Origin of the sequence: Lysobacter antibioticus (genome assembly GCF_000731095.1) — a bacterium.
GTDB classification, from domain to species: domain Bacteria; phylum Pseudomonadota; class Gammaproteobacteria; order Xanthomonadales; family Xanthomonadaceae; genus Lysobacter; species Lysobacter antibioticus_B.
The window spans coordinates 1-56,961 of sequence record NZ_JMTZ01000010.1; the positions used below are offsets into that span (position 1 = coordinate 1).

At 68.3% G+C, this 56,961-nt stretch carries 48 protein-coding genes, 1 pseudogene and 1 riboswitch; of the genes and pseudogenes, 29 read left to right on the top strand and 20 right to left on the bottom strand.

Annotation, left to right across the window (positions count from 1 at the left end; genetic code table 11):
* From EX88_RS27035 to EX88_RS0103335, 5 genes are all read right to left on the bottom strand, one after another.
* On the bottom strand, window positions 1–193 hold a 193-nt coding region (locus tag EX88_RS27035), incomplete at its 3' end, for a hypothetical protein (protein ID WP_036147946.1).
* A 101-nt stretch (window positions 194–294) separates the two neighbouring features.
* On the bottom strand, window positions 295–945 hold the full coding sequence (locus tag EX88_RS0103320) for a hypothetical protein (RefSeq protein ID WP_152566078.1): 651 nt from the start codon (window positions 943–945) through the stop codon (window positions 295–297).
* Window positions 942–1,574, bottom strand: coding sequence for a hypothetical protein (locus EX88_RS0103325; protein WP_031370588.1), 633 nt, complete (start codon window positions 1,572–1,574; stop codon window positions 942–944). The genes EX88_RS0103320 and EX88_RS0103325 overlap by 4 nt, the downstream gene beginning before the upstream one ends.
* Window positions 1,571–2,185, bottom strand: a complete 615-nt coding sequence (locus EX88_RS0103330; RefSeq protein ID WP_031370589.1) for a hypothetical protein — start codon at window positions 2,183–2,185, stop codon at window positions 1,571–1,573. Before EX88_RS0103330 ends, EX88_RS0103325 begins: the two co-directional genes overlap by 4 nt.
* 114 nt (window positions 2,186–2,299) lie before the next feature.
* Window positions 2,300–2,509: a YdcH family protein gene (locus EX88_RS0103335; protein ID WP_031370590.1), complete on the bottom strand. Its 210-nt coding sequence runs from the start codon at window positions 2,507–2,509 to the stop codon at window positions 2,300–2,302.
* Window positions 2,510–2,608: 99 nt separating this feature from the next.
* On the opposite strand from EX88_RS0103335, the gene ttcA reads away from it, so the two are divergent.
* The 3 genes from ttcA to EX88_RS0103350 all read left to right on the top strand — a co-directional run bounded on the left by ttcA (window position 2,609) and on the right by EX88_RS0103350 (window position 5,558).
* Complete coding sequence (ttcA, locus tag EX88_RS0103340; RefSeq protein WP_051884382.1) at window positions 2,609–3,514, top strand: tRNA 2-thiocytidine(32) synthetase TtcA; 906 nt, start codon at window positions 2,609–2,611, stop codon at window positions 3,512–3,514.
* 128 nt (window positions 3,515–3,642) lie between these two features.
* Window positions 3,643–4,554 (top strand): recombination-associated protein RdgC, encoded by a 912-nt coding sequence (locus EX88_RS0103345; protein ID WP_031370592.1) that lies wholly within the window; start codon window positions 3,643–3,645, stop codon window positions 4,552–4,554.
* Window positions 4,555–4,763: 209 nt separating this feature from the next.
* Window positions 4,764–5,558 (top strand): M48 family metallopeptidase, encoded by a 795-nt coding sequence (locus tag EX88_RS0103350; RefSeq protein ID WP_031370593.1) that lies wholly within the window; start codon window positions 4,764–4,766, stop codon window positions 5,556–5,558.
* A 33-nt stretch (window positions 5,559–5,591) separates the two neighbouring features.
* On the opposite strand, the gene EX88_RS0103355 is transcribed toward EX88_RS0103350, so the two are convergent.
* A complete protein-coding gene (locus tag EX88_RS0103355; RefSeq protein ID WP_031370594.1) occupies window positions 5,592–6,458 on the bottom strand; it encodes an alpha/beta fold hydrolase in 867 nt (288 codons plus the stop codon).
* Window positions 6,455–7,450, bottom strand: a complete 996-nt coding sequence (gene hemH, locus EX88_RS0103360) for a ferrochelatase (RefSeq protein WP_031370595.1) — start codon at window positions 7,448–7,450, stop codon at window positions 6,455–6,457. Before hemH ends, EX88_RS0103355 begins: the two co-directional genes overlap by 4 nt.
* A 240-nt stretch (window positions 7,451–7,690) precedes the next feature.
* Between hemH and EX88_RS0103365 the strand changes: the two genes are divergently transcribed.
* From EX88_RS0103365 to EX88_RS24275, 6 genes are all read left to right on the top strand, one after another.
* Complete coding sequence (locus tag EX88_RS0103365; protein WP_152566079.1) at window positions 7,691–8,689, top strand: DUF4350 domain-containing protein; 999 nt, start codon at window positions 7,691–7,693, stop codon at window positions 8,687–8,689.
* A gap of 286 nt (window positions 8,690–8,975) precedes the next feature.
* A complete protein-coding gene (locus EX88_RS0103370; RefSeq protein ID WP_081930605.1) occupies window positions 8,976–9,881 on the top strand; it encodes a lipid-binding SYLF domain-containing protein in 906 nt (301 codons plus the stop codon).
* 265 nt (window positions 9,882–10,146) lie between these two features.
* Window positions 10,147–10,380 carry a Sec-independent protein translocase subunit TatA gene (gene tatA / locus EX88_RS0103375; RefSeq protein WP_031370598.1) on the top strand — a complete coding sequence of 78 codons (234 nt, stop codon included), beginning with the start codon at window positions 10,147–10,149 and terminating at the stop codon, window positions 10,378–10,380.
* A gap of 49 nt (window positions 10,381–10,429) precedes the next feature.
* Complete coding sequence (gene tatB / locus EX88_RS23445; protein WP_036147948.1) at window positions 10,430–10,942, top strand: Sec-independent protein translocase protein TatB; 513 nt, start codon at window positions 10,430–10,432, stop codon at window positions 10,940–10,942.
* The gene (gene tatC / locus EX88_RS0103385; protein WP_051884384.1) at window positions 10,929–11,747 is read left to right on the top strand and encodes a twin-arginine translocase subunit TatC; all 819 of its coding nucleotides are present in this window, start codon (window positions 10,929–10,931) and stop codon (window positions 11,745–11,747) included. Before tatB ends, tatC begins: the two co-directional genes overlap by 14 nt.
* A complete protein-coding gene (locus EX88_RS24275) occupies window positions 11,744–12,445 on the top strand; it encodes an RDD family protein (protein WP_051884387.1) in 702 nt (233 codons plus the stop codon). The genes tatC and EX88_RS24275 overlap by 4 nt, the downstream gene beginning before the upstream one ends.
* A 22-nt stretch (window positions 12,446–12,467) precedes the next feature.
* On the opposite strand, the gene EX88_RS0103395 is transcribed toward EX88_RS24275, so the two are convergent.
* Both EX88_RS0103395 and EX88_RS23450 read right to left on the bottom strand, forming a co-directional pair.
* A complete protein-coding gene (locus tag EX88_RS0103395) occupies window positions 12,468–13,400 on the bottom strand; it encodes a BPSS1780 family membrane protein (protein ID WP_152566080.1) in 933 nt (310 codons plus the stop codon).
* Between the two features lie 103 nt (window positions 13,401–13,503).
* Window positions 13,504–14,212 (bottom strand): annotated as a pseudogene (locus EX88_RS23450) (glutamine amidotransferase).
* A 148-nt stretch (window positions 14,213–14,360) separates the two neighbouring features.
* Between EX88_RS23450 and glyQ the strand changes: the two are divergent.
* Complete coding sequence (gene glyQ / locus EX88_RS0103405; protein ID WP_031370603.1) at window positions 14,361–15,296, top strand: glycine--tRNA ligase subunit alpha; 936 nt, start codon at window positions 14,361–14,363, stop codon at window positions 15,294–15,296.
* Window positions 15,297–15,463: 167 nt separating this feature from the next.
* Window positions 15,464–17,560, top strand: a complete 2,097-nt coding sequence (gene glyS / locus EX88_RS0103410; RefSeq protein ID WP_031370604.1) for a glycine--tRNA ligase subunit beta — start codon at window positions 15,464–15,466, stop codon at window positions 17,558–17,560.
* A 200-nt stretch (window positions 17,561–17,760) separates the two neighbouring features.
* On the opposite strand, the gene EX88_RS0103415 is transcribed toward glyS, so the two are convergent.
* The gene (locus tag EX88_RS0103415; protein ID WP_051884389.1) at window positions 17,761–20,676 is read right to left on the bottom strand and encodes a TonB-dependent receptor domain-containing protein; all 2,916 of its coding nucleotides are present in this window, start codon (window positions 20,674–20,676) and stop codon (window positions 17,761–17,763) included.
* A gap of 245 nt (window positions 20,677–20,921) precedes the next feature.
* Between EX88_RS0103415 and EX88_RS23455 the strand changes: the two genes are divergently transcribed.
* The 4 genes from EX88_RS23455 (at window position 20,922) to EX88_RS0103435 (ending at window position 30,663) form a co-directional block, all read left to right on the top strand.
* Window positions 20,922–22,892, top strand: coding sequence for an autotransporter assembly complex protein TamA (locus EX88_RS23455; protein WP_051884391.1), 1,971 nt, complete (start codon window positions 20,922–20,924; stop codon window positions 22,890–22,892).
* Between the two features lie 30 nt (window positions 22,893–22,922).
* Entirely contained in the window at window positions 22,923–26,807 is a 3,885-nt protein-coding gene (locus EX88_RS0103425) for a translocation/assembly module TamB domain-containing protein (protein WP_031370607.1), read from the top strand.
* A gap of 627 nt (window positions 26,808–27,434) precedes the next feature.
* Window positions 27,435–27,980, top strand: coding sequence for a DinB family protein (locus EX88_RS0103430; RefSeq protein ID WP_031370608.1), 546 nt, complete (start codon window positions 27,435–27,437; stop codon window positions 27,978–27,980).
* A gap of 517 nt (window positions 27,981–28,497) precedes the next feature.
* Complete coding sequence (locus tag EX88_RS0103435; RefSeq protein WP_081930593.1) at window positions 28,498–30,663, top strand: M66 family metalloprotease; 2,166 nt, start codon at window positions 28,498–28,500, stop codon at window positions 30,661–30,663.
* A gap of 150 nt (window positions 30,664–30,813) precedes the next feature.
* On the opposite strand, the gene EX88_RS0103440 is transcribed toward EX88_RS0103435, so the two are convergent.
* The 3 genes from EX88_RS0103440 to mutM all read right to left on the bottom strand — a co-directional run bounded on the left by EX88_RS0103440 (window position 30,814) and on the right by mutM (window position 35,320).
* On the bottom strand, window positions 30,814–33,639 hold the full coding sequence (locus EX88_RS0103440) for a serine/threonine-protein kinase (protein WP_031370610.1): 2,826 nt from the start codon (window positions 33,637–33,639) through the stop codon (window positions 30,814–30,816).
* 127 nt (window positions 33,640–33,766) lie between these two features.
* Window positions 33,767–34,339, bottom strand: coding sequence for an ECF-type sigma factor (locus EX88_RS0103445; protein ID WP_031370611.1), 573 nt, complete (start codon window positions 34,337–34,339; stop codon window positions 33,767–33,769).
* Window positions 34,340–34,507: 168 nt separating this feature from the next.
* Window positions 34,508–35,320 (bottom strand): bifunctional DNA-formamidopyrimidine glycosylase/DNA-(apurinic or apyrimidinic site) lyase, encoded by an 813-nt coding sequence (gene mutM / locus EX88_RS0103450; RefSeq protein ID WP_031370612.1) that lies wholly within the window; start codon window positions 35,318–35,320, stop codon window positions 34,508–34,510.
* A gap of 64 nt (window positions 35,321–35,384) precedes the next feature.
* Between mutM and EX88_RS0103455 the strand changes: the two genes are divergently transcribed.
* The 9 genes from EX88_RS0103455 (at window position 35,385) to EX88_RS0103500 (ending at window position 43,503) form a co-directional block, all read left to right on the top strand.
* Entirely contained in the window at window positions 35,385–36,299 is a 915-nt protein-coding gene (locus EX88_RS0103455; protein WP_031370613.1) for a CHAD domain-containing protein, read from the top strand.
* A 320-nt stretch (window positions 36,300–36,619) separates the two neighbouring features.
* Entirely contained in the window at window positions 36,620–37,825 is a 1,206-nt protein-coding gene (locus EX88_RS0103460) for a DesA family fatty acid desaturase (RefSeq protein ID WP_031370614.1), read from the top strand.
* 446 nt (window positions 37,826–38,271) lie between these two features.
* Window positions 38,272–38,442 (top strand): hypothetical protein, encoded by a 171-nt coding sequence (locus tag EX88_RS26445; protein WP_161786072.1) that lies wholly within the window; start codon window positions 38,272–38,274, stop codon window positions 38,440–38,442.
* 12 nt (window positions 38,443–38,454) lie between these two features.
* On the top strand, window positions 38,455–38,628 hold the full coding sequence (locus EX88_RS26450) for a hypothetical protein (protein WP_161786073.1): 174 nt from the start codon (window positions 38,455–38,457) through the stop codon (window positions 38,626–38,628).
* Window positions 38,629–38,835: 207 nt separating this feature from the next.
* Entirely contained in the window at window positions 38,836–39,174 is a 339-nt protein-coding gene (locus tag EX88_RS0103475; protein WP_031370615.1) for a hypothetical protein, read from the top strand.
* A gap of 163 nt (window positions 39,175–39,337) precedes the next feature.
* Entirely contained in the window at window positions 39,338–40,156 is an 819-nt protein-coding gene (locus tag EX88_RS0103480) for a kanamycin nucleotidyltransferase C-terminal domain-containing protein (protein ID WP_031370616.1), read from the top strand.
* A 162-nt stretch (window positions 40,157–40,318) separates the two neighbouring features.
* Window positions 40,319–41,317, top strand: a complete 999-nt coding sequence (locus EX88_RS0103490; protein ID WP_031370617.1) for a hypothetical protein — start codon at window positions 40,319–40,321, stop codon at window positions 41,315–41,317.
* Entirely contained in the window at window positions 41,314–42,063 is a 750-nt protein-coding gene (locus EX88_RS0103495; protein ID WP_036147951.1) for an ABC transporter ATP-binding protein, read from the top strand. The genes EX88_RS0103490 and EX88_RS0103495 overlap by 4 nt, the downstream gene beginning before the upstream one ends.
* A gap of 567 nt (window positions 42,064–42,630) precedes the next feature.
* A riboswitch (glycine riboswitch) is annotated at window positions 42,631–42,737 on the top strand.
* Window positions 42,738–42,897: 160 nt separating this feature from the next.
* A complete protein-coding gene (locus EX88_RS0103500; RefSeq protein WP_031370619.1) occupies window positions 42,898–43,503 on the top strand; it encodes a trimeric intracellular cation channel family protein in 606 nt (201 codons plus the stop codon).
* A gap of 31 nt (window positions 43,504–43,534) precedes the next feature.
* On the opposite strand, the gene EX88_RS0103505 is transcribed toward EX88_RS0103500, so the two are convergent.
* The 3 genes from EX88_RS0103505 to EX88_RS0103515 all read right to left on the bottom strand — a co-directional run bounded on the left by EX88_RS0103505 (window position 43,535) and on the right by EX88_RS0103515 (window position 47,461).
* Complete coding sequence (locus EX88_RS0103505) at window positions 43,535–44,122, bottom strand: uracil-DNA glycosylase family protein (protein WP_031370620.1); 588 nt, start codon at window positions 44,120–44,122, stop codon at window positions 43,535–43,537.
* Between the two features lie 179 nt (window positions 44,123–44,301).
* A complete protein-coding gene (locus tag EX88_RS0103510; RefSeq protein ID WP_031370621.1) occupies window positions 44,302–45,966 on the bottom strand; it encodes an MFS transporter in 1,665 nt (554 codons plus the stop codon).
* A gap of 82 nt (window positions 45,967–46,048) precedes the next feature.
* Entirely contained in the window at window positions 46,049–47,461 is a 1,413-nt protein-coding gene (locus tag EX88_RS0103515; RefSeq protein ID WP_051884394.1) for a DcaP family trimeric outer membrane transporter, read from the bottom strand.
* A 301-nt stretch (window positions 47,462–47,762) separates the two neighbouring features.
* Here EX88_RS0103515 and acs point away from each other — a divergent pair, with 301 nt between their 5' ends.
* Window positions 47,763–49,715 carry an acetate--CoA ligase gene (acs, locus tag EX88_RS0103520; RefSeq protein WP_031370623.1) on the top strand — a complete coding sequence of 651 codons (1,953 nt, stop codon included), beginning with the start codon at window positions 47,763–47,765 and terminating at the stop codon, window positions 49,713–49,715.
* 271 nt (window positions 49,716–49,986) lie between these two features.
* On the opposite strand, the gene EX88_RS0103525 is transcribed toward acs, so the two are convergent.
* On the bottom strand, window positions 49,987–50,367 hold the full coding sequence (locus EX88_RS0103525) for an endonuclease domain-containing protein (protein WP_031370624.1): 381 nt from the start codon (window positions 50,365–50,367) through the stop codon (window positions 49,987–49,989).
* Between the two features lie 116 nt (window positions 50,368–50,483).
* On the opposite strand from EX88_RS0103525, the gene EX88_RS0103530 reads away from it, so the two are divergent.
* The 4 genes from EX88_RS0103530 to EX88_RS0103545 all read left to right on the top strand — a co-directional run bounded on the left by EX88_RS0103530 (window position 50,484) and on the right by EX88_RS0103545 (window position 53,258).
* The gene (locus tag EX88_RS0103530) at window positions 50,484–51,152 is read left to right on the top strand and encodes a response regulator transcription factor (RefSeq protein WP_031370625.1); all 669 of its coding nucleotides are present in this window, start codon (window positions 50,484–50,486) and stop codon (window positions 51,150–51,152) included.
* A gap of 68 nt (window positions 51,153–51,220) precedes the next feature.
* A complete protein-coding gene (locus EX88_RS0103535; protein WP_036147953.1) occupies window positions 51,221–51,685 on the top strand; it encodes an SRPBCC family protein in 465 nt (154 codons plus the stop codon).
* 133 nt (window positions 51,686–51,818) lie between these two features.
* Window positions 51,819–52,322, top strand: coding sequence for a hypothetical protein (locus EX88_RS0103540; protein WP_031370627.1), 504 nt, complete (start codon window positions 51,819–51,821; stop codon window positions 52,320–52,322).
* A gap of 135 nt (window positions 52,323–52,457) precedes the next feature.
* Window positions 52,458–53,258 (top strand): SDR family NAD(P)-dependent oxidoreductase, encoded by an 801-nt coding sequence (locus EX88_RS0103545; RefSeq protein WP_031370628.1) that lies wholly within the window; start codon window positions 52,458–52,460, stop codon window positions 53,256–53,258.
* A 12-nt stretch (window positions 53,259–53,270) separates the two neighbouring features.
* On the opposite strand, the gene EX88_RS0103550 is transcribed toward EX88_RS0103545, so the two are convergent.
* The 3 genes from EX88_RS0103550 to EX88_RS0103560 all read right to left on the bottom strand — a co-directional run bounded on the left by EX88_RS0103550 (window position 53,271) and on the right by EX88_RS0103560 (window position 56,879).
* Window positions 53,271–53,558 carry a hypothetical protein gene (locus tag EX88_RS0103550; RefSeq protein ID WP_031370629.1) on the bottom strand — a complete coding sequence of 96 codons (288 nt, stop codon included), beginning with the start codon at window positions 53,556–53,558 and terminating at the stop codon, window positions 53,271–53,273.
* 356 nt (window positions 53,559–53,914) lie between these two features.
* The gene (locus EX88_RS0103555) at window positions 53,915–54,226 is read right to left on the bottom strand and encodes a hypothetical protein (RefSeq protein ID WP_031370630.1); all 312 of its coding nucleotides are present in this window, start codon (window positions 54,224–54,226) and stop codon (window positions 53,915–53,917) included.
* 166 nt (window positions 54,227–54,392) lie between these two features.
* Window positions 54,393–56,879, bottom strand: a complete 2,487-nt coding sequence (locus EX88_RS0103560; protein ID WP_031370631.1) for a S8 family peptidase — start codon at window positions 56,877–56,879, stop codon at window positions 54,393–54,395.
* Window positions 56,880–56,961: the final 82 nt, after the last annotated feature.

Below are 56,961 nucleotides of genomic sequence, written 5' to 3' on the forward strand. Positions count from 1 at the left end.
CGGCAACGGCAACGGCAACGGCAACGGCAACGGCAACGGCAACGGCAACGGCAACGCCGCTGAAGCGTATGCGCCCATCGCGACCGACGACGGGCGCGGAATGTATGCGGTCGCGGCTCGCGCCGCTCCTACCCAGGAGCCCGAGCTGCGGGAAGTGACGGCGCGAGATGAGGGCGGTGCGGTTGCGGCTCATGACCGAAGGAAATCCAGTAGGACGCCGCTCCTACAGAAGCCGAGCGCGAGCCCGAGCGAGTCGGTACGAGCTTGCGCGGATCCAGCGCGAGGCCGCGCCGATCAAAGCGCAAAGCGCAGATACCGGCCCTTGGACGTCTGCGAATTACGCAAGTCGATCCGCGCCTGCAATCCTTCGAGCCGCTGCGTACGCGGCAACAGATAGGCGTGCTGGAAGCGGAACGGGCGGCCCGGCAGGGCGATGATCGATTTGTATTGCGCGTCGTAACCGCTGCCGCAGGTGTTCGGCAGCTTGGCGCCGCTCAGCCGCGGCAGGCCGGTCGGATTCGCGTCCCACAAGCGGCCCTGCGCATCGGACACCTGGCCCTTGCACAGGTCCAGGGCCTTGGCCTGGGTGCCGGAATCGGCGATCACTTCGAATTGCAGCAGCAAGACTCCGGCGTCCTTGCGCAAGGGTCCGCCGATGCGAGGGTCGCGCGGGGCCAGGGCTTCGGCCGAGACCAGGCGCCAACGCGCGCCTTCGTACTGCGCCCACTCGCCCTTGGGCACGTCGATGGCGTGCGAGGGATGACGGTTCTGGTAGGCCTGCAAGGCCTCGCGGTAGGGCGCATAGATCGCCCAGGCGCCGAACACCAGGGTGCCCAGCAGCCACAGTGCGTTGCGCCGCCACCAACCGGCCGGAGCCGTGCGGGCGGTGTCGAGCTCGGAAGGTTCGGGCGTCATCGGCGCGGAACTTATGGGCGTGGAACTCATGGGCGCAGGTCCAGTACCGGCTTGGCTTCGGCCATCAGCTTGCGCGCGCGCGCCGCATCGATGCCCAGGTCGACGTCGACCAGGCTGTCGCCGCCGCGCGGCAGGCCGTTGCCCCAGTAGAACTGCAGATGGGCGCCCTGCAGACGGTCGGCCGGCACTTCGAAGAACCAGGCGCCGCTTTCCGGCAGGCCGGGGACGACCACGCGCTCGCGCAGGTTGAGGCCTTTGAGTTTCGGCCGGTCCTGGCTGGAGGCGACATAGGTCAGGCCGTCGCGGGTGAGCAGTTGCGCGCCGACGTAGCCGCTCTGGTCGCGTGCTTCGACTTTGGCGACCACCGACAGCCACACCCCGGGGGTGCGCAGCAGATAGTCCTCGGGATGGCTGTAGTCGCCCTTGAGCAGATAGGCGTGCGCGGCCTTGAAGCCGGTGACGTCGACGGCGAAGTTGCGGCCTTCGACCCGGCCCAGGCCTTGCGCGTGCTGCACCAAGGGCGTGTCGCGCTGTTCGTAGCTGGACTCGCCCTTGCGCAAGGCGACCACCGCGATCAGAGCCAGGAGAATCCACAGGGCGTCGCGCCAGCGCCAGCGCGGCAGGCGCCAGGCGGTGCGGGCGGCGGCGGGCGCGCTCACGGCGCCACCGCCCGGTCGCGCAGGTCCTGCACGGCCATCGCGTACTTGGCGGCGGGCTTGCCCTGGACCCAGGCGCCTTCGTCGTTGAGATAGGCCTTGGCCTTGTAGGCGCGAGCGAATACGCCGAAGGTCGCTTGCGGCGTGTAGACGTAATTCTTCGGCAAGGTCCAGACCAGGTCGATGCGTTGCTTGAGGCGCGGATGCAGGTCGCCGGCGACGGAGTGGTCGTCGGACCTCATCAGCAGGTCGGACTGGATCGGTTCGCGCTTGCTCGACACCAGGATCAGGTCCTGCTGCGGATAGCCGAACGCGCTGAAGCTGCGCGGCGTGCGGTTTTCGACCTCGACCTGCAGCACCAGGTAGGACTTCGGGTTGAAGGCATCGATGCGGCCGCCGGGCTTGTAGCGCGCGACCCAGGCCCGCAGCGGCGTCACCGCGAGGGCGCCGCCCTGGTAGCGATGGCCGGCCTTGTACTCCGGCAAGGGCTTGCTCTTGGCCTGGCCGAAGCCGCCGAGTGCGGCGGTGGCGACGACGGCGACGAGCGCCACCGCCGCAGCGCCCTGCCACCAGGGGTTGCGTGCCGTCTGGACCAGTTCGTCCTTGTTCGCCATGCCGCTGTCTGCCGATCGAGTGGCGGCACCCTATCACAGCGTGAAGGCCGCGCCGCGCGCGGAAATCTCAATACCGGATGCGGCGGCCGCGCGACGCCGGGCCGCGCTTGCGGCTCAGGCCGGTTCGTCGGGAATCAGGGCGCTTTCGAGGCGGGCGATACAGTCCTTGAGCCAGAGCTTGCGCTTCTTCAGGCGCTTGACCGTAAGTTCGTCGGCCTGCGGGTCCAGGCCCAGGCGGTCGATGGCCGCGTTCAGATCGCGATGTTCCAGGCGCAGCTCGGCGAGCTGGCGGGCGGTCTCGGCGGGATCGGCGCTTCCGGTCATGCGCATCAGCTTAGCGCGCCGCCACGACCAACGTCATCGGCCCCCTCGATCGGCGCGCGGGCGGTGTTCACCGACCCGTAGCGTAGAATTGGCGCCCTCATGAGCATCGTCCTGCCCCTCGCCGAACCGACCCGTCCCGTCCGCGCCGAGACCCGCCGCGGCAGCGACGGCGAACGCCTCGCCACCCGCCTACGCCATCAGGTCGGCCGGGCGATCGCCGATTTCGGCATGATCGAAGAGGGCGACAAGGTCATGGTCTGTCTGTCCGGCGGCAAGGACAGCTACACCCTGCTCGACGTTCTGCTGCAGTTGCAGAAGAAGGCGCCGGTGAAGTTCGAGCTGGTCGCGGTGAACCTGGACCAGAAGCAGCCCGACTTTCCCGAGCACGTGCTGCCGGCCTACCTCGAATCGATCGGGGTGCCCTACAAGATCCTCGAGCAGGACACCTATTCGGTGGTGACCCGGGTCGTGCCCGAGGGCAAGACCATGTGTTCGCTGTGCTCGCGCCTGCGGCGCGGCGCGCTCTACACCTATGCCGAGGAACAGGGCTTCACCAAGATCGCCCTGGGCCACCACCGCGACGACCTGGTGGCGACCTTCTTCCTCAACCTGTTCTTCCACGCCAAGCTCAGCGGCATGCCGCCCAAGCTGCTGTCCGACGACGGCAAGCACGTGGTGATCCGGCCGCTGGCCTACGTGCGCGAGGACGACATCGTCGACTACGCCGCGATCAAGGGCTTCCCGATCATTCCCTGCAACCTGTGCGGCTCGCAGGAGAACCTGCAGCGCAAGCAGGTCAAGCGGATGATGGACGCCTGGGAACGCGAGACGCCCGGCCGCATCGAGACCATCTCGCGCGCGCTCGGCGACATCCGCCCCTCGCAGTTGAGCGATCCGAAATTGTTCGATTTCCTCGGCCTGGGACAGGCCGGCGGCGTGCCGGCCGCCGACGCGCCGGTGTGGCTGGACGCAACGATTGATACCAACGACGCGCAGACTGGATGAGGCGTCGTTTCTTCGGCCCCGCCTCAGGGGCTTCATCGCGATATGACTCTGAAGTTTCCGGATTCCCGCTTTTGCGGGAATGACGAGCCAGAGCATTCGACTCCATTCCTCTCCAATTCGGTCCTTCGATGTTCTTTCGCAATCTGACCTTCTTCCGCTTTCCCACCACCCACAAACTCGACGAACTGGATAAAGGCCTGGAAGAGTGCAGGCTCAAGCCGGTCGGTCCGCTCGAACTGTCCTCGCGCGGTTTCATCTCGCCGTTCGGCCGCGACGCCGAGGACGCGATGATGAGCAACCGCATCGGCGACGCGATCTGGCTGACCTCGGGCGGCGAAGACCGTCTGCTGCCGGGTTCGGTGATCAACGACATGCTGGCCAAGAAGCTCGCCGAAATCGAGCAGAAGGAAGGCCGCAAGCCCGGCGGCCGCACCCGCAAGCGCCTCAAGGACGAGTTGATCGTCGACCTGATGCCGCGCGCCTTCATCAAGCCCAGCCGCACCGACGCGATGATCGATCTCGAACACGGCCTGGTCATCGTCGACACCTCCAGCCGCAAGACCGGCGAGAACGTGATCAGCGAGATCCGCCGCGCCATCGGCAGCTTCCCGGCCCTGCCGTTGAACGCCGAGATCGCCCCGCGTTCGATCCTGACCGGCTGGGTCGCCGGCGAGGAATTGCCCGACGGCATCAGCCTGGGCGACGAGTGCGAGCTGCGCGACCCGGTCGACCAGGGCGCGGTGGTCAAGTGCCAACGCCAGGAGCTGGAGAGCGACGAGATCGCCAAGCACCTGGAAACCGGCAAGCAGGTCACCCGTCTGGCGCTGACCCTGGACGATCATGTGTCGTTCGTGATCGGCGAGGACCTGGTGGTGCGCAAGTTCAAGCTGCTCGACGGCGCCGTGGACCAGCTCGAACACAGCGAAGGCGACGGCCTGCGCGCCGAACTGGATGCGCGTTTTGCGCTGATGAGCGCGGAAGTGAAGCGTCTGTTCCGGGTGCTGGAATCGGCCCTGAAGCTGAGCAAGGTCGAGGCCTGATCCACGCCGGCTTTCGCACCACAACCCTCTCCCGCTTGGCGGGAGGGGGTAAGGGCATCGAGTCGCACGCAAAGCGTTTCCGAGGAACTCGATGGTCGAGCGAGCCGCCTCTTCGAAGGTCCTGATACGTCGTCATTGAAGTTTCACTGCGCCGCCGCATCGTCGCAGCGTCCGTGGCGTTATGCTTCGCCCATGGCGGTCCCCCACCCATGACGAGCCTCCTGCGCCTGCTGACCGGCAAGCCGCAAGCCGCCTCGCGCACGGTCTCGCGCGAAACCCTCGCGATCGACCTCGGCAACGGCCGCGTGGTCGAGGTCTTGCGGGTGCGCGATCCGCGGGCGCGCCGGATCAAGCTCAGCGTCGATGAACGCGGCCCGCGCCTGACCCTGCCGATGCGCGCCAGCGAGATCGCCGGCCAGCGTTTCGTGATCGAACACGGCGACTGGCTGCTGGCCCAGATCGCCCAGGCCGACAGCGACGCGGCCCGTCTGCAGCCGCACGTCAGCGCGAGCATCCCCCTGCGCGGCGCGGACCTGCCGGTGCGCTGGCAGGTCGCGCGCTACCTGCGTCTGCAACTCAACGAAGACACGCTCGACATCGCCGCGCCCGAGGCGGTCAACGCAGCCGCGTTGCAGCGCGCGCTGCGCGATTTTTACGAAGGCCAGGCCCGCGCCGACGTCGGCCGCTGGCTGCCGAAGTACCTGCCCGGCCTGCCGCGCGCGCCGTCGCGGTTGCGCTATCGGGTGATGTCCTCGCAATGGGGGTCGCTCGCGCCCGACGGCGCGCTGACCTTGGACCTGTCGCTGGTGTTGGCGCCGCCGCCGGCGTTCGAGTACGTGCTGGTGCACGAGCTCTGCCATCTGATCCACGCCGACCACTCGCGGGCGTTTTGGCGCGAAGTCGAGGCGCGCTGCCCCGATTGGCGCGATCAGCGCGAGTATTTCCGCGCCTCCGGCCGCAGCCTCAAGGCCGGCCTGCGCCGCTTGATCGCTGCCGACGCATAAACCAGCGCTCAGCCGGCTGCCCGATCGGCGCGCTTAACCGGCGAGGAAGGCGCGGAACAGTTCGCCGACGTCGCGCGGCTGCTCCATGTGCAGGTGATGGGTTCCGGCCAACACGTGCATCTCGCCGCGCGGCAGCAGGGTCGCGCGTTCGCGGCGCAGCTCGTCGGGCATATAGGGCTGGGCCGGGTCGGCCCAAACCATGCAGGTCGGGCTTTCGATCGCCGCGATCAGCGAGCGCATCTGCGCCTCGCTCATGCGCATCGCCGTGGTCAGGGTCAGGCGGGGATCGCTGCGCCAGACGAAACCGCCCTGGCTTTCGTCGCTGCGTACCGGCGCCACGCCGCGTTCGACCAGCAGGCGCGCGACCGGTTCGCTGAGGCTGTTGGCGGTCATGCGCGCGCGCACCGCGGTGGCGATGTCGCCGAACACGCGCAACTGTTTGCCGACCAGCGCGGCCTGGCCGGCGAAGGCCTCGCGCAGGCGCGCGGCGACGCGGTCTTCGGGTTCGGCCAGCGAGCCCAGGGCTTCGATCAGCAACAGTCGGTCGACCCGCTGCGGCGTGGCCGCGGCGACGACGCTGGCGGTGGCGCCGCCGAGCGAATGGCCGAGCACATGGAAGCGATCCCAGCCCAAGGCGTCGGCGACTGCGAGCGCGGCGCGCGCGGCGGTGATCAAGGTGTAGTCGGCGGCCGGCGGCAGATGCGCGCTGGCGCCGTGGCCCGGCAAGTCCGGGGCGACCAGGTCGAAGCCCTCGAACCAGGGCGCGATCGGCACGAAGCTGGCGGCGTTGTCGAGCCAACCGTGCAGGGCGAGCAGGCGCGGCGCGCCGATCTGGCCGTTGCGCAGGCCGGCCAGGCGGCCGAACACGCTGTCGACGGCGAATTCCTGCAGCGCCGTCATCGCTCCCAGGCTCCGAGCGCGCGCCGGGCGATGCCGGCCAGCAGCGCGGCATGCGTCGGCGACTCGTTGAGACAGGGGATATAGCGCAGCTCGCCGCCGTGTTCGGCGAAATCCTCGGCGAGCATCATCGCGACCTCTTCCAGGGTTTCCAGGCAGTCGACCGCGAAGCCGGGCGCGACCACGTCGACGCGCTTGATGCCGCGCGCCGCCAGCGCATCCAGGGTGCCGGCGGTGGATGGCTCCAGCCAGCGTTCGCGGCCGAAGCGCGATTGGTAAGTGAGCGTCCAGGCCGCATCGGGCAGGTGCAGGGCCCGGGCGATGGCGCGCGCGCTGGCTTCGCACTGGCGGGCATAAGGGTCGCCGCCGTCGACGAAGCGTTGCGGCAGGCCGTGGAACGAGAACAGCAGGTGCTCGCCGGCGCCCTCGTTGGCGCGGTGGCGATGGATCGAGTCGGCGATCGCCGCGACCCAGTCCGGATCGTCGTGATAATCGTCGACCAGACGCGTCGCCAGGCCTTCGGCACGGCCGAGCACGTCGCCGACCGAGGCGGTGGTCGAGGTCGAGTACTGCGGATACAGCGGCAGGGCCAACACACGTCGCACGCCCTCGGCCTGCAGCCGTTGCAACAACTGCTTCCACGACGGTTGGCCGTAGCGCATCGCATGCAGCACGCGCACCTCGGGCAGCTCGTGCTGAACGGCCTGGGCGAGGCGGCGCGTGTGCACGGCCAGCGGCGAGCCTTCCGGCAGCCAGACGCTGGCGTATTTGTTGGCGACCTTGCCACTGCGCAGGGGCAGGATGGCGAAATGCAGCAGCGGGCACCACAGCCAGCGGCTCATGTCGACCACGCGGCGGTCGTGCAGGAACTCGGACAGATAACGGCGCACCGCGCGCGTGTTCGGCGCCTCGGGCGTGCCGAGATTGACCAGGACCACGGCGGTGTCGGCGGTGGAGGGGGCGTCGCGGTCGGTGATGCTGGCGGTTGCGGGCATGGGCATAGGATGACACCCGGCGCCCCGCCTGCGAAATCTCCGCGGGATCGAAGTTTTCGATGGCAGCGATAGGCGGGGGCGGATGAGGCGGCGAGACGCTGTGTCGCTCGAGCGTTCGTACGTGCGTGTCGCAGGTCCCGCGTCGGTGTGCGCCCGATCGGCGATCATGCCCGGAGGGAGCGACGCCACGCGCCCCTGGACCAGATATCCCGACCGCAGCCGTATCCTGGAGAAGCGCGCGTGAGCAAAGCCGTACTGAAGATTGCCGTACCGACGATAGCGGGGTTGATCCTGGGATCCAGCCTGCCCCTGGCCGCACAACAGATTCCCGACCGCGACTACCGCGCGCCGATCCTGGCGCCGACCTACGCCAAAGGCACCGGGCCGGTGGTGTGCCTGGACGAGGCCCACCATAACTTCCACACCCTCGACGGCCGCTATTGGTCGTTCGGCGAGCTGTTGCGCCGCGACGGCCATTCGGTGCGGCCGCTGCGCGGCAGGCTCGAGGCGGCGACGCTGGCGCCGTGCGCGATCGTGGTGATCGCCAATGCGCAGCCGAGCGATGCCGATTGGAACGACTACCCCAGCCCCACCCCGTCGGCCTTCAGCGACGCCGAGATCCGCGCGACCCGGCGTTGGGTCCAGCGCGGCGGCAAGCTGTGGCTGATCGCCGACCATATGCCGCTGGCGGGCGCGGCGGCGTCGTTGGCGCGGGCGTTCGGGGTCGAGTTCAGCGACGGCTTCGCGATGCCGGGCTTCGACGCCGATCCGCAGCGGCGTGCGGCGATCTTCAAACAGCCGACGCTGTTCCGGCGCAGCGACGGCACCCTCGTCGCGCATGCCGTACTGCGCGGTCGTCGCAGCGGCGAAACGGTGACCCAGGTGCGCAGTTTCACCGGCCAGGCCTTCCGCTTGCCGGATGGCGCCGAGCCGGTGCTGGCGCTGCCGTCGGGCTATGTCTCGCTGCAACCGCTCAAGCCCTGGCAATTCCATGCCGATACGCCGCAGATTCCGGTCGCGGGCTGGTCGCAGGGCGCGGTATTGCGGGTGGGGGCAGGACGCGCTGCGTTCTTCGGCGAGGCGGCGATGTTCACCACGCAGCTGCAAGGTCCGGATAAGCGCCCGATGGGCATGAATGCGCCCGGGGCGGAGCAGAATTTCCAGCTCGCCTTGAACGTAGCGCATTGGCTGTCGGGCCGGCTCGACGCCGACGCGCCCTCGCCGAAGCCGGCGCGATAAGCGCGCGGCCGCATTGCGCCGGTTCGCGCAGTGCGGCCGCGAGCCGGTCGCCCTTCAGCCGCGATTCGGCGAAGATTCATCGCCGAATCGCTAGCCTCGCAAAAGGCTCGTTCCTGCGATCGGGCCCGTTACGATGAACGTGCCCGCTGCGCGTTCGCGACCTGCCGAACCGGCGCTGTCGAGCCGGTGCAGCGTCGATGCGACGTACCGTCGAGCGCGCCGAGCATGTTCTACTTCCGAACATGTCTGTTTCCGCCGTCCGCCGGAGTCCCCCATGTCCCGTTCCTTGCCTCGCGTCCTGAGTCTGAGTCTCGCCCTGAGCCTGGGTATCGCCGCCACCGCCGCCGTGGCCGGCCCGACCGAGGATCAACGCGCACGCGACGCGGTGCGCGTGCTCGGCGACATCCAGCAAATTCCCGAATCCTCGATTCCCGACAAGCTGTTCGACGAAGCGCGCGCGATCGTCGTGGTGCCCGACACCCTGAAGATCGGCCTGGTCGTCGGCGGTCGCCGCGGCCACGGCCTGGTCTCGGTCAAGAACCCGGACGGCACCTGGTCGAACCCGAGCTTCGTCAAGCTCACCGGCGGCAGCTTCGGCTTCCAGGCCGGCGTGCAGTCCTCCGACATCGTCCTGGTGTTCCGCGGCGACCGCGGCCTGGATTCGATCGTCAACGGCAAGGTCACCCTCGGTGCCGACGCCAGCGTCGCCGCCGGCCCGGTCGGCCGCACCGCCGCGGCCGCCACCGACGGCCAGCTCAAGGCCGAGATCTGGTCGTGGTCGCGCGCACGCGGCCTGTTCGCCGGCATCGCTCTCGACGGCGCCGCGCTGTCGATCGACGACGACGCCAACCAGGCCGTCTACGGCGAAGGCAGCACCCCGCGCATGATTTTCGAGGGCCGCGCGAACGGCCAGCCGTCCACTGCCGTGGTCGATTTCCGCGACCGTCTCGAAGAGGCCAGCGCGACCGCGCGCGCCAACCGCACCGCCGAGGACCAGCGCCCCGCGCTCGGCGCCACGGTCTATCCGGAATCCGGGATCACCCCCGCCCAAGCCGCGGCCGCTGCCCAGGCCGCGCCGGCGCGGACCCGCCTGGCGCCGGCCGAGCCGGCCCAGCCGCAGCCCGTTCAGGGCCAGCCGCAGCCGTTCGAGACCGTGCCGGCCAACCCGGCCAAGGTCGAACCGCTGCCCTGATCGGCCTGCCGGTTGCGGTTCGATGGCGGCCGCATGACGGTTCGCCAACGGCCGCGCCGGTGCGTGACCGCAGGCTCATTAGCCCGTGGCCGGGCAGTGTCGATCTGTATCGGACGGCCGGTGCCGCAACCTTCTGTTACAAAGGTTGCGGTATCCTCACGGCCCCGGTTGCGCGCATCGACATCGCGCCGGCCGCGGACGAGCTGATCGGACCAGCCGGCTTGAGGTTCTCATCCACTATCAACGGGTTTAACGGGACACCGCCATGGGCAGCATGAGTTGGATTCACTGGGTCGTCGTCCTGCTGATCGTCGTTCTGGTTTTCGGCACCAAGCGTCTGGGCAACATCGGCAAAGACGTCGGCGAAGCCGTGAAGGGCTTCAAGAAGGGCATGCACGACGACGACAAGCCGACGCAGCAGCTCAACGACGAAACCCGTCAAGACAACGCCTCCGACAAGACGCCGTCCTCGCGCAACGACGAGCACACCCCGCGCTGACGCTCGCGGCCCCGACGCGCTCCGCCCTTCCGCAGGCCAGCCCCAGACCATGTTCGACATAGGCTTCTCGGAAGTCTTCGTGATCGCGATCGTGGCTTTGATCGTGCTCGGTCCCGAACGCTTGCCCAAGGCCGCGCGTTTCGCCGGTCTGTGGGTGCGGCGCGCCCGGGCGCAGTGGTATTCGGTCAAGTCCGAACTCGAGAACGAGCTTGCCGACGAAGACCTCAAGCGCAGCCTGCGCCAGGCCCAGGACGATCTGCGCGACGTGCAGGGCCAGTTGCGCGACAGCGGCCGGGCCATGCGCGACGAAGTCGATGCCATGAACCGCAGCATCGCCGCGCCGGTCGGCGCCGCCGCCAGCCAACCCGAGGACGTCCCCGCCGACAGCGCGACCGCCTCCGGCGACGCGCATGGCGCCGAGCCGGCTTCAACCGAGCCGGCTGAGCAAGCGCCGGCCGAGCCGGCCGCGGACGCACCGCCGACCCACGATTACGCCAGCGCCGCCTTGCCGGACTACCGGCCTTCCTCCAAGACACCGACGCCGAACGATGAGCGACGCTGAATCCCGCGCGCCGCAAGCCGGCGGCCCCGGCGACGATGCCTCGCCCGAACCGCGTCTGCTCGATCACCTGATCGAACTGCGCGCACGCCTGCTGCGCGGCGTGACCGGCCTGATCGTCGTCTTCCTCGGTTTTCTGCCGTTCGCCAACAAGCTCTATCACTACCTGGCGACGCCGCTGCTGGCCAAACTGCCGGCCGGCAGCCAGCTGATCGCGGTGGAAGTCGCCTCGCCGTTCTCGGCGCCGCTCAAGCTGGCGTTCTTCGCCGCGCTCATGGTCACCATGCCGTGGCTGCTGTATCAGGCCTGGGCCTTCGTCGCGCCCGGCCTGTACCGGCGCGAGAAACGCCTGGCCCTGCCGCTGCTGGTGTCGGCGCTGGTGTTGTTCTACGCCGGCTGCGCGTTCGCGTTCTTCCTGGTGTTGCCGTCGGTGTTCGGTTTCCTGGTCAAGGTCACCCCGGTCGGCGTGGCGATGATGACCGACATCAACGCCTACCTGGATTTCGTGCTGATCCTGTTCCTGGCCTTCGGCATCAGCTTCGAGGTGCCGGTGGCGCTGGTGATCCTGGCCCTGCTCGGTTGGGTCACCCCGGCCCAGCTCAAGGAAGCGCGCGGTTACGCGGTGGTCGGCATCTTCGTCATCGCCGCGGTGATCACCCCGCCGGACGTGGTCTCGCAGCTGATGCTGGCGATTCCGATGTGCATCCTCTACGAGATCGGCATCATCGCCGCGAAGTGGGTGGCCTCCGACCGTCGCGACCGCGACGGCGAGGACGACGCTTCGACCGGGGACGCGCGCGACCGATGAGCGCACCGGCGAGCGCGCCGGCCGGGTTCTGGCCGCGCTACGCGGCCTGGTCGCTGGATGCGGCCGCGGTCGCCGCGGCGACCAGCGTCATCGGCGCCGGCCAGTGGCTGGCCCTGGCCGAATCGGCCCGGCGGGCCTATGCGGCGATGGCTGCACGCACCGCCGAGGTGATGGCCGATTCGGTGCTCGACGACCTGTCATTCGGCGGTTTCGCGCAACGGCTGCTCGCCGATCCGGCCCTGCATGCGGCGGCCACGACCACGGTGACCGCACTGACCGCGCTGGTGTTCGGCTGGATGCTCGCCTTCGCACTGCTCGGCGCGGTGTATGAGCTCGGTTTCGTGCTGTCGCCGTGGCAGGCCACGCCCGGCAAGCGTGCGCTGGGGCTGCGCGTGACCGGCATGGACGGACAGGCGCTTGGCCTGGGCCGCATCGCCCTGCGTTATTTCGGCGGCGGTCTGTCGTGGCTGAGCTTGAACATCGGCCATCTGCTGGCGATGGCGAAACCCGAACACCGCGCCTTGCACGACCGCCTGGCCGGTGCGCGGGTGGTGCGCGACGGCGACGCGCGCATGCCGCTGTGGGGTTGGGCCTGGGTGTTGCTGCAGCTGTCGGCGACCTTGTTCGCGATGGTCCGGCTGTTCGGCGCGATGCAGGCCACGATGGACGCGGCCGTGTATCAGGCCGGCGGCCTGTAGCTCACCAGCCGCTACCGTGGGCTCAGGCTTCCAGCTGTCCCGGACGCGGCGTCGATGAGGCCTGCTGCGTGACCGGCTGTTCGCCCTGGCCGAACACGTCGCGCCAGGCGTAGTAACAAGTGCCGACCATGACCACCACCACCACCGCGCCGTAGGCCAGGTACAACGAGGCGGCGAGCAGGGCGCCGACCACCGGGTGGATGAGGCTGCCGATCTGCACCAGCACGATCGCGATCACGCTCGCCAGCACCGCCGACACCACCACGCCGAGCACGAACAGCATCGCCGCGAGCAGGTAGGCGCCGAGGTTCCACAGCGAGGCGCTGACGCTGCGCTTGACCGCATCCGACAGGCTCAGCCCCGAGAACATGATCAGCGGCACCGAGATCAGCAGGATCGCGTTGCTGAAATAGTTGAACAGGAACTGCACCAGCATCATCAGGCCCGGGTGATCGGGCTCCGGTGCCGTGGCGACATGGCCGCTGAGCGCGCTGCGCATCATTTCCAGGTACTGCGGCCAGTAATCCTGGCCGGCCAGCCAGATCACCAGCGCGGTGCTGACCAGGGTCAGGGCGATCTGGATCAGGCCCAGCAGGGCGAGCGGGCCGGCCTTGCCCTGGCGCAGCGGCGCGAACAGGTCGCGCGCGCGCGTCGGCCGTCCGGCCTCGGCTTCGCGGATCACGTGCATGAGGCCGGCCAGCAGGATCGGCAGCAACAGCACCAGGGCGACGAACATCGGGATCAATGCGGTCGCGACGCTGGCCATGTCGGGGTTGGCGCCGCCGGCGAGACTGCGCGCCGGGGTCGCCAGCACCAGCGCCAGCAGATACAGCACCGCCATGAACAGCACCGCGGCGCCGAAGATCGCGCGCGGATTGCGCGTGCCCAGGTTGATCGCGCGGATCAGCCATTGCACGCCGTGGGTCAGCGGTACCTTGCGCATCGGTGGGGTCATCGGATCGATCCTGGCCGTGGGGCCGTATTGCTCGGTGAATACGAAGTCGGTGCAACGAATGAGGCCGCACGGTCGCAGGCCCGCGACCGTGCGGACGCGGCGCTCAGCGCCCGTGCAGCGCGCGCGCGTGGCCGACGAAACGCCGCAGCACGCGCCGTGCGAACGGCGTGGCGCTGACGCTGCCGGCGATGGTCCGGGGGCAATGGCCTTCGTTGCGCAGCGCGTCCTGGCGCGCCCGCACATAGCCGCGCATATGCGTGGCGCTGAATTCGGGGTGGAACTGCACGCCCCAGGCGTTTTCGCCCCAACGGAAGGCGTGGCAGGCATCGTGGGCGGAACGCGCCAGCACGGTGGCGCCGTCGGGCGCGCGCAACACGGTCTGCAGATGCGTGGCCTGGGCCGGGAACTGGTTGGGCAGGCCGGCGAACAAGGGGTCGTCGCCGGCGCTGGCGTGCAGCTCTAGGCCGATCGTGCCCATCTCGCGGCCGGCCGGGTGGTTGCCGACTTCGCCGCCGAGCGCATGGGCCAGCAGCTGGTGGCCGTAGCAGATGCCGAACAGCGGCAGGCGCGCGTGCGCGGCGTCGCGCAACCAGGCGGCGCTGCGTTCGCTCCAGTCGGCGCGGTCGGTGACCATCGCGCCCGAGCCGGTGACGATGGCGCCGGCGAAGGGGGGAGCCGGTGACGATGGCGCCGGCGAAGCCTTCGCGGCTCGGCAGCGGCTCGCCGTGTTCGACGTTGACCACCACCGCCTCGTCGCGATCGAGCCCGGCTGCGACCCGGATCCAATGCGGAAAGCCGCGGTGGCGGCGCATGGAGGCGACCGGCTGGCCGGTCTCGAGGATCAGGAAGGGCGGATTCACGGCGTGGCGGCAGGCGGGAGCGGTGCGAAACCAGGGGGAAAGCCCTGGCGCGCAAGGCTCGTCGCTATACTAACCCGCTTTGCTGCACTGCGATGAGACCATGGCCGCGAGCGACCACCCGACCCCGCTGATCACCTTCCAGAGCATGATCCAGCGCCTGAACGCCTTCTGGGCTGAACAGGGCTGCGTGCTGATCCAGCCGCTCGACCTCGAAGTCGGCGCCGGTACCTTCCACCCGGCGACCTTTCTGCGCGCGCTGGGTCCGGAGCCGTGGAACGCCGCCTACGTCCAGCCTTGCCGCCGTCCTACCGACGGCCGCTACGGCGACAACCCCAACCGCCTGCAGCGCTATTACCAGTACCAGGTGGCGATGAAGCCCAGCCCCGACAACATCGTCGAGCTGTACTTCGATTCGCTCAAGGCGCTCGGCGTCGACCCGATGGTGCACGACCTGCGCCTGGTCGAGGACAACTGGGAATCGCCGACCCTCGGCGCCTGGGGCCTGGGCTGGGAAGTCTGGCTCAACGGCATGGAAGTCACCCAGTTCACCTACTTCCAGCAGGCCGGCGGCCTGGAGTGCAAGCCGGTGCTCGGCGAGATCACCTACGGTCTCGAGCGCCTGTGCATGTACTTGCAGAACGTCGACAACGTGTTCGACCTGGTCTGGACCTACGGTCCGGACGGTACGCCGGTGACCTATCGCGACGTCTACCACCAGAACGAAGTCGAGCAGAGCGCCTACAACTTCGAGCACGCCGACGTCGCCGAGCTGTTCCATCGCTTCGACGCCTGCGAAGCCGAAGCGCAGAAGCTGATCGAACTTGGCCTGCCGCTGCCGGCCTACGACCAGGTCTGCAAGGCCAGCCACTCGTTCAACCTGCTCGATGCGCGCCGTGCGATCAGCGTGACCGAACGCCAGCGTTACATCCTGCGCGTGCGCAAGATCGCCCAGGGCGTGGCCGAGGCCTATCACGCGCAGCGCGAGAAGCTGGGTTTTCCCGGCCTCAAGCGCGCGTCGAAGGCCGAAGCCGCCTGACCCGCCGAAGCCCTTCCCCGCATGCGGGAGAGGGGTTGGGGTGAGGGCAGGCGCCTGAAGTCCGCCTGACCTCGCACCGAACACCTGCAGTTCGCTCGAATCTCACCCACCTCGCCGCAGCAAGCGCGAGGCGTCTTCCCCGAAGACGAAAACGCAAAGGCATCCGCATGAGCACGACGCAACCCCTACTGATCGAACTGGGCACCGAGGAACTGCCGGTCAAGGCCCTGCCCGGTCTGGCCCAGGCCTTCTTCGATGGCGTGCTCGACGGTCTGCACAAGCGCGGCATCGGTTTCGATCGCGAAGGCGCCAAGCCGCTGTACACGCCGCGCCGCCTGGCCGTGCGCCTCAACGGCGTGGCTACCGAGCAGCCCGAGCAGAAGAGCGAAGTGCTCGGCCCCTATCTCAACATCGCCCTCGACGCCGACGGCCAGCCGACCAAGGCGCTGCAGGGTTTCGCCCAGAAGGCCGGCATCGACTGGAGCGAGCTCGAACGCACCAGCGACGCCAAGGGCGAACGTTTCGTCCACCGCGCGACCAAACCCGGCGCCGACACCGCCAGCCTGCTGCCGGACATCGTGCGCGAAGCGCTCGCGGCGATGCCGATCCCCAAGCCGATGCGCTGGGGCGACCACGACTACGGTTTCGCCCGCCCGGTGCATTGGCTGGTGCTGCTGCTCGGCACCGAGGTGGTGCCGGCCGACTTGCTGGGCGTGCGCAGCGACCGCATGAGCCGTGGCCACCGCTTCATGCACGACAAGCCGGTCTGGTTCAGCGCGCCCGAGGACTATGTCGAATCCCTGCGCAGCGCCAGCGTGCTGGTCGACGCCGACGAGCGCCGCGAGCGCATCGTCCGCGAAGTCACCGCCGCGGCGCAGCAGGCCGGCGGCCAGGCGCGCATCGACGAAGGCATCCTGGAAGAGGTCAACGGCCTGACCGAATGGCCGGTCGCCATCGCCTGCGGCTTCGAGAGCGAGTTCCTCGCCGTGCCGCAGGAAGCCTTGATCGCGACCATGGAAGCCAACCAGAAATTCTTCCCGGTGCTCGACGCGCAAGGCCAGCTGACCGAGCGTTTCATCGGCATCGCCAACATCCAGTCCAAGAACGAGGCCGAAGTCCGCAAGGGCTACGAGCGGGTGATCCGCCCGCGTTTCGCCGACGCCAAGTTCTTCTTCGACGAAGACCTGAAGCAGGGCCTGGAGTCGATGGGCGACGGCCTGAAGACGGTGACGTACCAGGCCAAGCTCGGCAGCGTGGCCGACAAGGTCGCGCGCGTCGCCGCGCTGGCCGCAGCGATCGCGCCGGCGGCAGGCGTCGACCCCGCGCAGGCGCGCCGCGCCGCGGAACTGTCGAAGAACGACCTGCAGTCGCGCATGGTCAACGAGTTCCCCGAATTGCAGGGCATCGCCGGCCGTTACTACGCCCAGGCCGCGAACGAATCGGCCGCAGTCGCCGCGGCGATCGACGAGGCCTATATGCCGCGTTTCGCCGGCGATGCGATCGCGCCGTCGAAGCTGGGGCAGGTGGTCGCAATTGCCGAGCGTCTGGATACCTTGGCGGGCGGTTTCAAGGCTGGTTTACAGCCAACAGGTAATAAGGACGCATTTGGTTTGCGCCGCGCTGGCTTGGGCTTAGCTCGAACTCTTATTGGGGGAGAGCATGACGCGAGCATCTGGAAGCTTGTCTTCGGAGCGGTCTCGGCGCAGCCGATTCAGTCATATGCAGGGCTGAGTGACGCTGAGACCAGCTTGTTAATTGTTGATTTTATTTATGACCGCTTGAGAGGGTTCTTCGCAGAGCGGGGCACGACTTCGCAACAGTTCGACGCGGTGAGAAGCATCGTTAATGAGGAGTCTTCGCTCATAGATTTTTCACGTCGTCTGGAAGCCATCGCCGAATTCGCCAAGCTGCCCGAAGCCGAAGCGCTGGCCGCGGCCAACAAGCGCATCCGCAACATCCTCAAGAAGGTCGACGGCGACGTGCCGACCGCGATCGACCCGGCGCGTTTCGTCGAGAGCGCCGAGCGCGAGCTCGCCGACGTCGTCGATGCCGCGATCGCCGATACCGATCCGTTGTTGGCGCAACGCGATTACGTCGCAGTGCTCGGCCGGCTCGCCCGCCTGCGTCCGCAGGTCGATGCCTTCTTCACCCACGTGATGGTCAACGTCGACGACCTGGCGGTGCGCAACAACCGTCTGGCCCTGCTGAAGCGTTTGTCCGACCGCCTCGGCAGCGTCGCCGCGATCGAGCATCTGTCGATCTGAGTTCGGGCACCTCGCAGAAAACGAAAGGCCGGCGCAAGCCGGCCTTTTTGTTGCGTGCGGTTACGGTGCGGCCGAGTCTCATCGGACCCGAGGTCGTGCGCCAGACGAATCCGCGGCCTCGGCTCTGTTGCGAGTAGCCATGAAAAAGGAGCCGGCTTGCGCCGGCTCCTCGTTTCACGCTGCAAATTCCCGAGTCGAACTCAGAAGAACTTGTAGTTCACGCCGACGTAGTAGGCGCGGCCGATCGAGTCGTACAGACCCGAGCCGAAGCCCGTGCCGAACAGGTTGACCGGCGGATCGGAGTCGAACAGGTTGGTCACACCGCCGTAGATCTGCCAGCCGCTGTCCTTGATCGTGTAGCTGCCGCGCACATCGTGGAACACGCCCGAACCGGCCTTGATCGGCCTCGTCGAGGTCGGGTTCGAACGGTAGCTGGCGTTGGTCACGCGCAAGCCGCCGTCGGCGAAGCGGGTGCTCCAGTTCACGTCCCAGTTGTCGCGCATGTAGGAAGCGCGAACGGTGGCCTTCCATTCCGGGAAGCCCAGGGTCTTGTTCTGGTCGACCGACTCGTCCTTGTCTTCCTGGAACGGATAGTCGGTGTAGCCGAGCACCTTGGTGGCGTTGAGGTCCCAACGCATGCGGCCGCCCCACAGCCCGTGGCTGTAGTACATGCCGAGGTCGATACCGTCGGTGGTGGTGGCGGCGATGTTCTGGTTGATCGAGGTCAGGAAGCTGATCTGACCGTCGGGACCACGTTCGGTGTTGCGGCAGTAGATGTTGTCGATGCCGTTGGGGTTATCGACGCAGCGATCGGCGGTTTCCTGGAAGGTCGGCGCGGTGATCGAGTCGATGAGCTTGATCTCCCAGTAGTCGACGTTCATACCGAAGCCTTCCAGGAAGGTCGGGGTGAACACGAAACCCGCGGTCCAGCTGCGGCCGGTTTCCGGATCGAGATCCGGGTTGCTGCCCGACAGGCCTTCGTTGGTGGCGGAGAACTCATCGGTGAACGTCGGCGCCAGACCCAACGCGGCACAGTTGCGGGCGCGCACCGCGGGGTTCTTGGCGTTGCCGATGTTGTCCATATCGCAAGGATCGGCGACGCCGCCGAAGTTCTGCGACTGGCCGCCGAACAGTTCGTCGATGTTCGGCGCTCGCACCGCGGCCGACATGTTGCCGCGGACGCGCAGGCTGTCGTTGATCGCCCAGTCCAGGTTGTAGCGCCAGGCTTTGGCGCCGCCGATGGTGTCGTACTTCGAGTAACGCGCTGCAGCGCCGACGGTCAGGCTCTTGATCGCCGGCAGGTCGGCCAACAGCGGCACCGCGACTTCGGCCCAGATTTCGCGGACGTTGTAGCTGCCGCCCGAATTCGGGATCGCATTGAGGAAGGTCTCGAAGTTGATGTCCAGCGGATCGTTGATCGAACGGCTGGTTTCGCGGCGGTACTCGACACCGGTGCCGAAGCTGACCGGGCCGGCCTTGAGCTCGAACAGGTTGTTGTTGGTCAGCGAACCGCCGGCCACGAACTGGGTCAGGCGCGCCTTGGAGATCGTGGTGACGTTGAACCAGTTGGCCGCGGCCGGGCTGATCGCGCCTTCGCCGAAGACCGAGAACGGAATGCACGAGGCGGCGACTTCCGGCGACACTTGACCGTAGCCCTGGTTGAAATCCAGCGCCAGATTGGTGTGGCCCGGGTCGATCTTGGAACGGCAGACGATATTGCCGTTCGCGTCCTTGACCGCGTCCAGACCGGCGTAGAACCGCTCCATGTGACGGTTGTTGAGATTGCGGCGGCGCTCGTGGGTGCGGCCGTAGTTGACCGACACGTCGTACAGCCAGTCGCTGGTCAGCGCGCCTTCGGCGCCGAACACGACGCGGGCGGTCTGGCGGTCGGTGTCTTCGCCGCGCAGGCCGGCATCGACGTCGTTACGTCCGACGCGAATGGACTGGCGAGCGCCCATCAGCGCCAGCAGTTCCGGCGTCACGTAGGCGTTATCCCGCTCGATGATGTGCGGGTTGCCGGTGCCGCCGAACGCAGGCGAGAAGTACGACTTGCTGTGCACCTTGCTGTACATGCCTTCGAAGTACAGGCGGTGGTCCTGGTTCAGATCGAAGCCGGCGACGGCGCTGACGGTGTCGCGCTTGTACTGCGGCTGGATCTGCAGGTCCTGGTTGCCGTCGAGGCGGTCGCAGTTCTGGCAGGTGGCGTTGGTATTGCGCAGGGTCGGACTATCGCGATCGAACGGACCGTCGAAGCGCTGCTTGCGCACCTGGCCGTTCGGATCGAAGGTGTAGCGCAGTTCCGGCAGGAAGTTGCTGCCGAGCGAGAAGGTGCCGGCGCTGGTGATGGTGTAGTTGCCGGCGTTCGGCAGCAGGGTGTTGTCGAAGCCGCTGCCGGGCGAACGGATGGCGCGGTAGGCCTGCTTGCCGAAGCGGTCGCCGAACATCAGGCGGTCCTGCTGGCTGTGCTCGAACGACAGTGCGACGTTGCCGCGGTCTTCGGCGAAGTTCCAGCCACCGGTCAGCGAGATGAATTCCTTGCCGAAGCTGCCGTGCTGGCTGTCGCCGATCTGCGCGTGCAGGTTGGCGCCTTCGAACTTCTTCTTGAGGATGAAGTTGACCACGCCGGAGACGGCGTCGGCGCCGTACACCGCGGAAGCGCCGCCGGTGATGATTTCGACGCGCTCGACCCAGTCGGCCGGGATCAGGTTGGTGTCGACGGCCGAGGTGCCGGCGGACGCGCCGACCATGCGGCGACCGTTGACCAGCACCAGGGTGCGGGCGGTGCCGAGGTTGCGCAGGTCCTGCATCGCCACGCCGGCGGTGCCGATGAAGCGACCGGAGTTGCCCATCGTGAACGTGGTGGCCAGCTGCGGCATCGTCGTCAGCAGGTCGCCGATGTTGATCGCGCCGGTCGCCTTGATGTCTTCGGCGGTCAGGACGCTGACCGGGGCCGGGGAGACGACGTTCGGGTTGGAGATGCGCGAACCGGTAACGGTAACGGTTTCGATCTTGGTGACGTCTTCATTCGAAGCCGTTTCCGCCTGCTGTGCATAGGCGGGCGCGACGACGCCGACCAGTGCGGTACAAACAGCAGTGGTGAGTATTTTTCTGTTCACGAAGTGGACTCCTGAAATATGCAGTGACATTGCTTCCCTACCGTGTGACTTCCCTGATGGCTGGGAGTGGTGGATTGGCTGTTTTCTAGGAGACCCCGATGAGCCCGCAGCACAGCCCCCAGCGCTTGCGGTCAGTTCCCCTGAGGCCGAAATTACGACTTCTTAACGCCAGATGCAACGAATCTGCAAAGTGGCTGAACAAAATACGTAAGCAATACAAGCCTTTACCGGTTATCCTGATCGCTATGCCATTGATCCCCCGTCTTTTTTTCGCCGTCGCCCTGGTACTTGGAGCCGCCGGCACGGCCCGGGCGGCCAAAATCGGCAAAGTCGAGATCGTCGGCCTCGATGAGGCCATGACCCAAAACGTGCGCGTTTCCCTGTCCCTGGTCGATACGATCGGCAAGGACGTGTCCGGGCGCCGCCTGGGCTATCTGCTGCGCGAGGCCGAAAACGAGGCCCGCGAGGCCCTGGAGCCGTTCGGCTACTACTCGCCGACGATCAAGGTCGAGGATTCCCGCGGCACCCGCCGCCGCGCCCCGGCGCTGCCCGCCGACTCCAGCCCGGCTGAAGCCAGCCCGGTCGGGGCGAGCCCGGCCGACGCCGATCAGGCTGAAGCGAGCCAGGCCGAGGCCGGCATCGGCGAAGACCCGTCCGCCCGAGACGCTTCGTCCCAGGGCTCGGCCGCCTCGGCAGCGACCCCTTCGGTGCCGATCACCGTCACCCTGACCATCGACAAGGGCGAACCGGTCAAGGTGCGGCGCTCCGACATCGCCATCCTCGGCGCCGGCAGCGACGACCGTTACCTCAACCAGGACCTCGACGCCTTCCGGCCCGGCCCGGACCAGGTCTTCAATCACGAGCTGTACGAGGCCAGCAAGACCAAGATCACCCGGCGTCTGGCCGAGCGCGGCTACTTCGATGCGGATTTTTCTTCGCGGCGGGTGGAAGTGACTCGCGCCGAACATGCCGCCGACATCGACCTGGTCTGGACCAGCGGTCAGCGCTACGACATGGGCCCGATCACCTTCGAGCAGACGCCCAAGCGGATCATCCGCGACAGCCTGCTCGAGCGCCTGGTGTACTGGGAACAGGGCAGCTACTACCACCAAGGCAAGCTCGACCGCTTTCGCGAGTCGCTGTCGCGGCTGGATTATTTCGCCAGCATCGACATCGAGCCGCAGCCGGATCAGGCGGTCGACGGCCAGGTGCCGGTCAAGGTCGTCCTGACCCCGGCCAAGCGCAGCATCTATACCGCCGGCCTGAGCTACGGCACCGACAGCGGCGCCGGCGTGCGTCTCGGCCTGGAACGGCGTTACCTCAACGACCGCGGCCACAAGGCCCTGGCCCAGGTCGATTTCGCCGAGCGCCGCAAGACCGCGACCCTGCAGTACCGCATCCCGGCCTTCGCCTGGCTCGACGGCTGGTACACCTTCAGCCTGCAGGGCACCGACGAGCAGACCGACTACATCGACTCGCGCCGCATCGAATTGGTCGCCAGCCGCAGCGGCAAGATCAACCAGCGCTGGACCGCCACCGCCTCGGTGCACGGCCTGCGCGAGCGTTGGGCCTATGCCGACGAGGACGACGACGATCCGACCACGCCGGTCGAATACCGTTCGGCGACCTTTTTGTATCCCTCGTTCCGCGTCGAGTACGTCGATGCCGACGACCGCTTGTATCCGCGCAACGGCATCGCCGCCACCGCGATGCTGCGCGGCGGCCTGGAAAGCGTCGGTTCGGATGCGAACTTCCTGCAACTGCACACGACCGCGCGCTGGTACAAAGGCCTGGGCCCGCGCAGCCGCCTGATCGCCCGCGGCGAACTCGGCCACACCTTCACCGACGCCTTGGTCGACATGCCGCCGACCCTGCGTTTCTACGCCGGCGGCGACCGCAGCATCCGCGGCTACGAATGGCGCGAAGTCGGGCCGCGCATCCCCGCGATCGACGGCCGTAAGGCGTTCGCGCTGGGCGCCAAGAACGTGGTCACCGGCAGCGTCGAGTACGAGCAGTACTTCAACGACAGCTGGGGTGCGGCGGTGTTCGTCGACAGCGGCAGCGCGTTCGACAACACCCCGAAGCTGCGCACCGGCGTCGGCGTGGGCGTACGGTGGCGTTCGCCGGTCGGCCCCTTGCGGATCGACATCGCGCGCGGCCTGGACGACCCGGATTCGGGTTTCCAGCTGTATCTCAACATCGGCGCCGATCTCTAAGGCACGCGGCCAGGACGACCCTGCAACGACATGAGCGATACGCCGAAAACTCCCGAACAACTGCTGCTCGAACGCCGGCAGCGTCGTCGCGCGGCGGCCAAGCGCTGGGCCTGGCGCAGCAGTTTCATCGCCGGCTCGTTGACCCTGTTGATCGCGGCCGGCCTGTACTGGCTGATCAGCACCATCGCCGGCCGCGACCTGTTGCTGGCGCAGATCGTTTCGCGCCTGCCGGCCGATTCGACCTTCACCTGGACCGCGGCCGAGGGGCCGGTGTCGGGGCCGCTGACCTTGCGCGGCGTGCGCTTCGCTTATAAGGGCACGGTGTTCACCGCCGAGCGCATCTTCGTCGATCCGGCCTTGGGCCCCCTGCTCGGCCGCAAGCTGCGCCTGGACGCGCTGCAGGTCGAGAACGCCACCCTCGACCTGCCCAAGAGCGACGAGCCCTTCGAGTTGCCGAGCTGGCCCGAGGTGCTGCCACAGATCGAACCGCCGCTGGCCTTGCAGGCCGACGACGTGCGCATCGACGGTTTCAAGCTCAGCCAGGAAGGCGAGCCGCTGATCGACGTGCGCCGCCTGCGCGCCGGGCTCGATGCGCAGTCGGGCAAGCTGCATGTCGAGAAACTCGAAGCGCTGACCGACCGCGGCCGTTTCACCGTGCACGGCGAGTACGAACCGCGCAACGACTTCAAGACCGACGTGGTGGCGACCGTGGTGTTGCCGAGCGCGCCGGGGCGCACGCCGCCGCGGCTGGGCCTGGTCGCGCGCGGCGACCTGTCGCGCATGGACGTCGCCATCGCCGGCGCCGCACCCGGTCCGGTGCGTGCGAGCCTGACCCTGCGCGGCAAGGACGATCCGCGCTGGCAGTTGCGCGCGCGCGCCGATGCGCTCGATGTCGGCTTGCTGCTCTCGCCCGAGGCCAAGCCGAGCGACACGCCGATGGCGTTGCGCTTCGAGGCCGGCGGCGTCGGCGGCAACGCCGACCTCAACGGCGAATTCCGCCAGGGCGATCTGGCGGTGACGGTGTTGCCGTCGAAGATTTCGCTCAAGGACCAGGTGCTCGACGTGCAGCCGTTGGCGCTGCAGTTGTTCGATGGCACCGCGACGCTGCGCGGCCATGCCGACTTCACCGACGCCGACAACGGCCAGTTCAAGTTTGCCGTCAATGCGCGTGATCTGCGTTGGGGCGGCCAGCCCGCGGCGACCACCGCGACCGCGGCCGCCATCGCCAAGCCTTCGCGCGCGCCGCAGGCGCCGGCCACGCCGGCGATCGTGCTGGAGACCGCCGAGCTCGGGTTCGCCGGCACGGTCAAGGCCTGGGCGGCGATCGGTAAGGCTCGGCTGCTGCGCGACAAGCAAGCCGCGACGGTCGAGTTCGACGGCCGCGGCGACGACCAGCGCATGAGCCTGAAGACGCTCAAGGCCAAGATGCCGACCGGCCAGCTCGACGGCAGCGGCGACGTCGCCTGGGCGCCGGCGCTCGGCTGGAACTTCAAGGCGACGCTGTCGGGTTTCGACCCGGGTTATTTCGCGCCGGAATGGAAGGGCGCGGTCGACGGCCAGCTCGCCAGCACCGGCGCCACCCGCGCCGACGGCGGCCTGGACATCCGCGTCGACGCCGAACGCCTCGGCGGCCGTCTGCGCGACCGGCCGCTCGGCGGACGCGGTCGCTTCGCGATGCACGGTGCCGCGCCCGGCAAGAGCGACGACGCTTACGAAGGCGACGTCGCCCTGACCCTAGGCGGCAGCCGCGTCGATGCCAAGGGCAAGCTCGCCCAGGCGATCGAACTCGACGCCAAGCTGGCGCCGCTGCAGCTCAACGATCTGTTGCCGAACACCGCCGGCAGCCTTACAGGCACGCTCAAGCTCAGTGGCGCGCGCGATGCGCCGAACATCGACGCCGACCTGACCGGCAGCGGCCTCAAGTACGGCGACTACACGGCGGCGAGTTTCAGCGCCAAGGGCCGCCTGCCCTGGCGCGGCCGCGGCGGCGAACTGGCCCTGCGTGCGAGCGATCTCAATGCCGGCCTCGCCCTGTCGTCGGTGAGCGTCGATGCGCGCGGCGCGGTCGAGTCCCTGCAACTGCAGGCGCAGGCCGACAGCGAGGTCGCCCAGCTCGCACTGGCCGGCCATGCCGACAAGCGCGGCGCGACCTGGCAAGGCGCGCTGGCATCGCTGCAGCTGACGCCGAGCAAGGGCGCCTCCTGGCGTTTGCAGCAGGCCGCGCAGTTCCGTTGGGACGGACGCAATGGCGCGTTGACGAATGCCTGCCTGGCTTCGAGCAGCGGCGGTTCGCTGTGCGCCAGCGCGGACTGGCCGCGACGCGGTGTCGATATCAAGGGGCAGGGGTTGCCGCTGTTGTTGGCGCAAGCCTATCTGCCCGAGCGCAGCGACAAGCGGCCGTGGCTGCTGCGCGGCGAAATCGCGCTCGACGGCGAACTGCGTCCGGTCGGCAACGGCTGGCGCGGCCAGGTCGATATCAGCTCGGCCGGCGGCGGTCTCAAGTTCAGCGAACGCGCGCGCCGCGAACTGCTGCGCTACAACGCTCTGTCGCTGAAGGCGACCTTCGACCCGAACAAGCTCAACGCCGAACTCAAGGCCGGCTTCAACGACGACGGCCACATCGATGCCAAGATCGCGACCGGTTGGGACGCCTATGCGCCCCTGTCCGGAGACGTCTCGGTCGACACCGACGAACTCACCTGGCTGGAGATGTTCTCGCCCGACATCGTCGAGCCCAAGGGCCGTCTCGAAGGCCGCATCAGCCTGGCCGGCACGCGTTCGCAACCCTTGCTCGGCGGCCAGGCCCAGCTGAGCCAGTTCACCACCGAACTGCCCGCGCTCGGCATCGTCCTGCAGAACGGCAACGTCCGCCTCGACGCGCAGAGCGACGGCAGCGCGCGCATCGCCGGCAGCGTGCGCTCCGGCGAAGGCACCTTGAATATCGACGGCACGCTCGGTTGGCAGGGCGACGACACGCCGCTGGTGCTCAACCTGCGCGGCACCAACGTGCTCGCCTCCGACACCCGCGACCTGCATGCGATCGCCAACCCCGACCTGACCGTGCGCTACGCGGCCAAGCAGCCGCTGCAAGTCACTGGCACCGTGACCATCCCGACCGCGCGCATCGACCTGGAACGCCTCGACCAGGGCGTGTCGGTGTCCGAGGACGTCGTGGTGCTCGACCCGGCCGATCCGGAAGACACCGGCGCTTCGCCGCTCGACCTCGATCTGACTCTGGTGGTCGGCGAGCAGGTCAAGCTCAACGGCTTCGGCCTCGACGGCAAGCTCGGCGGCCAGATGCGGGTGCGTTCGCGCCCGGGTCGCGAGATGACCGCCAACGGCGCGCTCAACGTCGAAGGCCGCTACACCGCCTACGGCCAGAAACTGCAGATCACCCGCGGCCGCCTGGCCTGGAACAACGGCCCGGTGTCGGACCCGATCCTCGACGTGCGCGCCGAACGCGAAGTCGGCGCGGTCACCGCCGGGGTCGACATCAGCGGCCGGGTCAGTTCGCCGCAGGTCAATGTCTGGTCGAACCCGGCCAGCTCGCAGTCCGAAGCGCTGGCCTATCTCGCACTCGGCCGGCCGTTGTCGTCGGTCAGCGGCGACGAAGGCCGCCAGCTCAACGCCGCCAGCGCTGCGCTCTCGGCCGGCGGCGGCATGCTCGCCTCGCAGCTCGGCGCCAAAATCGGCCTCGACGATGCCGGCGTGATGGAAAGCCGCGCCCTCGGCGGTTCGGTGCTCGGCGTCGGCAAATACCTGTCGCCGCGCCTGTACGTCGGCTACGGCGTGTCCCTGCTCGGCACCGGCCAGGTGCTGACCTTGAAGTATCTGCTGCGCAAGGGCTTCGACATCGAGATCGAGTCGAGCACGATCGAGAACCGCGCTTCGATCAATTGGCGCAAGGAAAAATAATGCTGCGCGAGCGATCAGTGGGCATTGTTTAGGAGTGCCGGAGCGGCCGGCTCCTTGCCGCATATAAGAAGGGGCCGGAACAGCCCCGCTTCTTGCAGCGCGCAGTACATCGAGTGCGCCAAGGACCGCCCTTGTCGGTCGACCAGAGTTCTACAGCATAACTGTGGAGTCGCGTTGGTTGAGTCTTGTGTGAACATCACTCGGAAATCAAAGTGCCATGACATCTTCGCCATTAGTCCGCCATATAGGGGTTGCTGCTGTCTCGCTAGCAATTTCGTTGATTTCAGTGTGGCTATATGTGCGCCTGGGACAGCCGCCTCTGAACGTCATCTACGAACTCCTGTTTCTTGTCGGCATATACGCAGGATTTCTATGGTCTAACTGGCCCCTGTTTGCTGAAAGGAGCGCGCTCGAGAAAGCGGTAGGGAGGGGCATTTTTTCAGCAATCGCTACGGCGGTCTGGTTGCTTATCGACTTCTGTGCAGCTGCAGCGTTTCAGCTTGCGATTGGGGGAGCCCTTTGACCTGATCGGCTTGGGAGCGTGTCGCTCAGTTGGTGCAAGGAGAGTAGGCGGTATCGTTCGCGGGCTACGGCGATGAAAGCCGCTCGCCAGTAAGGAGAGCCACGATGAAGCTGTGCGAACACGCGGTGCTGATGGCCGGCTACAACCGCTGGATGAACGACAAGATTTATGCGGCGGCCGCGCGGTTGCCGCACGAGGCGGTGAGCGAAGACCGCGGTGCGTTCTTCGGTTCGATCCTGGGCACGCTCAATCATTTGCTGGTGGCCGACCTGATCTGGCTGCATCGTTTCGCCAGTTATCATCCGACGCGTTTCGAGGCGCTGGACCCGATTCGCAACATGGCGCCGCCAACCGCCATCGATCAGCAACTGCACGATCGTCTCGCACCCTTGCAGGCGCAGCGAAGCGAGCTCGATGCGCGGATCGAGGATTGGGCCGGGTGCCTGACCGATGCGGATCTCGATCAGGTGTTGGTCTACGCGAACACCAAAGGCGTCGTTTCGCGTCGCGATTTCGGCGGCCTGTTGATGCATTTCTTCAATCACCAGACCCATCACCGCGGCCAGGTCACGACCTTGTTGACCCAGGCCGGCGTGGACGTCGGCGCAACCGATTTATTGTTGCTGTTGCCGCAGCACGCGCCGGACTGAAGAGCGGGGTTCCGCCGGGCCACAGCGTCCGCGGCATGGCCCGTGACGCGACCTGAATGCGCCGCGCCTTCGCGCAAATCCGCATACAGCGCACGAATCCAGGCCATGCGGATGATGGCTTCGCGTAGAGGGCCGCTGTTGTCGCCACGATAAAGAAACGTTTCGGCGCGCCGAGCTCGTGTCGTCGAGGCGCGACATCGTTGCGTTCGGATTGTGCGCGCAGTCACGACTCGCGCATGCGACTTCGCGCATGCCGTGCGCGTGCTCGCGACGAGCTGTGCTAATGAAACGTAGGCAGCGCTTGCACGCGCTGCGCTTGCACATGCATGGGTGTCGCGCTTGGCCGTGCGCAAGCCGCGCATGGCGACGACGCGTCGCGATTGCATGGGTATGATGCGGTCCGCCGGATCGTGGGGAGACGATCGCGCCGATCGGCGACGGCTCATACGCAGGATGCTCCATCCATACGCCATTCACTGGCGCGGGCGCAGAGGTTCGTGCCACAGGGGGAACCAGCATGCAGACACCTCGCTTCACCACAACCGCGTTGTGGCTTTCGATCGCACTGACCTTGAGCGCCTGCGGAGGCGGCGGAGGTGGCGACAAGAAAGGCGGCGAAACCGCGCCGGCTCCGGGCACGCCGCCCGGCACGCCGCCGACTACGCCGCCCCCGCCGCCCACGCCGCCGGGAGCGGTTGCGTTGGAGATCGCTCAACTCGAACTCGCCCAGACCCACGTGCTGCCGGAAGCCGGGCTGAGCTGGACTTTGCGCCAGGCCAAGGAGCGGCTGCATGCGGTCGGCGGGCGCGAAGCGCTCGCACTGCTGCGCCTGTCGGCCGAAAACGCCGGCAATCCGCAGTTGGAAGGCTGGGCCAACGGCGTTCAACTCGGCACCGTTGCGGTGTCCGCTTCGATCCCCGCCACCGAGGCCGGCGGTGCGGCCTATCCGGGCGCGCGTTACAGCGCGAGTTTGCCGGCGGCGTGGTTGGTGCCCGGTTTGCAGTTGCGCGTGCGCGCCGACAATTACCGCGTCGGCGCGTTTCGCTCGCCCACGATCGGCGCCGACAGCCCGGTGACCCTGCGAGTGCTGCCGCTGTATCTGTTCGGCGCGAACGAGAGCAACTCGGTGCCGCTGGCGACCTCCGGCGCGCCCGATGCCGCCACCGTGACCGAGATCTTCGCCAAATGGCCGGTGGCCAGCGTGGTTGCGCAGAACCATCCGGCGCAGCGCGCGGTATGGCCGACCTTGTCGATCGCGCCGAGCGGCGGCAAACCGGCTTATCTGGCGCGCAGCACCGACGACGAACAAGCGGGCTTCCAGGTCATGGGCGCCACCTTGAATCTGCTCGGCGGACTGCTCGCCGCCAACGGCGAATCCTCCGGGCCGGTGCAGTACTACGCGCCGCTGATCCTGTTCGATGCGGCCGGCAAGCTCAAGCATCCCGGTGGCGGCCTGGGGTCGATCGGCGGCGACACCGGCGTCGGCGATCATGGCTACTCGGGCATCTTCATCCATGAGCAGGGCCATGCGATGGGGTTGCCGCATCAGGGCGGCGCCTACACCGACGGCAAGTACCCCTATCTCGCCGGCAGCTTGAACGGATCGGTTTGGGGCTACGACAGCACGCGCAAGGAGTTCCTGGCGCCGTTCGTACCGGCCACCGCATCGCGTTATCGCAACTGCGCCGGCGATACCTTCGACAGCACGCCGCGACAACTCGATGCGCAGGGCCGCTGCATCAAGCAGGACCCGATGCAGAGCGGTTCCGGCGACGAGGCGCGCGGCTACCGCTTCGCCACCTTCTCCGATTACAGCGTCGCGATGATGCAGCGCCATCTGGAAGGCACCACCTCGACCGACAAGAACGGAGCGCGCGTGTACTCCGGCGGCAGCATCGTCGCCGATGCGGCCTTCCCCGGCGGCTACAAGCGTTGGGACGGGATCGACCGGCGCTGGATCGACGTTGCGCCGAAGACCGCCGACAACGGCCTGTACGGCTTCAACCAGGGTTTGCCGGAGCGGCGCGACGTGCCGGTGCAGGCGATCGCGGTCGCTTACAGCCGGGCCGGTACCGCCAACGTTTCGCAGATCTACCCGCCGATCGGTTTTCGCGGCAACCTGCTGCGCTACATCGATCCCACCGATGCGGCGCAGCGTACGAGCATCGTGCCGAACACCGGGACCTATGCGTGGTACTGCCACAACGGCGGCTGCGACTACACCTTGCGCGTGACCTATGCCGATGGCGGCGTGCGCCACGTGCTGCTGCAAGGCGGCTTCCGTCCCTGGTTCGGCCCGACCACCGCGCCGCCGGCCAGCGCCGGCGATCCCAACAACGGCGACAGCTTCCGCACCTGGGTGGTCAACGTGCCCGCCGACAAGGCGATCTCGCGGATCGAGCTGCTGGATTCGCCGAAGGGGTGGGAAGGCCTGCCGGCTGCGCCGACGGTGTTGCTGTCGCGTCAGGTGCCGGCGGTGAGCGCCCGCGCCACCGAAGCCGGCGCGAACGATGCCGCCTGCATCGAGCTGGCGACCGTCGCCGTACCGCTCAAGGCCGCACCGGAGCCGCGTTGCGCCTCCACGCCGCGCCCGGCCGCGTTGCCGGCGAGCGAAGCGTCGGCGCCGCAACCGGCGGCGGACCTGCGTCTTCGCGCATGGCTCAGCAGCTTGCTCAGGCGTTGACCCCACACGCGACCGATCGTCGCGATGCGCCCTGCCCCGTCCGCAATTGCGGCGGGGCAGGCGCCCTGCGTCGGTACTTCGCGCCCTCATGAGGTGCAGCTGCTGCGACGCGCCGTTCGTTGGTCAGGCGAGCGAACCAGCGAGTGGCGCCTATCCGCTGCAGGCGTCGCGTATGACCTGCACTTCGCGTTTGACCTCGCTGCCGTCCGGTCGCGCGTCGCCGATGCCGCGCAGCAGGCCGTCGAGCGTCGCCCGCGCCTGCCCCCGCTGCGGCCCGCGGCAACGCACCTGCGCGGCATAGGCCTGCGCGCGCCAGCCGAGCTCGCGCAATTTTTCGTCGGTGGTCGGCAGTTCCGCCAGCGAATCCAGGTGCGCGAGCGCGGCGGCATCGCCGGACAGCGCCTGCACCTGGGCCAGGTCGAGTTCGGCGTGACGGGTGTTCGGGTGGCGTTCGCCATAACTCTTGCGGGTCAGGCTGACCGCTCGCTGCAAGTGGTCGAGGCCGCGGTCGCGTTGGTCCAGCGCGATCTCGACATCGCCGAGCAGACGCTCGGTGTCGCCGACCAGACCGTGCTCGGCGCCGAACTCGGTCACGCGCAGCGCGCGGATCTCGTCGAGCAGGATCCGCGCCATGGTATTGCGGCCGGTCGCATGCAGCACCGTCGCCTGTGCGAACAAGGCCTCGGCGAGGCGGCCGCGGTCGAGGTGCTTGCGCGAAATCGTCACCGCGTATTCGAGTTCGCTCAGGGCGCGATCGACATCGCCGCGTTCCCAGGCGATCAGGCCCAGACTGCTGTGCAGGCCGGTCAGATCGGAATGATCGGCGCCCAGACGCGGGGTCAGTACGTTGCGCAGCTGTTCCAGCTCGATCTGCGCCTGCACGTACTGGCCTTGCTCGATGTGGAAGGCGGCGAGCTGGCGGCGCACGGCCAGGGTGGCCGGATGCTGGCCGCCGTTGACCTCCAGGGCGATCGCCAGCGCTTCCTTGGCATCGCGTTCGGCGTCGTTGAGCTGGCCGAGGTCGTGTCGCAGCGCAGCCAGGTTGCGGCTGATCTCGACCTGCAGCGGGTGGCGATCGCCCACGCTCTGCTGCAGGCGCCGGCGCGCCTGCTCGAAGCCCTGCAGGGCCTGGCGGCTCTGCCCGGCATCGGCTTGCAGGCTGGCGAGGTCCATCAGGTTCTCGACTTCGCCGACGTCGCTGTTCTCGAGCATTTCGCGGCGCAACGCCAGCGAACGTTCGAACAACTGCCGCGCACCCTGGCGCTCGCCGTTGGCCTGCCGGCAGCGGCCGAGTTCGGAATAGAACTCGCTGGCCTGGTTCGGCAATTGCGCCTGTTCGCGCCGGGCCAGATCGAGCCCGGGTTGCATCAGCGCCGCGCATTCGCGCGGCTGAGCGAGCAGGCGCAGCACCTTGCCGCGTTGGGTGATCGATTCCAGGCGCAGGCTTTCGGGGATGTCGTCGTCGGTGCTGGCGATGATGCTGGCCTGGCGGTCGAGCAACGCGCGCGCTTCGTTGTAGTCGCCCAGGCTGGTGCGCATGCGCGCGATCACCCCGAACAGCTCGGCGCGCGCGCGCGGTTGCCGCGCGAGTTCGCGCGTACCGCGGATCACCGAGGCGTCGAGCAGGCCGCGCAGGTCCAGTGCTTCGCCTTCGGGCGTGCCGCGCGCGCTTTCGAACAGGCCGACCATGAAGTCCTGCATGGCCTGGGCGCGGCTGGCTTCGCCGACCGCTTCGCGCGCCTGCCAGGCGACGATGCCGAGCGCGGCGCTGAGCACCAGGGTGACCAGGGCCGCGGTCGCCAAGGCCCAGCGGTGGCGGGCGACGTATTTGTTGAAGCGGTAACGCAGGCTTTGCGCCCGCGCCAGCACCGGCCGGCCGGCTTCGAAACGCTGCAGGTCCAGCGACAGCGCTTCCACCGAGGGATAGCGCTGCTCGGGACGCTTGGACAGGGTCTTGAGGACGATGTTGTCGAGGTCGCCGCTGAGCTGGCGGGCGAGGCGGCGCACCGAGTTCGGATCGACCTCGGCGTCGTCGGCGTCGACGTAGCGCAGCACCGCCTGCGAAGGCCGCAGCGGATCGGCGGCGAGGATCGCCTCTTCCCACTCGGCGTCGGTCTGGCGCTTCAACCGATAGGGTTTGGAATCGGTGAGCAGCTCGTACAGCACCACGCCGAGCGAATACACGTCGGTCATGGTGGTGACCGGCTCGCCGCGCACCTGTTCGGGCGCGGCGTAGTGCAGGGTGAAGGCGCGCGCGCCGGTGCGGGTCTGCTCGGGCAGCGGCACGTCGTTGCTGTCGAGCAGCTTGGCGATGCCGAAATCGAGCAGGCGCACGTCGCCGGCCGGCGTCACCATGATGTTCGACGGCTTGAGGTCGCGATGGACGATCAGGTTGGCGTGGGCGTGGCTGACCGCGTCGCAGATCTGCTGGAACATGCGCAGGCGCTTGTCGAGCGGCGTGCGCTGGTTGCGGCAGTAGTCGGTGATCGGCTCGCCTTCGACGTACTCCAGGGCGAGGTAGGGCAGGCCGTCGCGGCTGATGCCGGCATCGAGCAGGCGCGCGATGTGCGGATGCGCCAGGCGGGCGAGGATCTGCCGCTCGCGGGTGAAGCGCGTGCGCAGGTTGGTGTCGGCCAGGCCCGGACGCAGCAGCTTCAGTGCGACCCTGCGCTGGTACAGGCCGTCGGCGCGCGAGGCCAGCCAGACCTGGCCCATGCCGCCTTCGCCGAGCAGGCTTTCCAGGCGGTAGGTGCCGACCTCGACGCCCGGGCGCATGCCGGTGTTCTGCGGCGCGACCAGGGGCTCGGAAAGAAAATCCTCGTGGCCTTCTTCGAGCGCGATCAGCTCGGTGAGCTGGTCGGCCAATTCGGCGTCGTCGGCGCGCAACTCGCTCAGGCGTTCGGCGCGCGCGACCGGGTCCAGCTCGAGCAGCGCGTCGAGCAAAGGGGACAGGCGTTGCCAGCGTTCGGCATCCATGCGCGGTCAGTCGGTTTCGATACGACGGTCGTCGGCGATGTGGATCATGACGATGCGCATGGTGTGCGGGCGCGCTGCGCGGCGGCAGCCGGGGCGATGACGGAACGCGGCAGGCGCGGACCGTGCGTCAGCGGCTGGGCTCGTCTTGCAGCGAGGCCAGCAGGAACAGACGGGCCTTCTGCCAGTCGCGGCGGATGCTGCGCTCGGAGCGTTGCAGCAGCGCGGCGATTTCCAGTTCCGAAAGGCCGGCGAAATAGCGCAGCTCGACCACCTGGGCGAGGCGCTGATCGACGGCGGCCAGTTTGGTCAGGGCGGTGTCCAGACCGAGCGTGTCCTCGTCCAGGCGCAGGCCGCCTTCGACGTCGTCGGGCAACTCGGTGACGCGGTGCAGATCGCCGCCGCGCTTCTGCGCCAAGCGCTGGCGCGCGTAGTCGACGACCACGCTGCGCATCGCCGAGGCGGCGTAGGCGAAGAAATGGGCGCGATCGTCGAACTGCGCTTCGCGCCGGCCGACGAGTTTGAGGTAGGCCTCGTGCACCAGCGCGGTCGCGTCCAGGGTCTGGCCGTGCTGGCCGGCGAGCTGGCGCCGCGCCATGGTGTGCAACTCCTGATACAGAGTCGCGAGCACGCGATCGAGTGCGCCGCGATCGCCTTCGCGGGCGGCATCCAACAGGATCGTGATGTCAGCGCTTTCGGCCATATCGCCCCTCGACTCGGTGGAGACTATAGCGCGTTCATCTTCACATGATAGCGACCATGGTGGCATCGCCCGCGCCGCGCCGGCGCCGTTCGTCCGGAACCGGCGCCCGCAACCTGCGGACCGCTGAGGACGAGCCGGCCCGGCGGCGGGCAGCGCCGGGTCGCCGCTTCAGCGTTGGCAGTGCCCGCACCAGACCGTGGTGCGCTGGCCGATGCTGGCCTGTTTGAGCGGCCGTCCGCAGCGCGGGCAGGGTTCGCCGCCGCGGCCGTAGGCCGACAGCTCCTGCTCGAAATAGCCGGGCGCGCCGTCCGGGCTGATGAAGTCTCGCAGGGTCGTGCCGCCGCGCTGGATGGCGTAGGCCAGGATGTCCTTGATCGAGGCCGCGAGCTCGCCGTAGCGGTCGCGCGAGACCTTGCCGGCCGCGCGCAGCGGCGACACCCCGGCCGCGAACAAGGCCTCGGCGACGTAGATGTTGCCTACCCCGACCACCACCCGCTGATCCATCAGGAAGGTCTTCACCGGCGCCTTGCGGCCACGGCTGAGCTCGAACAGGTAGTCGCTGTCGAAGGCGTCCGAGAGCGGCTCCGGGCCGAGGTCGCGCAGCAACTCGTGGGTCTCGCCGGGCGCCTGCCACAGCAGGCAGCCGAAGCGGCGCGGGTCGTTGAAGCGCAGCACCTGGTCGGAATCGAGCAGCAGGTCGACGTGGTCGTGCGCGCGCACCGGCGTGTCCGCGGGCAGCACGCGCAGGCTGCCGGACATGCCCAGGTGCAGCAGGGCGCTGCCGGCGGCGGTGTCGAGCAACAGGTACTTGGCGCGGCGGCGCACCGCGTCGATGCGTTCGCCGGGCAGGGTGTCTTCGATCTGCAGCGGGATCGGCCAGCGCAGGTCGGGGCGGCGCAGGATCGCGGTGACGACGCGGCGGCCTTCCAGATGCGGCGCCAGCCCGCGCCGGGTGGTTTCGACTTCAGGCAATTCAGGCATGCGGCAAGGGTACTATCCCGGCCAGGCCGCGCATCGTTCGAAGGCCGAAACTGGGAGTCGCTTCATGCCGCACGCGCCTGCGTCCGAGGAAGCCGCCGCACACCGGTCACGGCTCGCCGCGAAGGCGCCGGACGAACCGCTCGCCGCGAAGGCGCCGGACGAACCGGCCGCGCACCCGCCGGGCCGGCGCCTGCGCAGTTTCGCCAGCGCCGAGATCGACATGGCGCTCGACGCCCTGGGCTGGCGCGGCAATCGCATCCATGCCGGCGTGCACCTGGCGCGCAAGGGGCTGCGGCGGGTCCGCGCCACGCTCGCCCTCGGCGGCGGCGCGCTCGGTCCGGGCGCGGTGTTGGTCGACCGCGAGTTGCGCCGGCTCAACCGCGATTTGTCGGCATTGCGCGACGCCCATGCGCTGGTCGAAACCCTGGACCGTCTGCTGCGCCTGTCGCTCGAGGCCGAGGTCCGCACCCTGCTGCGTCGCGCCCGCCGCCGCGCCGCGCAGGCCCGCGCGCGGGTCGCGCACCAGGCCCGCGCCGACGACCCCGAGCTCGGCGCGCGCCGTTCTTTGTTGCGGGTGTTGCGCGCCGCGCTGCGGGCGCTGCCCTGGGACGGCCTGAAGCCGGAGGACTGGCGCGGGGCGGTCACCGCCAGCCTGGCGCGGGTCGCCCGCGGCGCCGAACGCGCGCGCCGCAGCGGCGTGGACGAGGACTGGCACGACTGGCGCCGGCGTGCGCGGCGGTTGTCGCAGCAGCAACGCGCCCTGAAAGCGGCCAAGCTGGGCCGCGATGCGCCGAAGTTCGACAAACACACGATCGAGCGCCTCGGCGCGGCCCAAGACCTGAACCTGCTGCTCGATCATTGCGGGCGCCGTTCGGTGTTCGGCAAAGCCGACCGCGGCGCCTTGCGGCGCTATGCCGAGGGCGAGCTGGCGCGGTCGCGCGGGGAGATCGTGAATGGGGAAGGGCGCGGCTCGGACTAAGGGCTGTTCCTCGCTGCTGGACCCTCGCCCCAACCCCCTCAGCTTTGCACTTTCTGCGGTCGCCGCGAGCCGGAAAGGGAGTAGGGAGAGGGAGCAAAACGGGTTGGAAGACAGGCTGGGCCGGGCTGCCGCGACCGCCGGTCGGCGGGCGCCGGCTGAACCCTTTCGGCCGCGCCCGTTGCGGGCGTCCTTGCCCGTTGGAATAAACGACCCCATCACATCGCAGAGCCGTACCGGCGCGAAGGGTCCGCGCCGGGTGGCATCATTTGCTCAGGACCGGCCGCTTCGGGCCGGCCCCCGTGGTCTGTCGGAGTTTCGAAATGCCCGCTTCCCTGATCGATTTCCTTGCCGGCGGCCTGGTCCAGGCCGGCTTCTGGGAACTCGCCGTGTACTTCCTCGCGGTCACCCAGCTCACCATCATGTCGGTGACGCTGTACCTGCATCGCTCGATGGCGCACCGCTCGGTCGATTTTCATCCCGCGCTGGCGCACGTGTTCCGTTTCTGGACCTGGCTGACCACCTCGATGATCACCAAGGAGTGGGCGGCGATCCATCGCAAGCACCACGCCAAGTGCGAGACCGAGGAAGACCCGCACAGTCCGCAGTTCAAGGGCATCGACACGGTCATGTGGCGCGGCGTCGAGCTTTACCGCGAAGCGCGCGGCGAGCGCGAGGACATCGAGAAATACGGCAAGGGCTGCCCGGACGACTGGATCGAACGCAAGCTCTATACGCCGCATGCGACCTTCGGCCCGACCTTGCTGCTGTTCATCAGTTTCGTCCTGTTCGGCTTCGCCGGCGTGGCGATCTGGGCGCTGCAGATGGTGTGGATTCCGTTCTGGGCCGCCGGCGTGGTCAACGGCCTCGGCCATTGGTGGGGCTATCGCAATTTCGAGACCACCGACACCGCGACCAACCTGACCCCGTGGGGCTTCTGGATCGGCGGCGAAGAGCTGCACAACAACCATCACGCCTTCCCGAGCTCGGCCAAGTTCGCCCTGCGCAAGTGGGAGTTCGACATCGGCTGGGCGGCGATTCGCGGCCTGCAGGCCGTGCGCCTGGCCAAGGTGCTGCGCGTCGCGCCGACCCTGGACGTGCGCCCGAACATCGCCATGCCGGACACCGAAACCCTGCGCGCGTTGCTGGCGATCCGCTTCCAGGCGATGACCGACTATTACCGCAGCGTGACCCTGCCGACCCTGCGCGAAGAAGCCGCGCACGCCGGCGACCGCATGCGCACCCTGCCGCGTCGTCTGCGCAAGGGCCTGGCCGACGGCGGCCGCTGGCTCGACGACGGCGCGCGTGCGCGCTTGCAGAGCTGGATCGACGAGCGGCCGCGCATGGCGACCTTGGCCGAATTCCGCCAGCGCCTGGCGCAGGTGCTCGACGACCGTTCGCACGATGCGCAGGCCACCTTGAACCGTCTGCACGCCTGGTGCGTCGACGCCGAGGCCAGCGGCATCCAGTCGCTGCAGGCGTTCTCCGCGCGCATGAAGGGCTACGCGCTGGCGCCGGCGCGCCACTGAGCGTTCGAAGCCGGTTCGCCGGTTGGGTCGTTCCAATAAGAACCCGCGCAGCGATGCGCGGGTTTTTTATTGCCGCACATGCAGCGCGCCGTGCAGGCCGCGGCGGCTCGGCCGCCGCCCTGCGCGGCAGCCTCTTCAGGACCGCGACGCCCATCAGCATTTGCCGCCCGGCGAGGGTGTAGCGTGCGCAGGAATGGAGTCGCCGCGCCGGACCGCGTCCCGCGCCGCATAAGGAGATGCCGCATGCGCAGGGACATCGCTGCCCGAGACATCGCTGCTCGGACCATCGCCGCCGTCCGCGCGCCGCTTCCGATTCCCTCTTTCCTGCCTGCCCGTGCCGCCCTGGGCCGTACGGGATCGACGTCATTGCAAGGACGAACCCGCCACCCGTGAACGCGCCGCGCGCCAGGGACGGGGCCGCGCTTCAAGCAAAGGAGACAGAACAGATGAAGGTATTCCGTAGCAAGCGCATCAAGCTGCTCATGCTGGCCTCGTTGTTCGCTGCCGGCATCGGCTTCGGCGTGGCCCAGGCCGACAGTCCCTACCGCGAAGGCTGCCCGCCGAAGGCCGGCTGCAAGTACGGCGGCCAGCGCGTCGGTTGCTGCATGCTGCCCTGAGGATCGCGAACCATGAGGACTTTTCGCAGCACCCGCGTGAAGTACCTGGCGATCGCCGCGCTGTTCGCCGCTTCGGTCGGTTTCGGCGCGGCCCAGGCCGACAACAAGTACGCCGAGGGCTGCGCGCCCAAGGCCGGCTGCCAGTTCGGCGGCAATCGCTTCGCCTGCTGCATGGACGATTCCTGATCCGAGGCGGTCGATGATCCGTGCGCGACCGGCCTTGCGCCGTGCGCACCCGTGTTGCCGGCGTCGCCTGCGCGCCGCCGGCAACCCTGATCGGCCGAGTCGGCAGCGCAGGATCCCGCGATCCGCGGCCCGGACTTGCCTGGCGCCGCCGCCCGCGTCAGGCTGCGCGGCAAAGCCGCCGTTCCCGGCGCCACCCGGTTCCCGTGCATGCGCCGACTGATTGCGATCGCGTTCTGTATTCCGTTCGTCTGCGCGGCGCAGCACGTCGCCTCGACCGGCGACTATTTGTCGCGCATGGACGGCGACCAGGACGGCAAGATCTCGCTGCTCGAGTACCAGGACTGGCTCAGTTACGCCTTCGACGCGATGGACGCCAATCGCGACGGCCAGTTGGATGCGCAGGAGCAGCCCGCGAGCGGCCGCGGCGCACGCGCCGCGCTGTCGCGCGAGCAGCATCGCCTGACCCTGGCCGAGCGTTTCGGCAAACAGGACCGCAACCGCGACGGCTGGCTCGACGCGCGCGAACTGGCCTCGCCCCCGCAGTGATCGCCGGCCTGAACGGCTCGCTGGGCCGAGGCGAACGCTAAGGTCACGAGCGTCGCGTTTCCGGTGCGTTGCGCGATGCGCATCCGGCGAATTCTCCGCAGCCCGTCGCATTGCCCGGATTGCGCAATTGCCGCCGCTGCGCCGCGCGTGATACCTAGTCGCGATGAATTACGCATTGCCCCGCGGCGAACTGGATACGCTGTTCGCCGGCCCCCAATCGGTCACTTCCGAACAACGCCGCGAACTGGCCGAACTGATCGTCGAACGACTGCGCCAGGTCCATGGCGAACGCCTGCTGGCGGTCGCCATGTACGGCTCGACCGCGCGCGACGGCGACGGCCCGTACTCGGACATCGAACTGTGGGCGGTGCTCGACGACGACGCCCTCGGCGCCGACTACGACGAAACCCTGGAATGGGTGCACGGCCGCGGCAAGGCCGAGCTCAACCTGATGTCGCGCACCGCCATCGAGGCCTACGCGCGCGAAGTCGACGAAGGCTGGGCGCTCAGCCACGGCCAGTTCGTGCATGCGCGCGCGCTGTGGATCGCGCCCGACCACGGCGCCCTGGTCGAGACCTTGCGCTCGCTCGCCGCGCATCCGAACGATGAGGCGGTGGACGCGGCCTTGGCCGAAATCGTGGTCGGCGAGCTGTACGAACTGGTCGGCAAGCTGCGCAATCGCTATGCGCGCAAACCGCTGTCCCTGCTCGCCTGCGAGTTCGCCCAGCACCTGGCCTGCCTGATCGGCCTGGCCGAGCGGCACGTGTTCGCATCGAGCGGAACCATGTTCGACGAGGCCGCCGACCTGCCCGGGCCGGACGGCGCGGCGCAATTGTTCGGCCTGGTGGGCCAGGGCGATCTGCGCGACGAAGTGGTGCTGAGCATGGCCGTGGAGCGAGTCTGGACCGGCCTGGAGGAATGGGCGCACGCCGCTTCCTTGAACGACGCGCTGGAACTGCGCTGCGCCGCGTCGGAGCGCTGAGCGGCGCCGATCCGGTACAGTCCGCATCGTCGATGGGACCGCTGCGGGGCGGCTTGGGCGTGCTCACATCGGCGCGACGCGCGCGTCGCGGCCTTGATCCCGCGCAGTGCCGTCGACCATGCCGATTCCGGCTTCGCGAATGATCGACGAGGGCCTCACACCATGGGCCGACTGCTGCACCCTTGGTTCGCCGAAGCGCGCCTCGTCGCCGCGCGCGGCGGCGCATGGCGACGCGGCCGGACCCTGTCGACGGCCGCCGCCGCGGCGATCGTCTTGCCGTTGCTGCTGCGTGGCTGGGGGGGCGATGCCGCGGCCCTGGCCGAGGCCCTGCCGCGCCTGATCGAACGTTTGCCGCTGCCGTTCGGTCTGCTCGCCATCGCTACGGCGTATGCGGTCGCGCGCGGACGCTCGATCGCGCTCGATGAGTACCTGCGCCTGGGGTGGTGGGCGGCGGCGCCGATCGAGCCGTCGCGGGCCACGCGCAGCCTGGTCTTGCTGGCCGGCCTGGCGACGCTGGCGGCGATGGCATTCGCGGCGACCGTGCTCGCCGCTTGCGGTGGCGACCGCGCGAGCCTGCGCGCCGCCTACTGGGTCGTCGACGGCGGGCTCGCGCTCGGCGCCGTGCTGGGCCTGTTCGCGGCCCTGCGCCATCGCCGCCATCCGGCGCAGCGTTTGCGCGAAGGCGCGCGCCTGCCGGTGTTCGGCCTGGCCTGGCTCGACGATGCGCGACTGCCGCACCTCAGCGACTGGCAACGGCGCGAAGGCGTGTTGCGTTGGCGCCGTGGCGGTCACGCCTGGATGATCGGCGCGGTGCTGTTCGGCCTGCCGAGTTCGACCGGTGCGAGCAGCGGCATCGGCGTGTTGCTGATCGCCATCGCGCTGGCCTGGTTCAGTCTGATCCTGCAAGCCTGCGTCGCCGCGACGCTCGATGCCGACGCCTTGCTGGCGAGCACGCCGCGCGCGCCGCATCGACTGGCGCAGGCGGCCTGGCGGTATCCGGCCTTCGCCTTGCTCTGCGCCCTGGCATTCGCGAGCGTCGGTGCCGCGCTGTTGGCGCTGACCTGGCGTGCTGCGCCGGTATTGCTCGCGATTGTGCTCATCCTTTCATCGCCGGCGCTGCTTGCGCTGCGTCCCCTCCTTCACCGGCCTTTGTCGCGATGACCGTCCTGCTCGAACTCGAAGGCCTGCAGCACCGCTATGACGAGCACGCGGTGCTGCACGGCATCGATCTGCGCTTGCAGGCTGGCGAATTCGCCGCGCTGATCGGTCCGAACGGTTCCGGCAAGACCACCCTGCTGCATTGCCTGGCCGGGCTGCAGCGGGCGAGCGCGGGGCGCGTGTTGATCGGCGGCCACGACCTCGCCCGCGCACCGCTGCAGGCGCGGCGCCTGCTCGGCTTCGCAGTCGACCCGGCGCGTCTGCCGCCGTTGTTGACCGGTCGCGAATGCCTGCGTCTGTTCGCCGGTACGCGCGAGCTCAGCGAAATTCCCGCGCCGACGCTGGCCCTCGCCGAGATCCTGGCGCTGGCGCCGATGCTGGATCGCCGCATCGGCCAGTACTCGCTCGGCACCCGCCAGAAACTGGCGATCGCGCTGGGTCTGCTCGGTGAGCCGCCCTTGCTGGTGCTCGACGAACCGCTCAACGGCCTCGACCCGCTCAGCGCCTACGCACTCAAGCGCCATCTGCAGCAGCTAGCTCACGATCGCGGCACCGCCGTGTTGCTGGCGACCCATTCGCTCGACGTCGCCGAGCGCTTCATCAGCCGCGCGCTGTTGCTGATGGACGGCCGTTTGCGTCGCGATTGGCCGGCCGGCGAGCTCGATGCGATCCGCGCCGACCCGCAGCGGTCGCTGGAGCAGTCGATGGTCGAGGCCTTGGCGGACGATCGGCCGGCGGATGCGGAGTAGTTTGGGGCAGCGGCGCGACGTCATCGTCTTACGGCCGGTGGCGTCGTCGATGCCATTGCGCGGTCGCGGCTCACGCCGGTCCTATCCAAGAGCGACGCCGCTTCAAGGGTAGGAGCGGCGCGAGCCGCGACCGCGATACCGCAACCGCCCGCGCAACCTGCCCGGCCCCGCAATGAACCCGCCAGCCGAGTCCCCCTTCGGAAAAGGGGGGCAAGGGGGGATTGGCGACAGCGCCGCAGTTCTTATGTCACCGCCGAGCCCAACGTCATCGTCCTACGGCCGCTCGCGTCGTCGACACCATTGCGCGGTCGCGGCTTGCGCCGCTCCTACCCAAGAGCGACGCCGCTTCAAGGGTAGGCCCACGGGGATTTCCTTCGGTCGCAAGCCGCGACCGCGATCCCGCAAACATCGGCGCTACCGATGAGCCCCGGTTTGGATGCGCCACCCGACTGCTACCATGCCCCCGTTGCAGAAGAGTGGCGCCGGCCGAAGGCCGCTGCCCGCCGAAGGCGCAGGCTCCCATAATCGTTCAGGCTCGGCCCTTCATCGGCCGGAACACTGCAACGAACACGCCGATCTGGAGAGAGGCCGCGACGCGGCCCACCGAAGGGGCAAGCGGCCGCTGTCGCGACAGCGCGCCGCCCAAACTCTCAGGTAAAAGGACAGCGGGAGCGGCACCGCGGCCTTCGGGCCACGGAGACAGGCAAGCGCATGCGGCTCACGGCCGCGCCTGCGCTTGCCGTGCTGTCCGGCCGCTCGTCCTCATCGCAGCGGCGCGTCCGCGTCTTCGTGCCCGGCCGCGGTTCATTCGTGCCCGCCCGACGGAGAACCGCCGTGTTGCTGCAACTGATCTATCTCATCGCCATCAGCGCCGAAGCCATGACCGGCGCGCTCGCCGCCGGCAAGCGGCGCATGGACCTGTTCGGCGTCGTCATCATCGCCAGCGTCACCGCGCTCGGTGGCGGCTCGCTGCGCGACATCGTGCTCGGCCACTACCCGCTCGGTTGGGTGCGGCATCCCGAGTACCTGGGCTACACCATCGGCGCGGCGATCGCCGCGACCTTCCTGGCCAAGAGACTGCACCGCTTGCGCCGCGCCTTCCTCTGGCTGGATGCGCTCGGCCTGATCGCCTTCACCCTGATCGGCTGTTCGGTCGCGCGCGAAGGCGGGCACGCCCCGGTCATCGTCGTCATCGCCGGCATGTTGACCGGCGCGTTCGGCGGCGTGTTGCGCGACGTGCTGTGCAACGAGATCCCGCTGGTGTTCCAGCGCGAGTTGTACGCGGTGATTTCGCTGCTGACCGGCGTGGCCTATCTGGCGATGCTGCGCTTCGGCGTCGCCGAGAACCTGGCCGTGCTGCTCTGTCTCGGCGGCGGTTTCTCCTTCCGCCTGTTGGCGATCCGCTACGAGTGGGAGATGCCGAAGTTCGTTTATCAGTGAGCGTCGGCGCAGCCTGCGCTGCAGAGCGCGCTCAAGCGTCTTCGGACAGCGCCTGCGCGACGCGTTCGCGGATGGCCGGCACCAGCTCGCGTTCGAACCAGGGGTTGCGCTTGAGCCAGAGATTGTTGCGCGGGCTCGGATGCGGCAGCGCCACCGTATGCGGCCAGCGCTCGCGCCAGGACGCGACCGCGGCGGTCAGCGTGCCGCCGGCGCCGGGCAGGTGATAGGCCTGCGCGTACTGGCCGATGACCAGGGTCAGGCGCAGCCGCTGGAACTGCGCCAGCAGACGCCGGCGCCAGGCCGGCGCGCACTCGGGGCGCGGCGGCAGGTCGCCGGACTTCGCGGTGCCGGGATAGCAGAAGCCCATCGGCAGGATCGCCACCTGGTCAGCGTCGTAGAAGCGTTCGCGATCCAGGCCGAGCCAGGCGCGCAGGCGTTCGCCGCTGGCATCGTCGAAGGGCAGGCCGCTCGCGTGCACCTTGCGGCCGGGCGCCTGTCCGGCGATCAGGATGCGCGACTGCGCGCTCATCTGCAGCACCGGCCGCGGGCCATCGGGCAGATGCGCGGCGCACAGCCTGCACGCGCGAACGTCGGCGAGCAGGGCGGCAAGGGATTCCATCGGCATCGGTTCCGGCAAGGAGGCAGCGGCGGTCGGGTTTGCGCGTGCAAGCCGCGGCCGAGTGTTGGTCGCGGCGCGAAACCCTGTCAAGCCGCGAACCCGCAGCGCAGGGCGGCAGCGCAAAAGACGACGCCGGCGCTAGGCCGGCGTCGTCTTTGCAGCGCTAGTGGGCGGAGAGATTATGCAGTGATGTCGCGGTCCTTGGTTTCCGGCAGGAACAAGGCGCCGATCACCACCGTCATGGCGGCGACGATGATCGGATACCACAGGCCGCTGTAGATGTTGCCGGTGGCGGCGACGATGGCGAACGCGGTGAACGGCAGGAAGCCGCCGAACCAGCCGTTGCCGATGTGGTACGGCAGCGACATCGAGGTGTAGCGGATGCGGGTCGGGAACAACTCGACCAGCCAGGCGGCGATCGGGCCGTAGACCATCGTCACCAGCAGCACCAGGAAGGTCAGCAGCGCGATCACCATCGGCTTGTTGATCTGCGCCGGGTCGGCCTTGGCCGGATAGCCCGCGGTCTGCAGCGCTTCGGTCAATTGCTTGCCGAAGGCTTCCGACTGCGTCTTGAAGGCGGCGCCGTCGAGCGATTCGCCTTCGAAGCTGCTCAGGCTGGCGCCGCCGATGCTGACCGTGGCGACGCTGCCGGCCGGGCCGGCCGCGTTGACGTAGGGAATGCCCTTCTTGGCCAGCGCCGACTTGATGATGTCGCAGGACTGCTTGAAGGTCGCCTTGCCGACCGGGTCGAACTGGAACGCGCAACGATCCGGATCGGCGGTGACGGTGACCGGCGATGCCGCGACCGCGGCTTCCAGCGCCGGGTTGACGTTGTGGGTGAGCGCCTTGAACACCGGGAAGTAGGTGAACACCGCGATCAGGCAGCCGGCCAGCACGATCTTCTTGCGGCCGATCTTGTCCGACAGCCAGCCGAAGAAGATGAAGCCGCCGGTGGCCAGGGCCAGGGCGATCGCGATGAAGATATCGGCCTGGTTCGGGTCCATGCCGAGGGTCTTGGTGAGGAAGAACAGCGAGTAGAACTGGCCGCCGTACCAGACCACGGCCTGGCCGGCGGTGGCGCCGAGCAGGGCGAACAGGGCGATCTTGCCGTTCTTGGAGAAGAAGCTCTCGGTGATCGGCGCCTTGGAGGTCTTGCCTTCGGCCTTCATCTGCTGGAACAGCGGCGATTCGGCCAATTGCATGCGGATCCACACCGACACGCCGAGCAGGATCACCGAGAACCAGAACGGGATGCGCCAGCCCCAGGACTCGAAATCTTCCTTGCCGAGGTAATTGCGGCAGGCCCAGATCACCAGCAGCGACAGGAACAGACCGAGCGTCGCGGTGGTCTGGATGAAGCTGGTGTACAGGCCGCGCTTGCCGTTGGGCGCGTGCTCGGCGACGTAGGTCGCCGCGCCGCCGTACTCGCCGCCGAGCGCCAGGCCCTGCAACAGCCGCAAGGTAATCAGAATGACCGGCGCGGCGATGCCCAGGGTGGCGTAACTGGGCAGGATGCCGACCAGGAAGGTCGCCAGGCCCATGATCACGATGGTGACCAGGAAGGTGTACTTGCGTCCGATCATGTCGCCGAGGCGGCCGAACACCAGCGCGCCGAACGGCCGCACCGCGAAACCAGCGGCGAAGGCGAGCAGGGCGAAGATGAACTGGCTGGTCTCGTTCAAACCGCCGAAGAACTGCTTGCCGATGATCACGGCGAGCGAACCGTAGAGGTAGAAGTCGTACCACTCGAACACGGTGCCGAGGCTGGAAGCGAAGATGACCTTCTTGTGGTCCTTGGTCAGCGGCGCGGTGTGCGGCGCTGCGTTTGCGGTGATGCTGGACATGTCTGTTCCCCCGAACAGTGGAGAGGAGCGGGCCGGGGCCCGCCGGGGTAATTCTTTCTATGTTGCTGTCGCGACTTTCCGATCAGAAGCTGTACTTGACGTGGGTCTGCAGGCGGTTGATCTCGCCGCGGTCGCCGCTTTCGATCTCGCGCTGGCCCCAGATGTACTCGGCACCCAGGTCGAGTTTCGGGATCGGGGTATAGATCAGGTTGATGTGGGCCGATTGCGCCGACTTGGTGATGCCCAGGCCGGTCAATGCGGTCTTGTTGTCGTATTCGGCGCGCGAATAGAACAGGTTGCCGCGCAGCTTCGGGGTGAACGCGTGGCGCCAGCCGACGAAGCCCGAGACCAGGTCGATGTTCTCCAGGTCGCCGCTGGCGTCGAGCACGGCATCGTTGTTGAGCGCCAGGCCGACGTAGCGGCCGATGCCGCTGCCGGTGGTGATCATGTAGCGCAGGTCGTCCTTGGCGCCGAGGTTCCACTTGCCCGACAGGCTCAGGCCGTAGCCGGTGTTGCTGTCGTTGATGCGACCGGACTGATACTTGAGCTGGCGGGCGAGCGCGCCGACGCTGAAGTGGCCCCAGTCGCCCTTGGCGGTGTAGCGCGCGGTCACGTCCGGCACCGCGCCGTCGTCGCCGGCGACCTGGGCCATGTTGCCGCGGAACGGCGTGTACACGGTTTCCGGGTTTTCGATCGAGAACGACCACGGGCCGCTGGTGTAGCGCAATTGCGCCTGGCGCACGAACACCGTGCCCTCGGTGGGGCCGAGGAAGTCGACCGTGTCCGGCAACGCCGCGGTGTCCTGGAAGTTCGACCAGGCCTGGCCGGCCATCCACTTGTTCCAGGTCACGTAGGCCTGGCGCAGTGTCAGCGCGTAAGTGTTGGTGGCGACCTCGCTGCCGGTGAAGGCGGTGCTGCCGCCGCCGTAGAGGTCGAATTCCAGATAGCCCTTGAGCTTGTCGCCGCTTTCCAGGTCGGTGTCGGCGGCGAACCAGAAGCGCGAGAAGTTCGCGCCCATGTCGGTGTCGCTGCCGCCTTCGCGGGTGGCCGCGCCGCCGACCGGAATCGCCTTGGGCACGTAGAACAGGCGTCCGACCGAACCGTCGGCGATGTCGCCGTCGTTGGTCTGGGTGACCGAGGCGTCGAGCTTGATGAAACCGCCGTAGCTGAAACGGGTGCCGGGGTTGCCGGCGGTCGAGATCGGCGTGCTCTGGATGCCGGGCTTGGCCGGCGTCGCCGCGACCGCGGCCGGCGCGGCGGCCTGTGCGGCCTTGACCTCGGTGACCTGGGTCTGCACCTGCTGCTGTTGTGAGACCAGTTGCTGGACCATGCGTTCGAGTTCGGCGACGCGCGTTTCTAGTTCTTTTTCCTTTGCCGTCTGCGCGAAAGCCAGGCCGGGCAGCGCCAGGGCGACCAGCAAGGCCGCGGCCAGGGGCCGCCGTCGCATCGCCGCGCGCCGCGGTGCCGTGCGTGTGAGCACACTAGTGAACGTCATGATTCCCTCCCGAGGAACGCCGCGCGGTACGTGCGGCTGCGGCCAGCCTGCGCGCGGCCGAGACGGCTTCACCATTCGCCATTGGTCGTAACGGCGCGATTCAGTTCTCCATTTACGGCCAAGTTACGACCAAGGTCTAAATGGGTGCCGCAGCGGCGGTCGCGATGAATGCGGCAAACTGGGAAGCCCGACGGGTCGAGGGCGGGGATTGCGGATTCGGGATTCGTAAGCTGCGATGATGGCTTGGTCGATTCTCGAATCCCCAATCCCGAATCCCAGCCGTCTTACGGAGCCCCCACTCATGACTCACCCCGTCACCGTCTACCCGACCGACGCGGACTTCGCTGCGAAGTCGCGCTACCGGCGCGAAGACTACGAACGTCTCTACGCCGAATCGGTCGCCGACCCGGACGCGTTCTGGGGCGGCGTGGCCAAGCGCCTGGACTGGTTCAAGGCGCCGACCAAGATCAAGAACGTCAGCTTCGATCTGGCCGACTTCCACATCCACTGGTACGAGGACGGCGAGCTCAACGCCAGCGTCAACTGCCTCGACCGCCATCTGGCCGAGCGCGGCGACAAGACCGCGCTGCTGTTCGAGCACGACGACCCGAGCCTGCCGGCCGAGCACATCAGCTACCGCGAGCTGCATGCGCGCGTGTGCCGCCTGGCCAATGCGCTGCGTAACCTCGGCGTCAAGAAGGGCGACCGCATCACCATCTACCTGCCGATGATTCCCGAGGCCGTGGTGGCGATGCTCGCCTGCGCGCGGGTCGGCGCGATCCACTCGGTGGTGTTCGGCGGCTTCGCCCCGAACTCGATCGCCGACCGCGTCGCCGACTGCGCCAGCAAGCTCGTCATCACCGCCGACGAAGGCCTGCGCGGCAGCAAGAAGATTCCGCTCAAGGCCAACGTCGATGCGGCCCTGAAGCTGCCCGGCACCAACTCGGTCGAAACCGTGCTGGTGGTGCGCCACACCGGCGCCGCGGTCGACATGCAGATGCCGCGCGACCGCTGGTACGACGCAGTGGTCGAAGGCCAGCCGGAAACCTGCGAGCCCGAGCGCATGAACGCGGAAGACCCGTTGTTCATCCTCTATACCTCCGGCAGCACCGGCAAGCCCAAGGGCGTGCTGCACACCACCGGCGGTTACCTGGTCTATGCCAGCTTCACCCACGAGGCGGTGTTCGACCTGCGCGAAGACGACATCTACTGGTGCACCGCCGACGTCGGCTGGGTCACCGGTCACAGTTACATCGTCTATGGCCCGCTCGCCAACGGCGCCACCGCGCTGGTGTTCGAGGGCGTGCCGAACTATCCGGACGTGTCGCGTTTCTGGAACGTGATCGACAAGCACAAAGTGAGCGTTTTCTACACCGCGCCGACCGCGATCCGTGCGCTGATGCGCGACGGCGACGAGCCGGTCAAGAAGACCTCGCGCGCCTCGTTGCGTCTGCTCGGCACGGTCGGCGAGCCGATCAACCCCGAAGCCTGGCGTTGGTATTACGAGGTGGTCGGCGATTCGCGTTGCCCGATCGTCGACACCTGGTGGCAGACCGAGACCGGCGGCATCCTGATCACCCCGTTGGCCGGCGCGATCGACCTCAAGCCCGGTTCGGCGAGCAAGCCCTTCTTCGGCGTGCAGCCGGCCCTGGTCGACGCCAACGGCGGCGAGCTCGCAGGCGAGGCCGAAGGCAATCTGGTGCTGAAGGATTCCTGGCCGGGGCAGATGCGCACCGTCTATGGCGACCACCCGCGTTTCATCGAGACCTATTTCAAGACCTACCCCGGTAGCTACTTCACCGGCGACGGCTGCCGCCGCGATGCCGACGGCTACTACTGGATCACCGGGCGCGTCGACGACGTCATCAACGTCAGCGGCCACCGCATCGGCACCGCCGAAGTCGAGAGCGCCCTGGTCTCGCACCCCAAGGTCGCCGAAGCGGCGGTGGTCGGTTTCCCGCACGACCTCAAGGGCCAGGGCATCTACGCCTACGTGACCCTGATCGCCGGCGAAGCGCAGAACGACGAATTGCGCAAGGAACTGGTGGCCTGGGTGCGCAAGGAGATCGGCCCGATCGCCACGCCCGACCATCTGCAGTGGGCGCCGGGCCTGCCGAAGACCCGTTCGGGCAAGATCATGCGCCGCATCCTGCGCAAGATCGCCGAGAACGCGCCGGATCAGTTGGGCGACACCAGCACGCTCGCCGACCCGTCGGTGGTCGAGAGCCTCGTGAGCGAGCGACTGGGGCGGTAAGCGCGCGTTGCCAGCGGGCACGGCCGTTGTGCGGCCGTGCCGATGGGGTAACAGCAACAGCAACAGCAACAGCAAATCCCCCCTGCCCCCTTTTCAAAGGGGGGACAGCAACAGCACGGCAACACCAATGCCAGCGCCAGCTTGAGCATGAGCTAGCAAAGCGAGGCTCCCCGTGGCCTCACTCGTGAATCACCCAGTCGATGAATCACCGCCTATCGCCTCCCCCCTTTGAAAAAGGGGGGTAGGGGGGATTTGCTTCGGCTTTTTGCCTTCAATCGTGACTCACGATCCCAGGCAAACGCTCGGACACGACGCGATATATCTCCTCCATCACCGCAGCCGTTTCCCTGAGCACTTGCAGGTTGTCGAACCGGATTACCTGCAACCCCAGCCTCTCCAACGCAGCCGTCCGCCGCGCATCCGCCGCCAGGCCTGAATCGGTGGCGTGCTGCGAGCCATCGACTTCGACGATCAGCCCCGCCGCCGGCGCATAAAAGTCGACCATATAACGCAGCAACGGCTTCTGCCGGTAGAACTGCACGCCGAGCATCTGCTTGCGCCGCAACAGCCGCCACAACCGCTGTTCGGCGGCGCTGGCGTCGCCTCGCAGGCGGCGCGCGGGCGTTTTGAGACTGGGTTCATACGAATGCATACCCACATTTCACCCGCCTTCACCCATCGTCCAATAGCGGACGAACCCCCTGTACGACGTAAGATTCCTGCCATGTACGTCGTCCGCAGCACCCTTCCCCCGACCAGGCCCGCCCCATGCCGACCCTGCTGATCGCCGACGACCACCCGCTGTTCCGCGAAGCCTTGCGCGGCGCGGTCGCGCGGGTGCTGCCGGACGCGGCCCTGCGCGAAGCCGACAGCGTCGATGCGCTGTACGCGCTGGTCGAGGCCGAATCCGACGCCGATCTGTTGCTGCTCGACCTCAACATGCCCGGCGCGCAAGGCTTCAGCGCGCTCGTGCATCTGCGTGCGCTGCATCCGCAGTTGCCGATCGTGGTGGTGTCGGCGCGCGAGGAGCCGGCGACGATGCGCCGCGCGCTGGATCATGGCGCGGTCGGTTTCATTCCCAAGTCCGCCGACGCGGCGACGCTCGGCGCGGCGCTGACCACGGTGCTCGACGGCGACCGTTGGGCGCCGGCCGCCGCCTTCGCCGCGCCGGCCGCGAATGCCGACGAACACGAAGCCGCGCAACGCCTGCGCGACCTCACCCCGCAGCAGTTCCGCGTTCTGCAGATGCTCGGCGCCGGCCTGCTCAACAAACAGATCGGCTACGAACTCGGCGTCTCCGAAGCGACGGTCAAGGCCCACGTCACCGCGATCCTGCGCAAGCTCGGCGCCAACAACCGCACCCAGGCGGTGCTGATCGCCGGCCGTCTCGCCCTCGATCCCAGCGCGATCGTGCCGCCGCCGGAAGAGGTCGAGTAAGCGGGTTCACCGGCGACCACCGCTCGCCGCTTGCGCGCACTCGAACCGTCGCAGGGAATCCGCAGACGATGGACGGCCACCCGAGTTTCCCCGACCAGGTAACCAAAAGCATCGACATCCAGGCCGCGCCGACGACGGTATGGCAGGCGCTGACCGATCCTGTGCGCATGCCGGCGTGGATGTCGGAGGAGACGCTCGAAGTCGTCACCGACTGGGCCATCGGCAGCCCGATCGTGATCCGCGGCGTGTTGCACGGACGGCTGCGCTTCGAGAACAGCGGCATCGTTCGCGTCTTCGAAGCCGGGCGCGTCCTCGAATACAGCCATTGGAGCTCGCTGTCGCGGCGAGCGCTCGCCGACGCGCCCGAGAACCACGTCGGCATCGCATTGCGGCTGCATCCGAGCGACCACGGCACGCGACTCGAGCTGAGCCTGAGCAATCTCGGCCACTATGCGGTCTACGGCCACATGAATTTCTACTGGGAAGTCACCCTGGCGGTGCTCAAGCGTTACTGCGAAGCCCAGGCGCGGTAACGAGCGTCCGTTGCGCGGCCACGCTCGCCGCCCGTCGGCGCGATGCGAGTTGCCGCGGACGGCCATTGAATCGGCAACGCAGCTGCCGGCATAGTCGCGCCATCAATGGACCGCCATCGAGAAAGGAAGCGGCATGAATCGCTCGACCCGCTGGATGCTGTCGTTGGCGATGCTCGTAATCGCGCTGCCCGCAGCCGCGCAGGACATCGAATGCGACTTCGACCAGGACTATCTGGCCAAGCGCATGCAACAAATCGCCGCGCGCCACGGCGGCCGACTCGATGCCGCCACCGGCACCGCCATCTGGAAACTGCGCAACGGCGAGACGGTCACGGTCGCCAGCGGCGGTTGCCTGCATTACGGCACGACGGTGAGTCTGGTCTATGCGCCCGGCGCGTCCGCACCTTCCCGTGAAGTCGCCATCGAGCGCCTGTTCGCCGCGGTCTCGAAGTACTGGCAGCCGGCGGCTGCACGCCGTCTGCAGGCTTTGGTGCAGGCCGGCGCGTATGCAACCAAGACCTTGGACGACGGCAGCATCGAACTGGTCGGCTCGCTCGACCCGGGGGAAAGTTTTTCGTTCGAATATCGCCTCATCCTCGGCAAGCACGAGGTGCGGATCAGCTGGGAAGAAGCCTGATCCGCGAAACCGCAACCCGCGCACAAACTTGAAAACCGCGCGGCGCGGGTGTTAGCTGGCCGCCTCAATGCGCCGCCGCGCAGTCGCGGTCGGCGCGCACGCGCGACGATCGCGATGCGGTTCAACGGAGGCGCAATGAAGCGGGAACTCGAAGGCAAGGTCGCGGTGATCCACGGCGGTGGCGGCGCGATCGGCGGCGCGGTGGCGCGTGCGTTCGCGCGCGAAGGCGCTCGCTTGTTCCTCGCCGGCCGTAGCCAGGCGCGTCTCGATGCGGTCGTGACGGACATAGCGGACGCCGGCGGCGTGGCCGAAAGCGCGCAGGTCGATGCGCTCGATGCCGGTGCCGTCGAGCGCCACGCCGAGGCGGTCGCGGCGAAGGCGGGCGCCATCGATATCGTTTTCAACGCGGTGGCCTTCGTGCACGTGCAGGGCGTGCCGTTCGCCGAACTGCCGCTGGCCGACTTCGAGTATCCGGTCCACTCGTACATCCGCTCCAACTATCTGACCGCACAGGCGGCCGCGCGCCACATGGGCGAACGCGGCGGCGTCATCCTGAGCCTGGTCACGCCGGTCGCGCGCATGACCGGTCCCGGCTATCTGGGCCATTGCGTCGCCTGCGCCGGTGTCGAAGCGATGTCGCGCCATCTCGCCGGCGAACTCGGCGGGCGCGGTATTCGCACCGTCTGTCTGCGTTCGCATGCGATCCCCGAAGCGCTGGACGCGGGTTCGCACAGCCGCGAGGTGTTCCAGCCGCTTGCCGACCAGGCCGGCATCTCGGTCGAAGCGATGCTGCAGGGCGCGGCCGAGAGCACCCTGCTCAAGCGTTTGCCGACGCTCGCCGACATCGCCGGCAGCGCGGTCTACGCGGCTTCGGATCGCGCCTCGGCGATGACCGGCGGCATCCTCAATCTCACCGGCGGTTTCCTGGTGGATTGAAACGCGGGCGACTCAGGGCTCGTCGCGTTGCGCATCCGGCGCCCACACCACGCCGAGCGCGCGTATGCCGAAACCGGACACGCGCTGTACTTCGCGCCACGGGTCCAGCGAGGTGTCGAATTCGATGATCTCGTAGGAGCGGCCGCAGGTGCGCCAACCCGTGCACGGCGCGATGTTCGGCGCCTGGTCCCAGGGAATGCCCGACAAGCGCCGTAACTCCACCCACGCCTCGGCCAGCGAGCCGTGTTGGCTCAGCGATTGCGCGTGATCGGTGTCTTCGATGATGAAGCGCGTCGCCATGATGTCGATGCGTGCTACCCAGAGAGTGGGACTGCGGGGCAAGACCGGGCAGTCGGGCCGGCCTTCCCCAAGGCCGACGATCCCGCGGCATCGTAGCCGGGCTCATGCGTCAGGACAAATCGCCCTGCGTCGCTGTCCTCGCGAACCGCGAGCGGGACTGGAGATCAACCGCGGCGGCAAGATCGCGATCGCGAAAACCCGGATCGCGATCACACCCGGCTACGGCGCCTGCGCACTCGTGCGACACGAAGCGCGATGGCGCGCCCGCTTGCGATGGCGGCTCAAGGAAAGCAGCGGTGCGCGCGACGAGGCGTGCGTACTGCGAACACGGACGACGACGTCCTCGCAACCAGACGCTAGGGCAGGGTGAACTTGCGCATCGCGCGCAGCGGCCACAGCGAAGTGAAGCGCGCACCGCCGACCAGGCGATGCGCGGCCGACATGCCCTGGATCAGGCCCAGGCGTTCCAGCACGTCCTTGGCGCGGCGGAAGCTATGGCGCGGGTCGGCGGTCAGCATGAACAGATTGATCTCTTTCGCGCTGACGTCGTAACCCTCCAGCTCGACCGTATCGCCCAGCGCGGCCTTCAACTCGGCCTCGATCGTCGCCAGGAAGGCCTCGTCGGCCAGGGACTTGCGCCAGAACTTGATGATGAGTTGATGATCCATCCGCCGATTGTAGGCGCAACCGCGAACGGCGCGATCTGCCCGTGCCGCAATGCCGATGCGCGATCGCGTCGCGCGCCGCGTTGCAGTCGTAATGCCGGATGCGGCCGACAGCAAAGCGGCCCGGTTTCCCGGGCCGCTCGTCAAACTTCCCTGCCTGCCTCGCAGCTCAGTCCTGGGCGCTCTGGTAGGCGACCAGGTAACGGCCTGCGGCGACCGCGAAGGCGGCGCGGGTCACCGTCTTGCCGGGGTCGAAGTAGGCGTGCAGGGTCGGCTGCAGGTCGAACGGCCCCTGGGTGACGGCGAAGCGCGCGTTGATCAGGCCGCGGTCGAGGGCCAACTGCACGTAACCGCGCAGGCTGGCCGGGATCGACGCCGCATCGTCGACGGCAATGCGCTTGCCGTCGTAGAACGCGGTCAGCTGGCCGTTGAACGCGCGCGCTTCGCTCTGCAAGGCCAGGCTCTGCACCAGCGAATAGGCCAGGCTGACCCGGCTGACGCTGTCGTTCGGGCGGAACGCGCCGTTGAGCGTGCCCATCACGCCGTCCTGCGACTGGCTCAGGTCGCGCAGTGCGCCGCCGTTGGCGACCGCGGATTCGGCATAGGCGTAACGCGCGTCGCCGGGCGAGAGGTCGCTGAAGCTGGAGCGGCCGTTGAACGGCAGGTACTGGCGCACGCTCTGGCCCATCAACAGGTATTGCGCCAGTTCGCTGCGCTTGAGCGTGGCATCGGGGCGGAACTGCTGGTCCGAGTAACCGTCGACCAAGCGGTTGGCGACGGCGAATTCGATCGCCGAGCGCGCCGGGTGGGTGGCGACATCGCCCATGCCGGTGTAGCCGCCGCTCTTGAGGAAACTGATTTCGCCATCGACCGTGCCGGGCAGGCCGTAGCCGTTGGTGACCTTGGCCGGGTCGAGGTTGGTGCCGGACACCGAGCCGACGCCGCGCACGCTGACCTTCCACAGGCCAGGCTTGCCGGGCGCGCCGGTGGTGACGGTGTCGCCGAGCACCGGCAGGGCGATCGAGGAGCCGTACTTGATGCCGTCCGGATCGGTCAGCACCACCGCCAGCGTGTTCTCGCCGATGGTGGCGCGGGCCGCGACCCAGGCGATGTCGCTGGCGACGGTGAAGCTTTGTTCCTCGACCGTGCCGACCGGTGCGAAGTCGACCGAGAACGGCAGGTTCGGCACGCCGCCGGACAGGATCGCGTTGGCGTTGAACGCACGCAGCGGGTTGACCGTGGCGCCGAAGCCGTAGCGCAGCGCGGCGGCCTCGGCGACCGCGGTGTAGGCGTTGACGTGGCCGGCACCGGCTTCCCAGGCCAGGCGGCCGGTCATGTTGGTCGAGGTGCGCTCGAGGATGTCCTTGATCTGCGCCGGGGTCAGGTTCGGATTGGCTTCCAGCATCAGCGCCACGATGCCGGCGACGTGCGGCGTCGCCATCGAGGTGCCGCTCATGTGGGTGTAGTGGGCCAGATAGGCCGGCGCCAGGGTTTCGGCGTCGTGCTGCGCTTCGGTCGCCGGCAGGGCGCCGGTCAGCGCGCGCGTGGAGACGATGTCCACGCCCGGCGCGACGATGGTGGGCTGGTTGACGTAGGTCCACTGGCGGCCGTCGGGCATGGTGAAGCTGCCGCTCTCGCCGCGCTTGCCGCGCGAGGAGAAGCCGGTCAGCACGCCGTCCTTCTCGCCGGCGCCGACCGAGATTACCCACGGCGCCTGTGCGTAGGGGTTGTGGGTGTCTTCGCCGGGGCCGTCGTTGCCGGCGGCGAACACGCTGACGATGCCGCGCTTGTACAGCTCGTAGGTCGAAACGTTGACCGGGTTGAGCGGATCGAACTTGCCGCTGCTGCCCCAGGAGTTGCTGGTCACGCGGATCGGGTGATCGAAGCTGAACTGCTTGGTCGCGGCGTAATCGAGGCCGCCGACCGCATCGAGGATCAGCAGCACCGCACCCGAGCCGTAACCGACCAGGTCCGCGCCCGGCGCCACGCCGCGGTACAGGCCGTTGGAGCGGGCGCCGTTGCCGCCGATGGTGCCGGCGCAATGGGTGCCGTGGCCGGAACCGAGGTCGGTGTTGATCACGCCCTCGGTGTAGGAGATCGGCAGCATCGAGTCGAGCGAGTTGAGGTTGGTGGTGCCGAGGGTGTTCTCGACCACGTGCTCGCGGAACTTGAGGTCGTCGTGGGTGGCGTCGATGCCGGAGTCGTTGACCACCACGGTGACGCCGGCGCCGCTGAACGGCACGGCGCGCACGTAGTCGCCGGGGTTGTCGACGGTGCGGGCGGCGCCGGTGATCTCGCGCGCTTCCTTGTTGAAGTAGCGCAGCGGCGCATTCCAGTAGATCGAGGCGACGTCGTCGCGCTGGGCCAAGGCGCGGATCTCCGCCGGCGTCGCCAGGGCGCCGGCGATCGGCAGGGTCCGCATGGTCACGCCCTGGTCGATGCCGAGCGCGCGCAGCGCCGCGACCTGGGCCGGGGTCACCGGGCTGGACTGCTTGTAGCTGACCACCACCTGCAGCGGCTCGGTGCCGGCGACGGCGGCCATGCGCTTGAGCAACTGCGGGTCGAGGTGGGCGTCGGCCAAGGCGACGCCGCTGGCGAGTACGCCGACGGCGATGGCGCAGACGCGGAAGGTCTTACGGGGAATTCGCGATGACATGGTCGAATGGCTCCGGAAACGCCCAGGACGTGAGGCGTGTCCGGAGTATTCGCAGCCGCCCGGGGCGATCGCATCGGGACTT

Excerpts from the sequence above, each read along its gene's own strand:
- EX88_RS0103330 (WP_031370589.1), bottom strand. The coding sequence starts at position 2,185 with ATGGCGAACAAGGACGAACTGGTCCAGACGGCACGCAACCCCTGGTGG.
- glyQ (WP_031370603.1), top strand. The coding sequence starts at position 14,361 with ATGGCCGCGAGCGACCACCCGACCCCGCTGATCACCTTCCAGAGCATG.
- EX88_RS0103555 (WP_031370630.1), bottom strand. The coding sequence starts at position 54,226 with ATGGATCATCAACTCATCATCAAGTTCTGGCGCAAGTCCCTGGCCGAC.
- EX88_RS0103535 (WP_036147953.1), top strand. The coding sequence starts at position 51,221 with ATGGACGGCCACCCGAGTTTCCCCGACCAGGTAACCAAAAGCATCGAC.
- EX88_RS0103530 (WP_031370625.1), top strand. The coding sequence starts at position 50,484 with ATGCCGACCCTGCTGATCGCCGACGACCACCCGCTGTTCCGCGAAGCC.
- EX88_RS0103480 (WP_031370616.1), top strand. The coding sequence starts at position 39,338 with ATGAATTACGCATTGCCCCGCGGCGAACTGGATACGCTGTTCGCCGGC.
- ttcA (WP_051884382.1), top strand. The coding sequence starts at position 2,609 with ATGAGCATCGTCCTGCCCCTCGCCGAACCGACCCGTCCCGTCCGCGCC.
- EX88_RS0103350 (WP_031370593.1), top strand. The coding sequence starts at position 4,764 with ATGACGAGCCTCCTGCGCCTGCTGACCGGCAAGCCGCAAGCCGCCTCG.
- EX88_RS0103525 (WP_031370624.1), bottom strand. The coding sequence starts at position 50,367 with ATGCATTCGTATGAACCCAGTCTCAAAACGCCCGCGCGCCGCCTGCGA.
- EX88_RS0103455 (WP_031370613.1), top strand. The coding sequence starts at position 35,385 with ATGCCGCACGCGCCTGCGTCCGAGGAAGCCGCCGCACACCGGTCACGG.
- EX88_RS0103425 (WP_031370607.1), top strand. The coding sequence starts at position 22,923 with ATGAGCGATACGCCGAAAACTCCCGAACAACTGCTGCTCGAACGCCGG.
- EX88_RS0103490 (WP_031370617.1), top strand. The coding sequence starts at position 40,319 with ATGGGCCGACTGCTGCACCCTTGGTTCGCCGAAGCGCGCCTCGTCGCC.
- EX88_RS23455 (WP_051884391.1), top strand. The coding sequence starts at position 20,922 with ATGCCATTGATCCCCCGTCTTTTTTTCGCCGTCGCCCTGGTACTTGGA.
- tatA (WP_031370598.1), top strand. The coding sequence starts at position 10,147 with ATGGGCAGCATGAGTTGGATTCACTGGGTCGTCGTCCTGCTGATCGTC.
- EX88_RS0103335 (WP_031370590.1), bottom strand. The coding sequence starts at position 2,509 with ATGACCGGAAGCGCCGATCCCGCCGAGACCGCCCGCCAGCTCGCCGAG.
- EX88_RS26450 (WP_161786073.1), top strand. The coding sequence starts at position 38,455 with ATGAGGACTTTTCGCAGCACCCGCGTGAAGTACCTGGCGATCGCCGCG.
- EX88_RS0103505 (WP_031370620.1), bottom strand. The coding sequence starts at position 44,122 with ATGGAATCCCTTGCCGCCCTGCTCGCCGACGTTCGCGCGTGCAGGCTG.
- EX88_RS0103430 (WP_031370608.1), top strand. The coding sequence starts at position 27,435 with ATGAAGCTGTGCGAACACGCGGTGCTGATGGCCGGCTACAACCGCTGG.
- EX88_RS0103445 (WP_031370611.1), bottom strand. The coding sequence starts at position 34,339 with ATGGCCGAAAGCGCTGACATCACGATCCTGTTGGATGCCGCCCGCGAA.
- EX88_RS0103345 (WP_031370592.1), top strand. The coding sequence starts at position 3,643 with ATGTTCTTTCGCAATCTGACCTTCTTCCGCTTTCCCACCACCCACAAA.
- EX88_RS0103320 (WP_152566078.1), bottom strand. The coding sequence starts at position 945 with ATGAGTTCCACGCCCATAAGTTCCGCGCCGATGACGCCCGAACCTTCC.
- EX88_RS0103440 (WP_031370610.1), bottom strand. The coding sequence starts at position 33,639 with ATGGATGCCGAACGCTGGCAACGCCTGTCCCCTTTGCTCGACGCGCTG.
- tatC (WP_051884384.1), top strand. The coding sequence starts at position 10,929 with ATGAGCGACGCTGAATCCCGCGCGCCGCAAGCCGGCGGCCCCGGCGAC.
- glyS (WP_031370604.1), top strand. The coding sequence starts at position 15,464 with ATGAGCACGACGCAACCCCTACTGATCGAACTGGGCACCGAGGAACTG.
- tatB (WP_036147948.1), top strand. The coding sequence starts at position 10,430 with ATGTTCGACATAGGCTTCTCGGAAGTCTTCGTGATCGCGATCGTGGCT.
- EX88_RS0103510 (WP_031370621.1), bottom strand. The coding sequence starts at position 45,966 with ATGTCCAGCATCACCGCAAACGCAGCGCCGCACACCGCGCCGCTGACC.
- mutM (WP_031370612.1), bottom strand. The coding sequence starts at position 35,320 with ATGCCTGAATTGCCTGAAGTCGAAACCACCCGGCGCGGGCTGGCGCCG.
- EX88_RS0103495 (WP_036147951.1), top strand. The coding sequence starts at position 41,314 with ATGACCGTCCTGCTCGAACTCGAAGGCCTGCAGCACCGCTATGACGAG.
- EX88_RS0103540 (WP_031370627.1), top strand. The coding sequence starts at position 51,819 with ATGAATCGCTCGACCCGCTGGATGCTGTCGTTGGCGATGCTCGTAATC.
- EX88_RS0103545 (WP_031370628.1), top strand. The coding sequence starts at position 52,458 with ATGAAGCGGGAACTCGAAGGCAAGGTCGCGGTGATCCACGGCGGTGGC.
- EX88_RS0103475 (WP_031370615.1), top strand. The coding sequence starts at position 38,836 with ATGCGCCGACTGATTGCGATCGCGTTCTGTATTCCGTTCGTCTGCGCG.
- EX88_RS0103435 (WP_081930593.1), top strand. The coding sequence starts at position 28,498 with ATGCAGACACCTCGCTTCACCACAACCGCGTTGTGGCTTTCGATCGCA.
- EX88_RS0103550 (WP_031370629.1), bottom strand. The coding sequence starts at position 53,558 with ATGGCGACGCGCTTCATCATCGAAGACACCGATCACGCGCAATCGCTG.
- EX88_RS26445 (WP_161786072.1), top strand. The coding sequence starts at position 38,272 with ATGAAGGTATTCCGTAGCAAGCGCATCAAGCTGCTCATGCTGGCCTCG.
- EX88_RS0103460 (WP_031370614.1), top strand. The coding sequence starts at position 36,620 with ATGCCCGCTTCCCTGATCGATTTCCTTGCCGGCGGCCTGGTCCAGGCC.
- EX88_RS0103515 (WP_051884394.1), bottom strand. The coding sequence starts at position 47,461 with ATGACGTTCACTAGTGTGCTCACACGCACGGCACCGCGGCGCGCGGCG.
- EX88_RS0103355 (WP_031370594.1), bottom strand. The coding sequence starts at position 6,458 with ATGACGGCGCTGCAGGAATTCGCCGTCGACAGCGTGTTCGGCCGCCTG.
- acs (WP_031370623.1), top strand. The coding sequence starts at position 47,763 with ATGACTCACCCCGTCACCGTCTACCCGACCGACGCGGACTTCGCTGCG.
- EX88_RS0103560 (WP_031370631.1), bottom strand. The coding sequence starts at position 56,879 with ATGTCATCGCGAATTCCCCGTAAGACCTTCCGCGTCTGCGCCATCGCC.
- EX88_RS24275 (WP_051884387.1), top strand. The coding sequence starts at position 11,744 with ATGAGCGCACCGGCGAGCGCGCCGGCCGGGTTCTGGCCGCGCTACGCG.
- hemH (WP_031370595.1), bottom strand. The coding sequence starts at position 7,450 with ATGCCCGCAACCGCCAGCATCACCGACCGCGACGCCCCCTCCACCGCC.
- EX88_RS0103395 (WP_152566080.1), bottom strand. The coding sequence starts at position 13,400 with ATGACCCCACCGATGCGCAAGGTACCGCTGACCCACGGCGTGCAATGG.